Source organism: Paenibacillus sp. J5 (assembly GCF_054955055.1).
Window position 1 is genome coordinate 114632 of record NZ_JBUEDD010000012.1, and the last position, 57671, is coordinate 172302.

Annotated in this window: 48 protein-coding genes (2 of these 48 running past the window's edge); 27 read left to right on the forward strand and 21 right to left on the reverse strand. The window is 53.7% G+C overall.

Going from position 1 to position 57671, the window contains the following annotated elements; translation table 11 throughout:
* The 4 genes from ACY1JZ_RS20955 to ACY1JZ_RS20970 form a co-directional block, all read left to right on the forward strand.
* Positions 1-67: the 3' portion of an acetate kinase gene (locus ACY1JZ_RS20955; RefSeq protein ID WP_462630806.1), read on the forward strand. Its footprint begins 1151 nt before the window's first position; the window shows 67 of its 1218 coding nt (coding positions 1152-1218); its start codon lies beyond the left edge, outside the window; it ends in the stop codon at positions 65-67.
* A gap of 43 nt (positions 68-110) precedes the next feature.
* Positions 111-794, forward strand: a complete 684-nt coding sequence (locus tag ACY1JZ_RS20960) for a DnaD domain-containing protein (RefSeq protein ID WP_462630807.1) — start codon at positions 111-113, stop codon at positions 792-794.
* A 584-nt stretch (positions 795-1378) separates the two neighbouring features.
* A complete protein-coding gene (locus tag ACY1JZ_RS20965; RefSeq protein ID WP_462630808.1) occupies positions 1379-3115 on the forward strand; it encodes an ABC transporter ATP-binding protein in 1737 nt (578 codons plus the stop codon).
* A 13-nt stretch (positions 3116-3128) separates the two neighbouring features.
* Positions 3129-4886 (forward strand): ABC transporter ATP-binding protein, encoded by a 1758-nt coding sequence (locus tag ACY1JZ_RS20970; protein ID WP_462630809.1) that lies wholly within the window; start codon positions 3129-3131, stop codon positions 4884-4886.
* 142 nt (positions 4887-5028) lie between these two features.
* Here ACY1JZ_RS20970 and mtnB read toward each other — a convergent pair whose 3' ends face one another.
* The 8 genes from mtnB to ACY1JZ_RS21010 form a co-directional block, all read right to left on the reverse strand.
* Positions 5029-5679 (reverse strand): methylthioribulose 1-phosphate dehydratase, encoded by a 651-nt coding sequence (gene mtnB / locus ACY1JZ_RS20975; RefSeq protein ID WP_270172512.1) that lies wholly within the window; start codon positions 5677-5679, stop codon positions 5029-5031.
* Between the two features lie 89 nt (positions 5680-5768).
* On the reverse strand, positions 5769-6443 hold the full coding sequence (locus tag ACY1JZ_RS20980) for a 2-hydroxy-3-keto-5-methylthiopentenyl-1-phosphate phosphatase (protein WP_462630810.1): 675 nt from the start codon (positions 6441-6443) through the stop codon (positions 5769-5771).
* On the reverse strand, positions 6440-7657 hold the full coding sequence (locus ACY1JZ_RS20985; RefSeq protein ID WP_462630811.1) for a 2,3-diketo-5-methylthiopentyl-1-phosphate enolase: 1218 nt from the start codon (positions 7655-7657) through the stop codon (positions 6440-6442). Before ACY1JZ_RS20985 ends, ACY1JZ_RS20980 begins: the two co-directional genes overlap by 4 nt.
* Positions 7654-8541: a pyrroline-5-carboxylate reductase gene (gene proC / locus ACY1JZ_RS20990; RefSeq protein WP_270171494.1), complete on the reverse strand. Its 888-nt coding sequence runs from the start codon at positions 8539-8541 to the stop codon at positions 7654-7656. The genes ACY1JZ_RS20985 and proC overlap by 4 nt, the downstream gene beginning before the upstream one ends.
* 18 nt (positions 8542-8559) lie before the next feature.
* A complete protein-coding gene (locus tag ACY1JZ_RS20995) occupies positions 8560-9807 on the reverse strand; it encodes a glutamate-5-semialdehyde dehydrogenase (protein ID WP_462630812.1) in 1248 nt (415 codons plus the stop codon).
* A gap of 126 nt (positions 9808-9933) precedes the next feature.
* Complete coding sequence (gene proB / locus ACY1JZ_RS21000) at positions 9934-11040, reverse strand: glutamate 5-kinase (protein WP_462630813.1); 1107 nt, start codon at positions 11038-11040, stop codon at positions 9934-9936.
* A gap of 372 nt (positions 11041-11412) precedes the next feature.
* Positions 11413-12606: a pyridoxal phosphate-dependent aminotransferase gene (locus ACY1JZ_RS21005; protein WP_462630814.1), complete on the reverse strand. Its 1194-nt coding sequence runs from the start codon at positions 12604-12606 to the stop codon at positions 11413-11415.
* A gap of 104 nt (positions 12607-12710) precedes the next feature.
* Positions 12711-13157, reverse strand: coding sequence for a hypothetical protein (locus ACY1JZ_RS21010; RefSeq protein WP_270171487.1), 447 nt, complete (start codon positions 13155-13157; stop codon positions 12711-12713).
* 256 nt (positions 13158-13413) lie between these two features.
* Between ACY1JZ_RS21010 and ACY1JZ_RS21015 the strand changes: the two genes are divergently transcribed.
* Positions 13414-14211 (forward strand): carbon-nitrogen family hydrolase, encoded by a 798-nt coding sequence (locus ACY1JZ_RS21015; protein ID WP_462630815.1) that lies wholly within the window; start codon positions 13414-13416, stop codon positions 14209-14211.
* Positions 14212-14289: 78 nt separating this feature from the next.
* Here ACY1JZ_RS21015 and ACY1JZ_RS21020 read toward each other — a convergent pair whose 3' ends face one another.
* Positions 14290-15219, reverse strand: coding sequence for a LysR family transcriptional regulator (locus ACY1JZ_RS21020; protein WP_462630816.1), 930 nt, complete (start codon positions 15217-15219; stop codon positions 14290-14292).
* Between the two features lie 240 nt (positions 15220-15459).
* Between ACY1JZ_RS21020 and leuC the strand changes: the two genes are divergently transcribed.
* The 17 genes from leuC (at position 15460) to ACY1JZ_RS21105 (ending at position 41148) form a co-directional block, all read left to right on the forward strand.
* Positions 15460-16881: a 3-isopropylmalate dehydratase large subunit gene (gene leuC, locus ACY1JZ_RS21025; protein ID WP_462630817.1), complete on the forward strand. Its 1422-nt coding sequence runs from the start codon at positions 15460-15462 to the stop codon at positions 16879-16881.
* 213 nt (positions 16882-17094) lie between these two features.
* Complete coding sequence (gene leuD, locus ACY1JZ_RS21030; protein ID WP_270171481.1) at positions 17095-17688, forward strand: 3-isopropylmalate dehydratase small subunit; 594 nt, start codon at positions 17095-17097, stop codon at positions 17686-17688.
* A gap of 196 nt (positions 17689-17884) precedes the next feature.
* Entirely contained in the window at positions 17885-19342 is a 1458-nt protein-coding gene (locus tag ACY1JZ_RS21035; protein WP_462630818.1) for an N-acetylmuramoyl-L-alanine amidase, read from the forward strand.
* Positions 19343-19376: 34 nt separating this feature from the next.
* Entirely contained in the window at positions 19377-19943 is a 567-nt protein-coding gene (locus ACY1JZ_RS21040; RefSeq protein ID WP_462630819.1) for a GerMN domain-containing protein, read from the forward strand.
* A 14-nt stretch (positions 19944-19957) separates the two neighbouring features.
* Positions 19958-22702 carry an S-layer homology domain-containing protein gene (locus ACY1JZ_RS21045; RefSeq protein WP_462630820.1) on the forward strand — a complete coding sequence of 915 codons (2745 nt, stop codon included), beginning with the start codon at positions 19958-19960 and terminating at the stop codon, positions 22700-22702.
* A gap of 169 nt (positions 22703-22871) precedes the next feature.
* Entirely contained in the window at positions 22872-23564 is a 693-nt protein-coding gene (gene nth / locus ACY1JZ_RS21050; RefSeq protein WP_270171474.1) for an endonuclease III, read from the forward strand.
* A 6-nt stretch (positions 23565-23570) separates the two neighbouring features.
* Positions 23571-23843 (forward strand): NAD/NADP transhydrogenase alpha subunit, encoded by a 273-nt coding sequence (locus tag ACY1JZ_RS21055; RefSeq protein WP_270171472.1) that lies wholly within the window; start codon positions 23571-23573, stop codon positions 23841-23843.
* Positions 23844-23846: 3 nt separating this feature from the next.
* The gene (locus ACY1JZ_RS21060) at positions 23847-27524 is read left to right on the forward strand and encodes a dynamin family protein (RefSeq protein ID WP_462630821.1); all 3678 of its coding nucleotides are present in this window, start codon (positions 23847-23849) and stop codon (positions 27522-27524) included.
* 447 nt (positions 27525-27971) lie between these two features.
* Positions 27972-29756, forward strand: coding sequence for an ABC transporter ATP-binding protein (locus ACY1JZ_RS21065; protein WP_462630822.1), 1785 nt, complete (start codon positions 27972-27974; stop codon positions 29754-29756).
* Entirely contained in the window at positions 29753-31582 is a 1830-nt protein-coding gene (locus ACY1JZ_RS21070; RefSeq protein ID WP_462630823.1) for an ABC transporter ATP-binding protein, read from the forward strand. Before ACY1JZ_RS21065 ends, ACY1JZ_RS21070 begins: the two co-directional genes overlap by 4 nt.
* 150 nt (positions 31583-31732) lie before the next feature.
* A complete protein-coding gene (gene purT, locus ACY1JZ_RS21075; RefSeq protein WP_270171465.1) occupies positions 31733-32908 on the forward strand; it encodes a formate-dependent phosphoribosylglycinamide formyltransferase in 1176 nt (391 codons plus the stop codon).
* Between the two features lie 238 nt (positions 32909-33146).
* On the forward strand, positions 33147-33977 hold the full coding sequence (locus ACY1JZ_RS21080) for a GDSL-type esterase/lipase family protein (RefSeq protein WP_462630824.1): 831 nt from the start codon (positions 33147-33149) through the stop codon (positions 33975-33977).
* Between the two features lie 68 nt (positions 33978-34045).
* On the forward strand, positions 34046-35029 hold the full coding sequence (locus ACY1JZ_RS21085) for an ABC transporter ATP-binding protein (RefSeq protein WP_462630825.1): 984 nt from the start codon (positions 34046-34048) through the stop codon (positions 35027-35029).
* Positions 35022-36008, forward strand: a complete 987-nt coding sequence (locus ACY1JZ_RS21090; protein WP_270171458.1) for an ABC transporter permease — start codon at positions 35022-35024, stop codon at positions 36006-36008. Before ACY1JZ_RS21085 ends, ACY1JZ_RS21090 begins: the two co-directional genes overlap by 8 nt.
* Before the next feature lie 37 nt (positions 36009-36045).
* Positions 36046-38019 (forward strand): DNA topoisomerase IV subunit B, encoded by a 1974-nt coding sequence (gene parE / locus ACY1JZ_RS21095; protein WP_462630826.1) that lies wholly within the window; start codon positions 36046-36048, stop codon positions 38017-38019.
* A 12-nt stretch (positions 38020-38031) separates the two neighbouring features.
* A complete protein-coding gene (gyrA, locus tag ACY1JZ_RS21100; protein WP_462630827.1) occupies positions 38032-40494 on the forward strand; it encodes a DNA gyrase subunit A in 2463 nt (820 codons plus the stop codon).
* 204 nt (positions 40495-40698) lie between these two features.
* The gene (locus ACY1JZ_RS21105; protein ID WP_462630828.1) at positions 40699-41148 is read left to right on the forward strand and encodes a MarR family winged helix-turn-helix transcriptional regulator; all 450 of its coding nucleotides are present in this window, start codon (positions 40699-40701) and stop codon (positions 41146-41148) included.
* On the opposite strand, the gene ACY1JZ_RS21110 is transcribed toward ACY1JZ_RS21105, so the two are convergent.
* From ACY1JZ_RS21110 to ACY1JZ_RS21125, 4 genes are read right to left on the reverse strand one after another with little or no spacing between them, the layout of a single operon-like run.
* Complete coding sequence (locus ACY1JZ_RS21110; protein ID WP_462630829.1) at positions 41141-42397, reverse strand: CapA family protein; 1257 nt, start codon at positions 42395-42397, stop codon at positions 41141-41143. The genes ACY1JZ_RS21105 and ACY1JZ_RS21110 overlap by 8 nt on opposite strands.
* Entirely contained in the window at positions 42394-43152 is a 759-nt protein-coding gene (locus ACY1JZ_RS21115; protein ID WP_462630830.1) for an RluA family pseudouridine synthase, read from the reverse strand. Before ACY1JZ_RS21115 ends, ACY1JZ_RS21110 begins: the two co-directional genes overlap by 4 nt.
* A complete protein-coding gene (locus ACY1JZ_RS21120) occupies positions 43152-44018 on the reverse strand; it encodes a class I SAM-dependent methyltransferase (RefSeq protein WP_462630831.1) in 867 nt (288 codons plus the stop codon). Before ACY1JZ_RS21120 ends, ACY1JZ_RS21115 begins: the two co-directional genes overlap by 1 nt.
* A 1-nt stretch (position 44019) precedes the next feature.
* Positions 44020-44736, reverse strand: a complete 717-nt coding sequence (locus ACY1JZ_RS21125) for a response regulator (RefSeq protein WP_270171445.1) — start codon at positions 44734-44736, stop codon at positions 44020-44022.
* A 77-nt stretch (positions 44737-44813) separates the two neighbouring features.
* Between ACY1JZ_RS21125 and ACY1JZ_RS21130 the strand changes: the two genes are divergently transcribed.
* Positions 44814-46907 carry a sensor histidine kinase gene (locus ACY1JZ_RS21130; RefSeq protein ID WP_270171443.1) on the forward strand — a complete coding sequence of 698 codons (2094 nt, stop codon included), beginning with the start codon at positions 44814-44816 and terminating at the stop codon, positions 46905-46907.
* Between the two features lie 161 nt (positions 46908-47068).
* Here the strand turns inward: ACY1JZ_RS21130 and ACY1JZ_RS21135 are convergent, their stop codons facing one another.
* Complete coding sequence (locus tag ACY1JZ_RS21135) at positions 47069-47386, reverse strand: helix-turn-helix domain-containing protein (RefSeq protein WP_333485671.1); 318 nt, start codon at positions 47384-47386, stop codon at positions 47069-47071.
* Between the two features lie 196 nt (positions 47387-47582).
* On the opposite strand from ACY1JZ_RS21135, the gene ACY1JZ_RS21140 reads away from it, so the two are divergent.
* Complete coding sequence (locus ACY1JZ_RS21140; protein ID WP_462630832.1) at positions 47583-47783, forward strand: hypothetical protein; 201 nt, start codon at positions 47583-47585, stop codon at positions 47781-47783.
* 393 nt (positions 47784-48176) lie between these two features.
* On the forward strand, positions 48177-48521 hold the full coding sequence (locus tag ACY1JZ_RS21145; protein WP_462630833.1) for a hypothetical protein: 345 nt from the start codon (positions 48177-48179) through the stop codon (positions 48519-48521).
* A gap of 131 nt (positions 48522-48652) precedes the next feature.
* On the opposite strand, the gene ACY1JZ_RS21150 is transcribed toward ACY1JZ_RS21145, so the two are convergent.
* Positions 48653-48883: an alpha/beta fold hydrolase gene (locus tag ACY1JZ_RS21150; RefSeq protein ID WP_462630834.1), complete on the reverse strand. Its 231-nt coding sequence runs from the start codon at positions 48881-48883 to the stop codon at positions 48653-48655.
* Positions 48871-49296, reverse strand: coding sequence for an alpha/beta fold hydrolase (locus ACY1JZ_RS21155; protein WP_462630835.1), 426 nt, complete (start codon positions 49294-49296; stop codon positions 48871-48873). Before ACY1JZ_RS21155 ends, ACY1JZ_RS21150 begins: the two co-directional genes overlap by 13 nt.
* A 281-nt stretch (positions 49297-49577) precedes the next feature.
* Here ACY1JZ_RS21155 and araA point away from each other — a divergent pair, with 281 nt between their 5' ends.
* Together araA and ACY1JZ_RS21165 are read left to right on the forward strand one after the other, a co-directional pair.
* Complete coding sequence (gene araA, locus ACY1JZ_RS21160; protein WP_462630836.1) at positions 49578-51068, forward strand: L-arabinose isomerase; 1491 nt, start codon at positions 49578-49580, stop codon at positions 51066-51068.
* 207 nt (positions 51069-51275) lie between these two features.
* Positions 51276-51644, forward strand: a complete 369-nt coding sequence (locus tag ACY1JZ_RS21165; RefSeq protein ID WP_270171431.1) for an ArsR/SmtB family transcription factor — start codon at positions 51276-51278, stop codon at positions 51642-51644.
* Between the two features lie 122 nt (positions 51645-51766).
* Here ACY1JZ_RS21165 and ACY1JZ_RS21170 read toward each other — a convergent pair whose 3' ends face one another.
* From ACY1JZ_RS21170 to ACY1JZ_RS21190, 5 genes are all read right to left on the reverse strand, one after another.
* Positions 51767-53239 carry an ABC transporter substrate-binding protein gene (locus ACY1JZ_RS21170; RefSeq protein WP_462630837.1) on the reverse strand — a complete coding sequence of 491 codons (1473 nt, stop codon included), beginning with the start codon at positions 53237-53239 and terminating at the stop codon, positions 51767-51769.
* A gap of 312 nt (positions 53240-53551) precedes the next feature.
* Positions 53552-55024, reverse strand: coding sequence for an ABC transporter substrate-binding protein (locus ACY1JZ_RS21175; protein WP_462630838.1), 1473 nt, complete (start codon positions 55022-55024; stop codon positions 53552-53554).
* A 198-nt stretch (positions 55025-55222) separates the two neighbouring features.
* On the reverse strand, positions 55223-56674 hold the full coding sequence (locus ACY1JZ_RS21180; protein ID WP_462630839.1) for an ABC transporter substrate-binding protein: 1452 nt from the start codon (positions 56672-56674) through the stop codon (positions 55223-55225).
* Positions 56675-56847: 173 nt separating this feature from the next.
* Entirely contained in the window at positions 56848-57399 is a 552-nt protein-coding gene (locus ACY1JZ_RS21185; RefSeq protein WP_270171426.1) for a guanylate kinase, read from the reverse strand.
* A gap of 79 nt (positions 57400-57478) precedes the next feature.
* A protein-coding gene (locus ACY1JZ_RS21190) for a response regulator transcription factor (RefSeq protein ID WP_270171424.1) crosses the window boundary here: on the reverse strand, positions 57479-57671 show its 3' portion. The gene runs 413 nt beyond the window's last position; only the last 193 of its 606 coding nucleotides appear in the window; its start codon lies off the right edge, out of view — the gene reads right to left on this strand; the stop codon is at positions 57479-57481.

A 57671-nucleotide genomic window follows, 5' to 3' on the forward strand; every position in this document is an offset into this window, starting at 1 on the left:
TGAGGAGCTGCTGATTGCGCGCGATACGTATGAGCTGGTTCGCGAGGCGGAGAAGGTGCAAGGATAAGGATAAGGATAAGGCAAGAGCTGCTTTAGAAGGAGGTTACAGCTTGACTGTTTATTCCAATAACAGTATTGAAGGGTTGACCTCATTGATGCAGGAGGGGGGAGTGTATGCTCCTCTTCTTTTGTTGCGCACGTATCATAAGCTGGGGTTGACCGACACGGAGCTGCTGCTATTATTGCAATTGATGGCGTTCAAGCAGGCGGAGGGGGTTGAATTCCCGACCCCGGAGCAGTTGGCTAACCGCATGGGCAAGACCGCTCAGGAGATTGGACAGTTGCTTCGGCGGCTGATGAGGGAAGGACTGCTGGCCATCGACGGGGAGGAAGATCCGGTGACGGGGCTTCAATCCGAGCGTTACAACTGGTCAGGCTGGTTCGATCAGGCAGCCGAGCTGCATCTGAGCGAGCAGCGCAGCAGCATAGCACAAGACAGCAAGGTACCACAGCAGCCATCCAGCGAGCCGCCGCCTATTAATCTGTTCTCGCTATTCGAGCAGGAGTTCGGCAGGCCGTTATCACCATTCGAGCTCGATCGGATCAGCAGTTGGCTGGACGAGGACGGCTATTCGGACGAGCTGGTTCGGTTCGCCTTGAAGGAGGCGGTGTTCTCCGGCAAGCTGTATATCCGTTACATTGATCGTATCCTGCTGGAGTGGAGCCGCAACCGTGTTACCAATGTTGAGGAGGCACGCTCGCATACGCAGCGCTATCGGAATGGGAAGAGTTAGACGTAATAGTTAAGAGTGAAGGCAATGGCCTTTATTCATATGTGATATGAAATGCTAACTTCATTATGCGGCCTGGAACCTGATTTTCTAATGGTTTGAGGCCGTTTAGTTTTTTATGTCGTATGGATAAGGCTCAACCTAATAATCAGTGCTTGACAGAAAACAGAGCTTAGCGGAGGGGCGGAGGGATTCTGGAGAAACGTCAGTGTTCGCCTTTAAAGACCGATTCCCACCATAGTCCTCATATAAATAAAAGGAATCGGGCTTTAACAGCGATCGGAAGAACCCTCTGTTCCGTAGCGTCTCATCTCGGCCCAAGTCAAGCGCTGATTTCTGGTTTGAGCCATTGATATGATTATAAAATCATTATGATACAGTATAATCATTTGTTTTGATATATTTGACAATATAACAACCTAATATTAAAATAGGGGATCTTTACTTATTGTGAAGTCGTCAACTTTGGATTGTTTGTAGGGTACAAACAGTTTACTGGTTGACGGCTATTTTTTTAAGGCGATAGCCGCTTACGCTTGTCATGATGAGCATGGATGTTACCAAGAGCACTAGTCAAGGGGGATGGGATGAATAGCATTAAAGTAATGTACAGGAACCTAATGTGGTTCGCTAAGCCGCATATTCATTGGTTGTTCCTCGCTATAGCGGGCCTTATTTTTATCGTATTCATTGAAATGTTCGTCGCGTACTCCATTAATAACATGATTAATGAGGCTCTGACGAGCGATAATCAGAACATGCTACTTCGTTATGCTCTCATTTTATTTGCAATCATTATTTTGGGTGGAGCGGGGAAATATGTTGTCAAAAGTTCAAATGAGAAGTTTGGCGCGTTGGCCATTGGAGATTTAAAAAGACAGTTATCACACACCATTCAACGAATGACAATAGATAGCTTGGAAACAAAGCATTCGGGAGAGTTGGCTTCAAAATTTACAATGGACGTTGGAGAAGTAGACAACTTTGTCAAGAGAAATATGGCCGATCTTATGTATCAACCGTTTGTATTCCTTGTATCCTCTGTGTTCTTCATTTATTTAAATTGGCAGTTGTACGTTGTTGGTGTCGTTGTCATTCCTTTATTTCTAAAAATCGCGGATGCGATCACGGCTCCATTGAAAAAAAATAACGAAGAGATTCAAAAGCACTTCGGGCAAATGAATTCGGTCTTAATGGAAACGATTAACGGTGCTACTATCATCAAATCATTTAACCAGCAGGAACAGCAGTTGGCAAAGTTCGATACGATGCTTCAACAAACCTTGCACAAGAGCATGAAGATGGAGAAGAGACTGTCCTTCATACCGCCCTTGCAGCTTGTACTGCAGGCTGTTCCCTACGGATTATGTATCCTGTTCGGAGGATATTTAAGCGTAAACGAACAAATATCGCCCTCTGAATTACTGACGTGTATTTATTTGATGCAATTTCTCGTAGGTCCAGCCGTTAGAATTCCTTCCTTATTCATGGGATTCAAGACGACCTTGGCATCTATAGCCAGAATCGAAGAAATTTTGACGGCTCCGCGGGAACCTTCCAATGAATCCAGCCTCAGGGAGCAGGAAACTCATTACGCTGTTGAATTTGATCGCGTATCGTTCGGTTACCCGGACAAACCGCTTTTATTTGAAAACCTTAGTTTCCGAGTCGAAAAGAATCAGACTGTAGCCCTTGTTGGTGCGAGCGGCTGCGGGAAGAGCTCCATCCTAAAGCTGATTTGTGGATTTTATACCTTGAAATCTGGGGAAATACGAATCAATGGAAATCTACTATCCGATACGAACCTGGATGAAATCAGAAGCTTGATGGCGATCGTCTCGCAAGAAACGTTTCTTTTCCCTGAGACCGTTATGCAAAACATCGCTTACGGAAGATTGGATGCCAGTGTGGATGAGATTGTGGAAGCAGCAAAAGCTGCGAACGCTCATGAGTTTATTTCCAATTTGCCTGAGCAATATCTAACACCAGTCGTCGAGAAAGGGGGCAATCTGTCTGGCGGACAAAAGCAAAGAATTAACATTGCCCGTGCATTGTTGAAGGAGGCGCCTGTGCTCCTGTTAGACGAGCCTACGTCAGCTCTTGACCAGCAATCGGAGGCACTTATTCATGAATCGTTAACCCGCATCTTTAAGAACAGGACGGTTCTGGTCGTCGCTCATCGCTTATCCACAATTATTCATGCGGACAACATTCTCGTATTAGGAGAAGGCGGCATTATCGCTCAGGGAACCCACTTATACTTGATGGAGAATAGCCGCGAGTATTTCGAGCTGTATAACAAACAGTTTCAAGTCTCGATATAAGAGGAGAATGATATTGATCAGGTTAAAGAGCGAATATATTTCCTTGTACCATTTTATGAAGCCCAAGATCATTCGATATGCTATGGGTCTGATAGGCTCGTGCACAATTACGGCCAGTCTAATTATTATGCAGGCTTTTGCGTGGAAATATATGTTTAATTCTGCTGTGGAGCTGGATTTCAATTTATTATACAAAAGTATGATTGTATTTTTTATACCTGTATTACTGCTCGTCTTCGTTTCCCCTTTTTTTGTATATCTTTATAATTCTGCTGTAAAAGAGGTTATGTTCGACATCAGACACAAGCTGTTCTCCAAATTAGTCAGGCTGCCGATCGGTTTTTATGATAAACACCACAGCGGCGAGCTTTATTCCTTGATGGCGAATGACGTTCGACTAATCGAATCCGCTTATTCCGAACATCTTCGCACCATTCTTTATCAGTTTGTGTTGATCGTGGCATCGTTGTTCTCTATGTTTGTGATTAGTTGGAAAATGGCGATTCCTCTGTTTTTGGTTTGTGTCTCGTTTGCCCTTCTTACCTCGAGGTTCTCGAAGTCGTTAAGCCGGCTTAGCGGGTTAATGCAAGGTCGGAGAAGTAAGGAAACACAAAGGTTAATTGACATCATTGGCGGTTCGCACATCATCCGAATGTTTAATCTATACAAAGTAATTGGACGTAAGCACCAGAGAAGCATTAAACAAGTTACCAAGCTAGGGCTTATGTTAGGCCGTAAGGAAGGACAAATGGAGGGGGTCGCTTTTTTTATCGGATTCCTGAACCATGGAGGTATTTATGTACTAGGCGCATTTTTATTGATGAACGGGGCAATCGAATTAGGTATTTTGACAGCGCTCGTTTCCCTTCAGATCAATGTGTCATTCGCATTTTTGCAGATAGGAAGCAACCTATCACAACTCCAAATTTCACTCGTCGGCATCACTAGACTCGATCAGCTTCATAAGGAGCAGGAGGAGACACAGACTCTACATGCTTCTGAACGAAATACAACATTGCCAGATAAGATGGGAATCCGATTAGAAGAGGTATGTTTTCGTTACAAACAGGATGTACCCCTTTTTGATCGTGTCAACTTGGTCATTGAAAAAGGAAGCCATGTTGCTTTTGTCGGTGCGAGTGGAAGCGGCAAAACTACGATTGCCAAATTGATAATGGGTTTGTATCCACTTCAAGGTGGGAATATCTACATTTATGGCCAATCGATGGATGCACTATCATTAGAAGAACGGAGAAGTCTGATCGCCTATGTTCCGCAGGATGTCACGCTGTTCGAAGGTACGATTATGGAGAACATTAGGTTTGGAAACGGACAGGCAACGGAAGATGAGGTGAGGGCCGCTGCAGAAGCTGCCAACGCGCACGAGTTTATTCGTCGCTTGCCTGAAGGTTATCAAACAAGGATCGGTGAAACGGGTAAATGCCTTTCCGGTGGGGAAAGACAACGAATCGCGATCGCCAGAGCCGTATTGAAAAATGCCCCGTTCTTAATATTGGATGAGGCGACTTCATCCTTAGATACGAGATCGGAGCATCTGGTTCAAGAAGCGTTGGATAGACTCGTCAAGGGTCGTACAACTATAGTCATTGCGCATCGATTATCAACAATTGAACATGCAGACATGATCGTAGTGATGCACAAGGGAGTTATTGCAGAGCAGGGAACCCATCAGGAGTTGATAAGCCACAACGGGCTATATCATGAGCTTGTGGAGACGAAGCTGACGAATGACCTGCATGCCGCAAAATAACCAATAGGAGAGGATTGAGGAATACATATTCCAAGCGGGGAGTGGAGGGGGCATAGCTATGTGCTCGGCTGTAGGGATGGACGCGCCGCACCTAGTGCTGTGCTATCATGTCCATCCCTAGAGCGATTATTGAGCTTAGTTATTAAACGCGCCCTTTAAGCAGCTCCCACCGATACACATATTCAAATAAAAACTCGAATGCCTCCAGATGGCGCTTGGCCTCAAATGCATTGGCGCCCCAGGCGTAGATGCCATGCTTGCGCAGCAGGATGCCGGGCAGGGCAGGGTTCAGACTGTCCGTAATCTCCGGTACGATGCGCGGAATATCAGCATAGTTGGAGACGATCGGAATATCGATCTTCGCCTCCTCCTCCCAGATATTAAACGCCTTGATCAGCTCGACACCCTCGACAGGCACCGCTCTACGCTCCCAGAACCACTCGGAGATAACATTGTTGAACACGGTGTGGGTGTGGAAGATAGCGCCGCAGCCGGTAAGACGGTAGATTTCGCAATGAATCAGCGTCTCTGCGGAAGGCTTCAGCCGCGTCTGCTCGCAAGGCTTGCCCTGCTGGTCAACGAACAGGAAATCCTCCGGCGTGCGCAGCGATTTGTCCTTGCCGCTTGCAGTGATGGCAAAATGAAACTGCTCCGGGTCAAAGTCGCCCACCCGGATCGACAGATTGCCGCTGGTGCCCGCGAACCAGCCTTTGGCGGCGAACAGCGACTTGATGTCGCTCAGCTCGGCCAGCGCCCGTTGCTTGTCCTCTAGGGCAATATCGCTAAAACTCATGGTCTGCTCCTGCCTTTCATGATTGTGAATCGCGGCAAAGTCAGCCGCAGTGCTGCAGTTCTGTTCATCAGTGCAGCATTATGCTTCATTCAGCGGCGGCGGCCTGCCTCCAGCGCGGCGATGATTTCATGGAACGTCTCATACGGCGTATAGACAAGACCTAGCTCGCGGCATTTCTCCGTCAGATGCGAGCGGGAGAAGACGACATCAGCGAGCTTGGCGCCCTCAAAGTCGGTCACGCTGTCGCCAATTAGTATCCGTTCATACTGCTCGGAGGGGAAACGGCGCATGACGGTTGTCTTACACATGCCGCAGTCATTCGTGCACTGGCTATCGCATGGATGCGGCCATGTAATCTGGATGCATTCGCCTGTAAAGTCACTGCCGTTGCAGTAGATGTGCTCCTTCGGAATCGCAAAGTCGGACAGAATCGGGTAGACAAAGAAGTCGATGCCGCCGCTCGTGACATAGAATTCAATTTCCCGTTCCTTGCAGTAGGTCAGCAGCTCAGCAAAGCCATCGCGAATCCGGGCATTATGAATGGCATAGTTCACTACCTCCTCCTGCATGGAGGAGGGGAGAAGGCGGAACATCTCGGCAACTCCCTGACGAATCGACTTGCGCTCGGCTATGACGTCGGTCGCAATCTGTTCCCAGCCGTCCGGGTTGAAATGCTTGATGATCGCAATAATATTATCATTGACTGTAATCGTCCCGTCAAAATCGCAGAAGATGACCTGCTTGCGTGATGTGTTGTAATTCATTGCTTCACTCCCCATAGCTCGATCGCCTGCTTCAGCTCTGGATGGCGCTCTGCCCTCTCATGCAGCGATTCGCCTGCCATTACCGCTTCGATTGCCTGGCGGAACGCTTGCCCGCCTGCTGCTGTGCCGAGCGGATGACCATGAATGCCGCCCCCGGCATTGACCACGACATCGAGGCCGAAGTCCTGCCAGATGAGCGGCACAATGCCTGGATGGATACCTGCGGATGGCACGGGCATGCTTGGACGCACCGGCAGCGAAGGGTCCAGTAGCGCTGCCTTGACCGCCATATTTTCCGCCTTGGGCATCACGACGGAGCCATAGGGGGAAGGGAATAGCGACAGGTCAGCTCCGGCAATCCGCATCAGCTTGCCCAGCAGCAGTGGGGCGGAGATGCCGTAATGCGGTGATGGGTAGAACGCGCCCGCCATCGCTGGATGCGCAGCAATGGGCACGCTGATGTCTGGATTGCTGCTCAGCTCATGCAGCGCATCAAAGCCATAGGCAAGTACATTAAACAGCAGCGAATTGGCGCCTGCCCGGATCGCTTTGCGTGCCTGGTCGGCTAAGCTGGAGGTGGGGCCGGTCAGGTTAACGGCATACAGCAGCTTCTGCCCGGTCTGCTCGCTTGCCTGCCGTGCAGCCTCCATACAGGCCTCAACCCGCTTCTCAATCGGGGTGAGCGGATTCTCGAACAAGATTTCATCGTCCTTGATCAGATCGACCCCGCCCAGCGCCTGCTGGTAAAATTGCTCGCGAAGCGCAGATAGATCATGCCCGACAACGGATTTGAAGATGCTCATCAGCAGCGGACGATCATGGACGCCTAGCAGCTCGCGTATGCCTGGCAGCCCGAACTTGGGGCCGGGGAATGCGGACAGGAAGCCGTCGCTGAAGTCGACATCCAGCAGCTTGATCCTGCCGTCCATCGACAGCTTGCCGAAGATGGTGACGAGCAACGCGGGAATGTCGCGGCTGAAGTTGATGTCCGGGTATGCGATCTGAATATCGGCATAGCGCTCGCCAGCAGCATCCGCTTCATGCACCTCGACGCTCTTAACAACGCCCAGATGCTTCTCCATATTTGCCTTTTGCGCCTCAGGTAGATCTGTCCAGCTTCCTACGGTTAGTCCGACAGCGATCGATTGGGCTTTCTTCGCGAAGTCAGCCTTATCGTCAAAGCAGCGGTACGTTGCGGTGCAATAGCCGCTCATGGCTTGACGCCTCCTTCGATCATTGCACCCAGCTCCCCGGCTCGCTCTGCTGCCCTTGCGATGGCCTTGACGAACGATTCACCGACTTGATGGCTGGCTAGCAGCTCCAACGCAGCCTGCGTGGTGCCGTTCGGGGAGGTCACCTTGCGGCGCAGCTCCGCTGGCTCCTCGCCGGTGGACTGTACCATATGGGCAGCGCCCAGCACCGTCTGCACGGTCAGGATGCGCGCGGCTTCATCGCCCAGACCAAGCTGCCTTCCAGCCTCGATCATGGATTCCATCAAGTAGTACACATAGGCCGGGCCTGTGCCGGATAAGCCTGTAACAGCATCGAGAAGCTGCTCCTCGCCGACGATGGCCGTAATGCCGACCGAACGGAAAATTTCCTCCGACAGCTTGCGTAGATGCTCGGATACCTTGGCGGAGAAGCAGAGGCCGGTTGCGCCCAGACCAATCGTGCTGGAGGTGTTCGGCATCGTGCGCACAACAGGCACATCAATCTCCAGCAGCCGTTCGATTGTGCGGATCGACAGCCCCGCTACAAGCGATACGACGAGCTGATGCGGCTGAATGAACTGCTTGAGGTGCCGAAGCGCCGCTTCGGCATCCTTCGGCTTCATGGCGAGGAAGATCAGATCGGCCTGCTCCAGGCTGCTCTGCTTCGCCTCCTCCGTGAATGGAGTAATGACATGATAGCGGTCATGCAGCTCCTTCAGACGTTCCTGATCCTGGCGGTTAACCATCGCAATCTGACCAGGCATCGTCAGCCTGCGGTCCAGCAGTCCACGGACGATCGCTTCCGCCATCGAGCCGGCGCCGAAGAAGGCGAGGCGCAGCTTGCCGATGCCAGCATTGACGGATAGAGTAAGTTCACTTGCAGTCATAGTACCGTCTCCTTTCGTTTATCCTCTAATCTGACCGTTGCCGCGAATGAGAAATTTGGAAGAGGTCAGTGCAGGCAGCCCCATTGGCCCGCGTGCGTGCAGCTTCTGCGTGCTGATGCCGATCTCGGCGCCGTAGCCGAATTCGAACCCGTCCGTAAAGCGGGTAGAGGCATTATGGTAGACGGCAGCCGCATCGATCTGTTGCAGGAAATAGTTGGCGTTGCCGCTGTCCTCGGTGACGATGCATTCGGAATGCATCGTGCCAAAGCGGGCGATATGGGCGAGCGCCTCATCCAGATGATCGACGATGCGTACATTCAGAATATAATCATTGTATTCGGTCGCGTAGTCCTCATCAGTGGCCTCGATGCCCGACCCGAGCAGTTGCAGCGTTGCGACACAGCCTCGCAGCTCAACACCAGCCTCCTGGAGCCGGCTGGCGATGTGCGGCAGATGCTCCTTAGCAAATGCGCGGTGCACGAGCAATGTCTCCATCGAGTTGCAGACGGATGGGCGCTGCACCTTCGCATTAAAGGCAATGTCGCTGGCCATCTGCGGCTGTGCGCTCTCGTCCAGATACGTATGGCAGATGCCTGCGCCGGTCTCGATGACCGGGACGGTCGCGTTCTGCACGACATTCTGGATGAGCGAAGCGCCGCCGCGCGGAATGATGACATCCAGCAGGCCGTTCAGCTTGAGCATCTCGTCCACGGAGGCGCGATCGGTCTCCTCGATTAATTGCAGCGCATCGGCGGGAATGGCCGATCGGTCAAGCGCGCTGTGCAGCACCTCGACGATCCGGCGGTTCGAGCTGATGGCCGAGGAGCCGCCGCGCAGCACAACGGCGTTGCCCGTCTTCAGGCACAGCCCGGCTGCGTCAACAGTGACGTTCGGACGGGCCTCGTAGATGATGCCGATGACGCCCAGCGGTACCTGCACCTTCGTCATATGCAGCCCGTTCGGCCGCTCGAATTGATCCAGCACCGTGCCGATTGGATCAGGCAGCAGGGCAATCTCGCGCAGGCCGTCGGCGATGCTGGCAATCCGCTGCTCGTTCAGTCTGAGGCGATCCAGCAAGGACTCGCTGGTGCCATTGCGGCGTCCGCGCTCTAGATCCTCCTCGTTGGCGGTGATGATCGATTGCTGCTCCTGCACGAGCGCATCGGCCATTAACAGCAAGGCCTCGTTCTTTTGCTCCGTTGTCAGGGAGCCCATTAGAGCCGTCGTGAGCTTGGCGCGTCCAGCTTTTTGTTGTACTTCACTCATCGGAAATCCTCCTCGTCGTTATATAGGATGAAGAAACGGAATATAGCGAATTCACTGATACGCAAAGCACAAGGCAAAGCGCAATACAATCTTTAGCTTTCAAGGTATCAGAGAGAAGCTTAAGGACTAATGACCCTCGAAGGCGACCCATTCGTCACGATGAATAATTTCGATGCGACCGACATCCAGCCGCTTGCGAACCTCCTCGGACCCAAGTCCCGCTGCCGCCTGCACCTGCCAATACGAGTAATTGACGACACCGCGTCCGAGGATGCGTCCGGCGCTATTTTTGACCTCGATCACATCGCCAGGGTGAAATTCTCCCTCGCTATGCAGCACACCGGCAGGCAGCAGGCTCTTGCCTTTCTCTATAATCGCTGCCTCAGCTCCATCATCGATTACCACGACGCCTCGCGGTGTCGAGTGGAAGCCGACCCACTGCTTCTTCATTGGCAGGCTGTGCTCGGCTGTGTCGAAGTAGGTGCCATGTCCCTGACCATCCAGCGCCTCCAGCAGCCCGCTATCCTCGGTCAGCCTGCCGACGAACGCGGGAATCCCGCCGCGCATCGCGATACGCGCCGCATCGATCTTGGAGCGCATGCCGCCGGTGCCGACACTGCTGCCTGCGCCGCCCGCGATGCGTTCGATCTCCTCCGAAATTTTATCGACACGGGCGATCCGGCTCGCCTGCGGATTAGTTCGCGGGTCTGCTGTGTACAGCCCGTCCGTATCGGTTAAGATGAGCAGTTGCTTCGCCTTCACCAGATTAGCGACGAGCGCGGACAACGTATCGTTGTCGCCGAATTTCAGCTCGGCTGTAGCGACGGTGTCATTCTCGTTAATGATGGGCAGGATGCCGCGACATAGCAGCTCATCGAGAGTCATCTGGGCATTGTGGATTCGTTTGCGGTTCGAGAAGTCGGAGCGTGTCAGCAATATTTGCGCCACGCCGATGCCGTCGCGTCCGAACGCCTCCTGATAAGCCTGCATCAGCAGCGCTTGCCCGACAGCGGCGGCCGCTTGCTTCTCATGCACCAGCTTCGGACGGGCTTCATAGCCGATGCGGCGAAAGCCGGCAGCGACAGCCCCAGAGGTGACCAGCAGCACTTCATGGCCTGCGCGCTGGAGTCTGGATAGCTCGCCAGCAAAAAAATCGATTCGTTGCTTATTCAATCCCCCCTGCTCCGAGGTGAGCGAGCTGCTCCCGATTTTGACTACAATTCTCTCTCTCATCGTCGATCACTCCTGTGGCTGAGGCCTGAGCCTGCTAACCATGCTGAAAACATAAAAAGACTCCCGTCCAAAAAAGGACGAAAGTCAGTGCTTCCGCGGTACCACCTTTAATTGACAGCGGCGGCTCCTTGGCAAGGGCGCTGCTGTCCAGCTCGTTGCCCGGGTAACAGCGGGCGTCTGTCCGGGGTTGAATCCGGCCGTTCGGAGCCTAGGGTATAAGCTGACTTCGCGGGCAACTCTTCCAGCCTGTGGAGTTGTCTCTCTGTGCGCGAATGGGTGGCCGCTTATAGGGGCTCGTCATTACGTTTGCATTACATATGGTGTTACATTGTATTCATTCAAGCATATCATGATCGACGATGCCTGTAAAGATTACCCGAATACGCCAAGCTTGCCGATGCGTTCGATCGCTTCAGCGAGCCGCTCCTCCGAGGTAAGCAGCCCCAGACGTACATAGCCTTCGCCGTGCTCGCCGAAGCCGACGCCAGGAGCTACGACAACATGAGCCTCCTCCAGCGCCAGGTCTGCGAACTGCGTGGACGTCATGCCCTCCGGCACCGGCAGCCAGCAGAAGAAGGAGCCGCCCGGACGCGGCGCCTTCCAGCCGATCCGATCCATGGCGTTGTACACAGCATGCAGCCGACTCTCATAGGTAGAGACAAGCTCGTGTACACAATGCTGCGGCCCGGTGAGCGCGACAGCCGCCGCTTCCTGAATGCCGCCGAACAGGCTGCAATAATAATGATCCTGGATCAGATTGATGGCCGCTATCAGACGAGCGTTGCCGATCGCGAAGCCGACGCGCCAGCCCGCCATATTATAGGTTTTGGAGAGCGTATAGATCTCGAAGCCAACGTCCTTGGCTCCTGGCGTCTGCAAGAAGCTTACGGGCTGCTGACCGCCGAAGCCGATGGCGCCATAGGCGAAATCGCTGACCACTGCAATCTGATGCTGGCGTGCGAACCGCACCGTCTCCTCATAGAAGGCGCTGCTTGCTACCGCTCCGGTTGGATTGTTCGGGTAATTGATGAACATCAGCTTGGCCTGGTCAGCTATGGCTGGCTCAATAGCGCGATAGTCGGGCAGAAATCCATTGTGCTCCGTCAGCGGCATGAACGCCATGCTGGCTCCCGCGAGCGCAACGCCTGACCAATAATCCGGGTAGCCGGGGTCGGGCACCAGACAGATGTCGCCCGGGTTGAGCAGACATTGGCTGATCTCGACCAGTCCGGTTTTGCCCCCGAACAAGATCGCGACCTCGGTCTTAGGGTCAACCTCTACACCGTAATCCTCGCGATAGCGCTCAGCTACCGCTTCCTTGAGGAAATCATAGCCGCCAAACGGGCTGTAACGATGGTAGAGCGGGTTGGCGGCTGCACGCTGCAATGCCTCGACAATATGCGGCGGTGTCGGGCGGTCGGGGTTGCCTTGCCCAAGGTTGATGACATCATGACCCTTGGCTATCTGGGCATTAGCTTTTTGAACGAGCGAGGCAAAAAATTGCTTCGGCAGGCCTTTCATTCGCTCGGCAGGCTCGCCGATTAAGATAGTAGGATTAACGGTCATCTACAACACTCCACATCGTGCTAAAATTATGCATTTAAATGTATCAGATTTAGGCACGAGTGTCGAGAGGCAGGCCGTGATTTGGCTACACGGGGCATCGATATTCAGGACGGCAGTCCCACCTTGCGCAAAAATGGCTTGATGTCAGCGTCAAAGGTGAAAATATACGGCTTGCGCTGAGGATCGAAGACGAGCAAGACGGCAGGCTTCTGCGGGCAGTAGAATAGAAACACCTCGGCGGCGCTAACCTCCAGCCCTTGGGTACGGACGGTGATCGGCTGACCGAGAGGCACCCGGAATACATGGCCGCATTTGTCCTCCGGCTTCAGTTGCGGGGACAATCCGGTGACTGAGCCGAGCCAACTGGCGGCGAACTGCTGGAACTGCGCATCGTTCTCGATCGTCTTCACGACTTTGCCTGCTGCGACATCAAACACTTGCACGGGGCGAAGCCGGGTTGGCTGAGCTTCCGAGGCGGAGGCTGCGGGCGCACCCAGTCCGATTATCAAGCATGCCAGCAGCATGATGGCTAAGGGTTGTATTTTGGTCAATGTTGTCATCTCCTCATCATGTCGGTGTACTCTGAATCGCCTGCCATAATAACTGGCAGGGAGACTACCTTTTTACTGTACCCATTCGCGCACTCTTTCATTAACATCCAATACTTGGGTTGTGCGGCGCCTCTTGCGGAGCTGGTATACTTTTGCTACAGGGTTAGCCTTAATCATACACTCGCTGCTCTTGACAATACCGAGCCAACAGCTATGCTATTTAATATAGAAAGAAGAATAGAATGGTGGGACAACGGTGAATAAAGACAAGCTGGAGATCGCATTAATTCAGATGCATATTGAAGCGGGCGACCCCAAGGCCAATACGGTACGGCTGGAGAGAATGCTTCGCGAGGCGGTGGCAGGTGAGGTGAAGCCTGATCTGATTATGTTCCCTGAGATGTGGAATACAGGCTATGCGCTCGACAGGATCGGGGAGCTGGCGGATCAGGAGGGGCGCCAGACGAAGGCGCTGCTGTCCGCATTCAGCCGTGAGCATCAGGTGATAATCGTAGGAGGCTCGATCGCAGAGAAAAGGGAAGATGGCGTCTATAATACGAGCTATGTGTTCGACCGAGAGGGAGAGCTGGTGGCCGACTATGCCAAGATTCATCTGTTTCGGCTTATGGATGAGGAGAAGCATCTGCAGGCAGGAACCAGCCGTGGCAAGCTTCGGATAGAGGGCATCGATGCTGGCATGATGATCTGCTACGACATCCGTTTCCCCGAGCTGGCGCGCGGTCTGGCGCTTGATGGGGCGAAGCTGCTGCTGGTGCCGGCAGAATGGCCGCACCCGCGCCTGCATCATTGGCGGACTTTGCTGAATGCGCGGGCAATCGAGAACCAGATGTATGTCATTGCCTGCAACCGCACCGGCACGAGTGGCACAACAAGCTTCTTCGGCCACTCGATGGTTATCGATCCATGGGGAGAGATAGTTGCCGAGGCGGGCGAGGAGGAGACGATCCTGCGGGCACAGATCGATCTGCAGTTGGTCGATGAGGTGCGCACCCGCATTCCGGTATTTGAAGACCGCCGTCCGTCGCTGTACTAGAGAGATTCCTATTGCAGACGGGAGCCAATTTGCCGGGTTTCACTTGGCGCCGTGCATCTTAGGTTGCACGTAATCAAGCTATGTCCACGGCAACTGCTGCTCATGCCCATCCAGAGTCGTCTTCATCGTCTGGATGAATGCCTCTGCTGCCTTCGACAGGTAGCGACCCTTGCGGCTGGCGATGACCAGCGTGCGGGAGGGGGTAGGGTCGAGTGGCAGATAGGCCGGGGCTAGTTGGCTCCAGCCGGCGCGCGCCACCATCATCGGCACGAAGGCGATGCCCATACCGGCAGCGGCAAGCGATTGCACCGTCTCGATATTGGTGCTCTCGAATACGATGCGCGGTTCGAAGCCGGCCTGCTGGCACAGGTCAAGCGTAATCTGCCTGAATCCTTGCCCCTTCTTGAGAATAATAAACGGCTCATGGCGCAGCTCCTCAATGCGGATTCCTGCGAGCGGGTTGGCGCCCTGTGCGGCCTGCACGAGCCGATGCTGGGGAGGCACCGCCAGGCAGATCTTCTCCATAATAAGCGGCTCCCAGGAGAGCGACGGCTCGGCCAGCGGCAGCGAGAGCAGACTCAGATCGGTCTGACCGCTGGCGGTCAACTGCTCCAGCTTGGAGGAGCTGTCCTCTACGAGCACAATCTCGATCTCCGGGTAGAGCGATTGGAAGACCGGCAGCACGAGCGGCAGCACATGAGAGCCGGTGATGGGCAGGCTGCCGACCACCAGGCGTCCCTTGCGCATATGCGCGAGATCATCCATCTCCTGCTTGAGCTGGTCAACGGCATCAAGAATCGCCTGCGCCTTCTCGACGAAGGCGGCGCCGGCATGGGTCAGATCAACGGAGTTGGTTGTCCGTCGAAACAGCAGGACACCGATCTCCTTCTCCAGCTTCGAGAGCTGCTGGCTAAGCGAGGGCTGGGCAATATGTAATTTTTCGGCGGCACGCGAGAAGTTCTTCTCAGCCGCGATCTGGATCACGTAGTGTAGTTGGCGAAGCTCCATCGTTCATCTCTCCTTCATACTATATGTCAGGCGTTGTATGCCTGTAGCGATTGGCAATGAGCAGGTGTTGAGTCAAGTGTACCTCAATAGGTTAAAACTATCAACGTTATAGATATTATATCTTAGAACAATGAAGAAAGAAATGTTAAGATAGATTCAGAAATGATACGTCTGATTGACGGAAATCTTGCAACTATAGGCGATGTATAGAGCCTGACCACAATTAAGAGGTGAACAGCAATGAAAAAGAGAACCATGTTCGAGAAAATTTGGGACAACCACGTTATCCATCAAGAAGAGGGAAAGCCTAGCGTTATCTACATTGATCTGCATCTTGTTCATGAGGTAACGTCTCCGCAAGCATTCGAAGGACTGCGCATGACTGGACGCAAGGTGCGCCGCCCGGATCTGACCTTCGCTACGATGGATCATAACGTTCCTACCAAGGATCGCTTCAATATTACAGACCCGATCTCCAAGCAGCAGATTGATACGCTGACCCAGAACTGTAAGGATTTTGGCGTTACGCTGTATGACCTGGACAGCCTGGATCAAGGTGTTGTACACGTTATGGGGCCTGAGCTGGGTCTGACGCATCCTGGCAAAACCATTGTTTGCGGCGATAGCCACACCTCGACTCACGGTGCATTCGGCGCGCTGGCGTTCGGTATCGGCACAAGCGAAGTAGAGCATGTTATGGCTACTCAATGTCTGCAGCAATCGAAGGCGAAGACGATGGAGGTTCGCTTCATCGGCAAGCGCAAGCCGGGCGTTACAGCCAAGGACTTGATTCTGGGCGTTATTGCCAAGTATGGCACAGACTTCGCTACAGGCTACGTGCTGGAGTATACTGGCGAGGCGATCAGCAGCTTGTCCATGGAAGAGCGGATGACGGTGTGTAACATGTCGATCGAAGCGGGCGCGCGCGCTGGCCTGATCGCACCGGATGAGACGACCTTTGAATACTTGCGTGGACGTCAATATGCGCCACAGGGCGAAGCGTATGACAAGGCAGTTGCAGCTTGGAAAGAGCTGGCGACCGACGAAGGCGCAGTGTATGACACGGTCGTAGACTTTGATGTCGACTCGCTCATCCCGCAAGTAACCTGGGGCACGAGCCCAGGCATGGGCACTGACATCACGTCCAATGTTCCTGTCCCGTCCAGCCTGCCAACTGAGAATGAGCGCAAAGCGGCTGAGAAGGCGCTGGAGTACATGGGTCTTGAGCCAGGTACGCCGATGACAGCGATCGAGATTGACTATGTCTTTATCGGTTCTTGCACCAACGGACGGATTGAGGACTTGCGCGCCGCTGCCGAGGTGGCTAAAGGCTACAAGGTGAGCGAGAAGGTAACGGCGATTGTCGTTCCGGGCTCGGGTCGCGTGAAGCTGCAGGCAGAGAAGGAAGGTCTGGACAAAATTTTTGAAGAAGCGGGCTTTGAATGGCGTGATGCAGGCTGCTCGATGTGTCTGGCGATGAACCCGGACGTTCTGAAGCCTGGCCAGCGCTGTGCATCGACCTCCAACCGCAACTTTGAAGGCCGTCAAGGCCGCGGTGGACGCACGCATCTCGTATCGCCTGCGATGGCAGCAGCAGCAGCAATTACCGGTCGCTTCACTGATGTGCGCGAATGGGAATTCAAGTCTGAAGCTGTCGTGTAATTACAGCCGACCTCGATTGTGATGCTAGATATAGTTGATGCTAGATATAGTTAAGGTAGTTAATATAGTTAAGAGATATTAAGAGCCGCCGCTGCAGGCGGTGTTAAGCACAATAGATATGGAGGCAGCAGGAGCGCCCGCGCTCCTGATTGCCGTCCAAGGACGGCAAAGCCATTTACGCTTCTTGCATATACGAAGGGATGGATACAGAATATGGAACCATTTAACAAGCTGACAGGGATTGTAGCACCTGTAGACCGCGTCAATGTGGACACAGACGCGATTATTCCGAAGCAATTTTTGAAACGGATCGAGCGCAGCGGCTTCGGCCAGTTTTTGTTCTATGAATGGCGGTTCTTCGAGAGCGGCGAGATTAACCCGGAGTTCGAGCCGAACAAGGCTCGCTATGAGGGAGCATCGGTGCTGATCTCCCGTGCGAACTTCGGCTGCGGCTCGTCCCGTGAGCACGCGCCATGGGCCATTCTTGACTATGGCTACAAGTGCATCATCGCGCCTTCCTATGCGGACATCTTCTACAACAACTGCTTCAAGAACGGCATTTTGCCAATCAAGCTGAGCGAGGAGCAAGTAGAGGAGCTGTTCCAGCGCACAGCGGCTAACGAAGGCTACAAGCTGACGATTGATCTGGAAAACAAGAAAATTACGGACGAATTGGGTCTGGAAATTGCATTTGATTTGGATGAGCATCGCCGCCAGTTCCTGCTGCAAGGACTCGATGACATCGGTCTGACGCTGCAGCATGAAGACAAGATCTCTGCTTATGAGGCTGCGCGCGTCGTATATTAATTGAATATAGGCCATCCTGGCTAACTGTTGAGGACCCCGAATTTTTCGGGGTCTTGCTGCTATGCAACAGGTGCAGGGGCGGGGGCAAAATTTACCTCGAAACGCAACTTTTTCTGTCGGTCTGCGTCTAATTGTATGTCTGAGAATAGTCGAATGCGGCAATTCGATACGGCTAAATACGATGTAGAGGTGACCGATGAGAAAGCTAGTAAATCTGATGCTGTTGGTATTGTTGGTAGTTGTTATCTGGCCAAGCCAGGGCTATGCCGCAACCGTCCCGAAGCTGATCCTGGACGGTAAGACCCTGGAGCCGGATGTTGATCCGGTCGTCATGCAAGGCTATACGATGGTGCCAGTCTCCTTCATCACCAGGGAGCTCGGGGTGAGTATCGAATATTCAGCCGCTGCGAAGTCCGTCACTATACATAATGATTCAACGACGATTGTGCTGCTCATTGACAACAAGATAGCGACCGTGAATGACGAGCCTGCCGAGCTGGACGCTCCGGTCAAGCTGGTGAAGAGCAGGACGATGGTGCCCTTGCGCTTCGTCGGCGAGCGTCTGGGCTTGAATGTGCAATGGGAACAGCAGACAAGCACTGTAACCATGACCCGAATTGTACAAGCCCCGACAGAGGAACCGCAGCAGCCTGTACAGGAGGTTGACGCTGAGGCGACTGTTGGCGCCAGGCCTGCGCCTGTGGATGCTGCTGGACTTATTACCGGCATCAGCTTTGACGGGACGGCTGCGGTCATATCCTATACCGGGCAGATTGTGCCAAGCACCCCCTTCTCATTGACAGATCATGACCGGATTGTGCTTGATATGCCGCTCACCGGGTTCGCGCCGGAGTTTGTCGCAGGCTTCACCCTGCAGCAGGATGGAACGCGCAGCGGTGAAGGCATCCAGGAGCTTGCAGATCACCCGCTGCTCAAGAAGATTCGCTACAATATTACTGGAAGCCCGTCAACGGTGCGCGTCGTGCTCGACCTGAGCCAGGCTGCCAGCTATATGACGATTCAGCAGGATGGGCTGATTCGCATCGAATTAACCGGAGCACTGGATGGAGAAATGCCGGTTGTCATTCCGAATATTGATCCGCCTCCGAAGGGGGTTTACCGGGTTGTCATCGACGCGGGGCATGGCGCCCATGATCCGGGCACGACGGGCATCAGCAACACGAAGGAGAAGGACTTTAACCTGAGCGTCGCACTCAAGCTGCAGGCGCTGCTGCAAAAGCAGAACAATATAGAGGTATACTTGACGCGCGAGAATGATACGTACTTGACGCTTGACGAGCGGGCGGAATTCGCTAACAAGCTGCAGGCCGATCTCTTCATATCGATTCATGCCAATAGCGTGTTGAATGCACCTAAGGCGAATGGTACCGAGACGTATTATTACCATGACTACAGCAAGGAATTGGCTGCCGTGATTCATAAGAATCTGCTGCTTGGAACCGGATTGGCGGATCGCAAGGTGAAGACAGCAGGATTTGTCGTCATCAAGAAAACGACGATGCCAGCGGTGCTGATCGAGGCTGGGTTTCTATCCAATGCTGGCGATGAGAAGGCGTTGTTCAACGATTCGACTCAGAACAGAATTGCCGAGCAACTCTTGGCAGGCATCAAAGAATATTTGAAGCTGAAGTAATCTGTTCTGAATCCAATGCGGGAGGGTACGTATTATGAATCGATATCTATATTGGGTCATGCCGCTACTGATTCTGGCACTGCTGGCAAGCGCATGCGGCAAGGCGGACAAGACTCCGCCGGATGCAAGCCAGGGAGCTGGGATGGGTGCTCAGAGTGAACAACAGGAGCCGGGAAGCGAGCAAGAGAAGGAGCCTGAGCGCGTGAAGCAGAAGCAGACAATTGCGGTCTATTATACGGATGACCAATTGCTGGAGCTTGTCGCAGGTGAAGCCGAGATTGAGTATGATACGGAGCAGGAGAAGCTGGAGGCGGCGCTTGCAGCGCTGAAGCAGCCATCCAGCGAGGGGCAAGTGTCCTTGTGGCAGGACGCTGTATTTCTTTCGGTGACGCTACAGGACGGTCTGGCAACCGTCGATATATCGTTGCCTGATGAGGCCAGGCTGGGGGCGCCAGGTGAAGCGTTCGCGCTTGAAGCGATTCAGAAAACCTTGTTCCAGTTCGAAGAGGTAAAGGGGCTGGAGCTGCTTTTGGATGGCGAGCCCGCTGACACCCTGATGGGTCATGAGCAATTGGAACATCCGTTCACCAAAAATAAATAAGAGGAGCTATCCTGATGACATTGAAATCTTCCTGTTATAAAGTTCTTTCCACCGCTCTTATTGCATCGCTGCTGGCAGGCACCGGCGCATATGCCGACACATTGCCAGAGCAGCAGAGCGCAGACAGCGCGACTACTGCGACTGCTGCCACCGGGCAGGCGACACCGTTCACCGATGTGGCCGCTGGCCATTGGGCGGAGAAGCATATTGCGAAGCTGAATCTGCAAGGCATTATCCAAGGTAAGGGAGTCGGAAAGTTTGGCCCCAACGATAATGTTACTCAGGAGGATGTGGTGGTGCTGGCCATCCGTCTGATGGGCAAGAGCAGCCAGGTAAGAAACGATGATGCCGTCGTATTTCCTGAGGGCTTCAAAGTATCGGATTATGCGAAGGGATATGTTGTGCTGGCCTTCCAGGAGGGGCTCCTGAACCGTAATGAGGAGCTGAGCACGCTCAAGCCGGAGAGCAACGAGGAGTGGGGGAAGCAGCCTGCGAGCCGCGAGTGGGTGACGAAGCTGCTCATCCGCGCGATCGGCATGACGGAGCTGGCCGAATCGCTCGTGAATGTGACCTCCAGCTTCTCTGATACCGCGCAGATTAGCGAGGGCTATACCGGCTATGTGAATGCGGCGGTTAACCTGAAGCTGATGAATGGCGTATCGGCGACCCGATTTGACCCGCAAGGGAAGATTACGCGGGCGATGATCGCCAAGATGTACAGTCTGGCAGAGCAGTACTATCCGGTCAGCTATGCGAACCAGTCGGTAGGGCTGATTACGGCTCTGAGCGACACGTCTATCACCTTATTCGATACCGATACCGCCTCGGAGAAGACACTGCCGATCAGCAGCAAAGCGCTCTACTATCGTTATGATGCCGAGACGCCAGCTGCTGCCGACAAGCTGACCAAGTATGCGCGGGCAATGGTTATCGCAGCGGAGAGCGGTGCGGTCTATATTGAACAGCTCGATGACGAAGTGCGCGTGGAGACGCTGCGCGGCGAGGTAAGTCGCGTCGTGCCAAGCGAGAACAAACTGTGGTTATTTATAAATAATGAAATGAAGGATTTTATCTATCCAAGCTCTGTCATCGTGAAGGATTCCAACGGCAAGACGCTGCAAATTACCGATCTGGCGACGGATGCGACTATCGAGGTCGTGCGTGACACGTTCCGCACACAGCCAATGGTGCTGGAAATTCGCGTTCAGGGAGGCAAGATTAACAAGACGGGCCAAGGACGCATCATCGCTGTCTCGGAGACGGGCATCACCATTGCGGATGCGGACGGCACCGAAGAAACGTGGGGCTGGGCGAGCAGTCCGTTGATCTCATGGAATAAGGAGATCAAGACGGTAGCTGATCTGGCTGTGGGCGACGTCATTGCCTATGACATTGCAGCCGGGCTGGTGACGAAGGTCAATGTAACGTCTACAACGGTGGGCAAGACAGTGACCGGAGTGCTGCAGCATATCGATGCTAACAGCAAGACGATCAACTACAAGGTCGACTCCAACTCCAATGCGCTCAATGCGAACTATCTGGCCTCCAATGTGCAAGTAAGCATCGAAGGCATCACGGTCAGCTCGATCAGCGATCTGGTGAAGGGCGACCAGGTGAAGCTGACAATTAATGACCGTGACGAAGTGATCCAGATTCAAGTGATCAACCGCAAGGTAGAGATGATGAATGGCGTCACGATTTTGAACTATGACCAGGACAGCAAAATTTTGACTATTACAGATTCGGCGGGCAAGCCGACTGCGGTGCTGCTGACAGGCAGCACGAAGGTTGAAATTAACGGCACGCAGTCCACCATAGATGCAGTACGCGGCATGCTGCTCAAGAACCGCAAGGTGATACTCGGCTTTACCGATGGCGCGGCCGTCTATCTGAATCTGGTCAATAGCTATACGGGCACATTGTCTGACATTAGCACGATCAACAGCCAACTGACGCTGGCGTTCGATACCGGCGGCACGATGAAGATTCCGTACAGCTCGCCAGGCGTCGAAATCTATGGCAAAACCTCTGCGACCTTCGCTGATCTCAAGACAGGCGACCGTATCACGGCACTGATGGATAATACGCAGGAGAAGGCGATCTCGGTTCAGGTGCATCGCACCATTCAGCAGGAGGTGGTGTCGGTAGACACAGCGGCGAAGAAGATTCGGCTGAAAACTTCTGATGGCACGATCAATGAGCATTCTGTGCTCTCCGGCTGGAAGCTGCTCAATAGCCAGGGTACGGCAGTGGCGCTCGGGTCGTTCAGCCCAGGGCAGGTAGTCAACGTGCAGTATGTCGGCAGACAGCCGGATACGATCAAGCAGGTGCAGACCAGCTTTGGCAAGGTGACCTCGATCGGTACCGACCAGATCACGATCACGGCGCTGAATGGCGCATACTCCGACGTTAAGCTGGGGACAGGCTTCAAGGTGATTCGCAATGGCGTGACGAACACGTCCACCTCTGCGCTCAATATCGGCGATTATGTCGATGTACGGCTTAATGAGACGGAGACGACCGTTGTGACCGTGAATACGGGCAGCGTGAAGAAATTCCGCAGCTATGTCGCATCCTCCAAGGAGTTATATGTATATGCGAGCACGATTAACGATGCGAGCACTCGCTATGTGCTGGACAACGATACGAAGGTGATCGATGCTACAGGCGCGGAGATCACGATGCAGTCCTTGAAAAATGCGGATGGGCTGACGTTGTATACTGTGAACGGGAAACTTGTGCTCATTGTCAAATCTTAAGGGTGCTTGATCCCCGGAGAGGCCTCTATAATGAGAGGTCTCTCCTTTTTGTCGTTTATGCTGCGCTACAGTCGTTGAAACTTCTAAATTTTTCTCAATAATAGACTTGCGCACAGACATATTTTTCGCTACACTTTGAACGAAGCCCATAATAGGGAGAGGAACAGCAATGAATGTAAAACGGATGAGGGAGATACTGGACGTAATTGCAGAGATGTTCCCTGACGCGCATTGCGAGTTGAATCACAGCAACCCATTCGAGCTTACGATTGCAGTGCTCCTATCCGCTCAATGTACTGATGAGACAGTCAACAAGGTAACGGCTGACTTGTTCACAAAATATAAGCGTCCCGAGGATTACCTTAGCGTTCCTCTGGAGGAGCTTCAGCAGGATATTCGAAGAATCGGCCTGTATCGCAACAAGGCCATTCATATCCAGAAGCTGTGCCAGCTATTGCTGGATAAGTATGATGGACAGGTTCCCAGGGAGCACAGTCAACTGACTGAGCTGCCAGGCGTAGGACGCAAGACGGCTAACGTCGTCATGTCCAACGCGTTTGGCGTACCAGCCATTGCTGTGGATACGCATGTGGAACGGGTCTCTAAGCGTCTGGGAGCGGCCAAGCCGGATGACTCGGTGCTGGAGGTTGAGAAGAAGCTGATGAAGCTTGTGCCCCGTGAGGAATGGACGCTCACGCATCATCGTCTGATCTTCTTTGGGCGCTATCATTGCAAGGCACAGAACCCGGCCTGTCCCGTATGTCCGCTGCTGGATCGATGCAAGGAAGGCAAGCGGCGTATGAAGCCGGTGCGTAATAGGAAAGATAAGGAACAGAAAACTACAACGGTGAGAAAAGGATGAGGCAGGATGAAATGTATTTCCGTCTACACGAACAATTTTGAAGCTTTCTCTGATATTTACGAGCAAATTATGGCAGCTCCTCCACAGGAGAATGAGGATCTGGTGGTTGAAGGGATTACCGTGAGTGGTTCCGGGGATGTACCCGATCAATATATTGAAAGAATGCGTCTGAAGCCTGAGGTTGTCGTGATGCGCGAGAAGCGCAAGGGCATTACGATTCTGCAGCATGGCAATGTGTTTGAAATCTGCATGCCGGCTGACAGTGAGAACGTGGGTTAAGCGATGATAACAGACCGTAATTCTACCGCGGCTCTGGATCTGCTGGAGCTTGCTTCTGTTATGGAAGCGGCAGGTGATCGGCTGCATGCAGGCCAGGTGAAGGAGCTACGGGGGAAGCAGCAGGCAGGCCAGTTCACGGCTGCCTTTTGCGGCCACTTCTCCGCTGGCAAGTCGACGCTGATTAATCGGCTCTGCGGCACGATGCTGCTGCCTTCAAGCCCGATTCCGACCAGCGCTAACGTGGTGTCGATCCATCATGGCGCGCCCTGTGCGACGATTAACCAGTTGGTGAACGGCCAGCAGCAGCAGCTTCAGGTTCCTCCGGAGCAGTTGGAAGCCTATTGTGTGAACGGAGCTGAATTCAGCTCGGTCGATATATCGTATCCATTGGTTCATGTAGGAGAACAGACGGTGCTTCTGGATACGCCAGGCATCGATTCAACGGACGACGCACACCGAATGGCGACCGAGTCGGCGCTTCATTTGGCAGACGTCGTTTTTTATGTTATGGATTACAATCATGTCCAGTCCGAGATTAATTTCTCCTTCGCCAAGCAGCTCAAAGACTGGGGCAAGCCGCTCTACCTCATTGTGAACCAGATCGACAAGCATCGCGAGCAGGAGCTGTCCTTTGCAGACTACAAGCGAAGCGTAGAGGAGTCCTTCGCGAACTGGGGATTGGAGCCGGCGGGCATCCTCTATCTGAGCCTGCGCCATCCAGAGCATCCCTACCAGCAATGGGAGGCGCTTACGAGGCTGCTGCGCGAGCTGGAAGCGCTGGCATCGCCGCTGAATCAAGCCAGCATTGCGGCGTCGGCCGCCCATCTGGCGAAGGAGCATGTGCGCTGGCTGGAAGCAGGCCAGTCTGTAGAGCGCGAGCGCTTGCTTGCGCAGGCTGGAGGCGAGGAGGAGCTGGCTGCAGTGCGCGACGAGCTGACTCTGCTTCAACTGCAACTGGAGGAGCGCCGGGCCGAAGCCGAGCAGCTACGCGCACGGCTTCGGCTGGAGACGCAATCGTTGCTCGATAATGCCAACATTACACCGGCGGCGACCAGGGATCTCGCTCACTCGTTTCTGGAGAGCCGCAAGCCGGGCTTCAAGGCCGGCTTCCTGTTCGCCGGGGCGAAGACGGCAGCGGAGCAGCAGGTCCGCCTCGACAAGTTCTACGAGGAGTTCAGCGAGAAGGTTCAGGCGGGCATCCAGTGGCATCTCGCCGATCTGCTACGTAAGGAGGCGCAGCAGCTAGGCTGGCGCGACGAGTCGCTCGAGGAGCGGCTGGCTGCGCAGCTCTCCGGCATCGTCACGCCGGAGCTGCTGCTGGAGCAGATTCAGCCGGGAGCGGTATTCAGCAACGAGGCGACGATGAACTATTGCCGCGAGCTGGCGGCGACGGTGCGCAGTCTGTTCCGGCGGCAGGCGCTGGAGATTATCGACGAGCTGGCGGACACCGCCCGCGAGGCGGCATCCGCAGCGGCGGCGCAGGCTGAGGCGCGCATCACCGCGCTCGCCGGCGAGGCGCAGGCGCTGACGGCGCTGGCTGCGCTCGACGCCGCGCTTGCCGCGCAGCGCGCGCGCATGCAGCCGCTGCTGCCGCAAGCGCCTGGGGCGCCTGCTGCGCTGCCGCGCCCGGCGGCGCCAGCAGCGGCCGCGCCAGCGCCTGCGGCTGGCGCCAGCGCAGCGCCCGCGCCGCAGCAGCACGGCGTGCCGCAGGCCGCCGTGCCTGCCGCCGCGCAGGCGACGCCGCGCGGCGCACACGCTGCTGCGCGCGGCGCGGACGCCGCAGCAGCGCTGCTCGCGCCGCAGCGGCGGGCCGCGGCGCTGCTGGAGCGCGCCGCCGGGCTGCTCGCGCCGCATGAGCCGCTCGCGGCCGCGGCGGACGCCATGCGCGGCAAGGCAGCGCGCCTGGCGCAGAGCCGCTTCACGATCGCGCTGTTCGGCGCGTTCAGCGCGGGCAAGTCCTCGTTCGCCAATGCCCTGCTCGGCGAACGGGTGCTGCCGGTGTCGCCGAATCCGACGACAGCGGCCATCAACCGCATCGTGCCGCCATCTGGCGAGTACGCGCATGGCACGGCTCGCATCATCATGAAGGCGCGCGCGGCGCTGCTCGATGATCTTCGCTATTCCTTGAGCTTGCTCGGCGAGGAAGCGGACGGCAAGTCCGCGTCGGAGCTGCTGGCAGCGATTCGCTCGCTCAAGCCGGGGGACATTCATCCCGGCGGTCGCCCTCACTACAGCTTTCTCAAGGCCGCTCTTAATGGCTGGGAGGAGATGGAGGGGCTGCTGGATGGCGAGCTGAAGGTCGATACGGAGGATTACCGCCGCTATGTGGCCGAGGAATCGAAATCCTGCTTCGTGCAGGAGATCGAGCTGTATTATGATTGCCCGCTGACGGCTCAGGGCATCGTGCTGGTCGATACGCCTGGCGCGGATTCGGTCAACGCCCGGCATACCGGAGTCGCCTTTAATTATATTAAAAATGCCGACGCTATTTTATTTGTTACGTACTACAATCATGCCTTCTCCCAGGCCGACCGTCAGTTTCTGCTGCAGCTTGGGCGGGTGAAGGATCAATTTGAGCTGGACAAAATGTTCTTCATCGTCAACGCCGCTGACCTTGCTGCCGATCGCAAGGAGCTGGACGGGGTGCTCTCGCATGTTGAGGCGAATCTGCTCCAGCATGGCATTCGCCATCCGCGTCTGTTCCCTATGTCCAGTCTGGCTGCACTCGACGCCAAGCTGACCGGGGATGCCGAGCTGCAGCAGCGCTCGGGCATCGACGAGTTCGAGCATGCCTTCCTGTCCTTCACCTCCGGTGAGCTGGGTCAGCTCGCTGTTGCGTCCGCAGAGCAGGATATTGAGCGGTCGATCGATGCGGTGGCGAGCTGGCTCGCCTCCGCTGAGGGTGACGAGCATACTCGCCAGGCGGCGCTTGGCCTGCTGGAGCAGGAGGAGCAGCAGGCGCTGGAGAGCGCGCGCAGGCTGGCGGAGTCGACCCCGTTCGAGCCGTTGGCTCAGGAGCTGGAGGAGCTGCTGCATTATGTGCTGCAGCGGCTGTCCTTCCGCTTCGGGGATCATTTCAATTACGCCTTCAACCCATCCGCATTGCAGGATGACGGCCGCGATATGAAGCGGATGCTGTGGACCTGCTGGCAGGAGCTGCAGCGTCTGCTCCAGAGCGAGCTGTCCGAGGAGCTGCTGGCGACCTCGCTGCGTATGGAGAACACGATGAAGAAGCTCGTGCACTCCGCTTACGCCGCCGCTGCTCAGGAGGCCGCCGAGCGGATGAGCGCACTGTCTGTGGCTCCGCTTACGCCGCTAAGCTTGCCTACACTGGAGGTTGGCGAGCTGTGGCAGACGGATCGCGTGGACCGCAAGCTGCTCGTTGCCCATTTCAAGAACCCACGCCATTTCTTCGAGAAGGATGGCAAGGCACAACTGCGCAAGGAGCTGGAGCAAGCGATTGAGGAGCCGCTGCGCAGCTATGCCGATGCCAAGCTGCAGGAGTGGTCAGGTCGCTACAGACTGCTGTGGCAGGAGCTGCTGGCGGACGCCTCTGGCAAGCTGGCCGGCGAGGTGCAGCGTCATAAGGCAAGTCGTCTGTCGGCGTTGTCCGCCGTGATTGAGCCTGAGATACTGCGCGGGCTACATGCCGAGCTGGTGAAGCTTGCAAGCGAGCAGTAGCGATTGTCATCATTAAGGAGCATCGTTATTTGTATAGCCATCCATCTAATTTAGGCATCCCTGTAAGCTAGCTGTCATACAAGCCACAACGCCCGCCGCAACGCCGGATAATCCCCGGAGGTTCGGCGGGCTTGCTTGTTATAGCTCGCTTAGACTCATTGATTCTCATCGATTCTCAGTTGAACGGGTGGGGCGCCTCTGATGATAGCCAGCACATATTTGCGGGTTTGCATACATGCCCTAGGGTGAAATTCATCAAAAACAGAGCAATTGGTGCATATTGCCTACCAAAACGGAACATTCGGAAGTATACCCCCCTGTGCGTCTCTAATATGTGAACAAATCATGGCAGAGTCAAAAATATGGTCAGATCGGCTGTTTGCCGTCTGTAGCGGATGCTGTTAAGATTCTTTCATGATCAAAATAAACGAACGGGGAGAGAGTTCATTGGACGTCTTCAAGCAACTGAAGGACTATTACTGGCCTGAGCGAAGATTGATGCTGGCCTCCATTATCAGCCTCATCTGTGCTACTGCGCTCGGTCTGGTCTACCCGAACATGCTCAGAGTGCTGATCGATGATGCCATATTAGGGGAGAATTACAGTCTGGTGCCGACCATTGCTCTAACTGTTGTAGGCGTTGTCATTGTGAAGGGCGCGCTGCAATATGTACACGGGTTCTTTGGCGGAAGATTAGGCAATCGGGTCGCCTACCGTCTGCGTAATGAGAGCTATCGCAAGCTGCAATATTTGTCCTTCCAGTATTATGACAAGGCCAAGACCGGCGACTTGATGTCGCGGCTGACGGCTGATCTGGAGGCGATTCGCAACTTTGTCGGCTTTGGCTTTGCACAAATATTGAACATGCTGCTGATGGTGGTGTTCGGGGCGGCCATGATGCTCTACATCAACTGGCAGTTGACGCTCCTCACCTTCATCTCGATGCCGCTGCTCGCCTATACCGCACTGCGGTTCGAGAAGAAGATCCACCCCGCCTTCCAGGAGATGCGGCTGGCGATGAGCCATCTGACGACAGCGGTTCAGGAGAACATCACCGGGGTTCGCACCGTCAAGTCCTTTGCTCGCGAGCCGCATGAGGTGAACAAGTTCTCGGTACGCAGCGAGGAGTATAAGGACAATCAGATTCGCGCCGCCACAATCTGGGGCAATTACTTCCCGGTCATGGAGCTGCTGGCTAGCCTTTGCATCGTTATATTGCTAGTTGTAGGAGGCAGGCTGGTTATTCACGGGGAGCTGGAGCTGGGCGAGCTGGTGGCTTTTTTTAGCCTCATCTGGTATATCGTCGCTCCGATGTGGCAGCTTGGCTTCCATATCAACAACTATACGCAATCCAAGGCGTCCGGCGAGCGTGTGCTGGAGCTGTTCAACCAGTATGTCCATGTCAAGAACGGCGATCATGCTGTGGTGCTCGATAACAGCAAGGTGAAGGGGCATGTGCAGTTTCAGCAAGTCACCTTCAATTACGACGGCAAGCAGCCAGCATTGAAGCGCTTCACAGTGGACGCTCCACCGGGCAAGGTAATCGGGCTGCTCGGCGCTACTGGATCAGGCAAATCCACCGTCAGCCAACTGCTGATGCGGGCGTATAACATTCAAGAAGGGAAGATTACGCTCGATGGGCGCGATATTCGCGAGCTGGATATTGCCAGTCTGCGGAGTCAGATAGCGACCGTATTTCAGGAGACCTTCCTGTTCTCGGCATCAATTCGCGACAATATCGCCTACGGGGTGCTCGACGTATCGATGGAGCAGATCATCCATGCCTGCAAGCTCGCCAAGGCGCATGACTTCATCATGGAGCTGCCGCTCGGCTATGACACCATAGTTGGCGAGCGGGGCATGGGGCTGTCCGGCGGTCAGAAGCAGCGGATTGCGATCGCCAGAGCGTTGATCAAAAACCCGCGTATCCTGTTCCTGGATGATGCGACGAGCGCAGTGGATATGGAGACCGAGCATGAGATTCAGGCTGGCTTCAGGGAGCTGATGGCGGGCCGTACAACCTTCATCGTCGCGCATCGCATCTCCTCGCTCCGCCATGCCGATGAGATTGTTGTGCTGGACAGAGGGGAGATTATCCAGCGCGGCACGCATGAGCAGTTGATTGCCGAGAAGGGTCATTATCAGGACACGTACAATATTCAATATGCGGACCGTCCTGCGCAGCCGCGGGCTGCAGACGGGGCGGCTTCGGAGAGGAGGGTTGCACATTGAGCGAGCAGCAGAGTACATCCAAGAGCAAGCGGGAGCGGTTCGTCTACGAGGATGATCAACTGATCGAGAAGCCGTTCAACTGGGCGCAACTGCGGCGGCTATTCCACTATATGAAGCCTTACAAGCGGCAGTTGCTGCCGATCATTCTGGTGATGATGGTGCTGGGCACCGCGACGCGCCTGGCGATCCCGGCCTTGATCATCCTCGCCATCGACGAGGCGATCTGGCCCAAGGGCGGCAATCCGAGCCTGTCGCTCCTCTACACCTATGCCGCCATTATGCTTGGACTGTATGTCATCCAATGGGCAGCCAATACACTGCGGATCAAGTACACGAACATCATCGGGCAGCGCATTATTTACGATTTGCGCCATGATCTGTTTACGCATATTCAGAGACTGAGCTTCCGGTTCTTCGACAAGCGTCCGGCCGGCTCTGTACTGGTGCGGATTACCAATGATATTAATGCCTTGCAGGACCTATTTACGAACGGTGTCGTCAACCTGATGATGGACTGTGTTCAACTGATCGGCATCATCATTATTTTGCTCGTATGGAACTTCCAGCTCGGTGCCGCGGTCATGATTACGGTGCCGATCATGTTCTTCGTCTCGGCCAGTCTGCGCAAGCGCATCCGCTTCGCCTGGCAGGATGTGCGAATCAAGCAATCGCGGATTAATGCCCATCTGAATGAGAGCATTCAGGGCATCAAGGTGACACAGGCCTATGTGCAGGAGAGCAATAATATCCATTATTTTGATAAAATGAATCAGGTCAACATGAAAGCATGGCATAAGGCGTCCGCGCTGAACCAGAGCTTCGGCCCGGTCATCGAGATGACCTCGGCGATCGGCACGCTCATCCTGTTCTGGTATGGCTCCCATCTCATTCAGACCGGAATCATTACGGTGGGCGTGCTGGTCGGCTTCGCCAACTATATCGGCAACTTCTGGGACCCGATCAACCGTCTGGGGCAGATGTATTCGCAGTTGCTGATTGCCATGGCATCGTCAGAGCGAATCTTCGAATTCATCGACGAGCAGCCAAGTGTGCCTGAGCTTGCGAAGCCCAAGCCGCTGCAGCAGATTGAGGGTCGTGTGCGCTTTGAGAATATCGTATTTGAATACGAGCCTGGCCGTCCGGCGCTCAAAAACATCAGCCTGGACGTGAAGGCCGGCCAGTCGATTGCGCTCGTCGGACATACCGGCTCTGGCAAGAGCACGATTATTAACCTGCTGTGCCGCTTCTATGATCCGGTAGAGGGACGGGTGCTGATCGATGGGCAGGACATTCGCGAGGTGTCGCTGTCCAGCCTGCGCTCTCAGGTGAGCATTGTGCTGCAGGATACCTTCATCTTCTCCGGTACGATTCGCGACAACATCCGTTATGGTCGTCTGGATGCGACAGATGAGGAGGTAGAGCTGGCCGCACAGGCCGTGAACGCCCATGAATTCATCGCGGCGCTGCCTGACGGCTATGATACAGAAGTTGAAGAGCGGGGCAATGTGCTGTCGATGGGTCAGCGGCAGCTATTATCGTTCGCCCGTGCGCTGCTTGCCGATCCGCGGGTGCTGATTCTGGATGAGGCGACAGCCAGCATCGACACCGAGACCGAGCTGAAGATTCAGGAGGCGCTCAAGACGCTGCTGTTCGGCCGTACCTCGTTCATTATCGCACACCGCCTGTCCACGATCCGCCATGCCGACAAGATCGTCGTGCTGGATCATGGCGTCATCATGGAGGAGGGCAACCATGATGAATTAATGCAGCGCCAGGGGATCTACGCGGGGCTGATTGAGGCGCAATACCGCTTCTTATCTGCTTAATCTGCCGCTTGCTTGTCGGGCGTGTGTTCGAGATTTCTTATTGCACTACTTGACTTCACCAGGGAAAAACCTCCACAATGGAAGAAAAAAGATGGCACCTTGGCATTCAATTGAGCCGTGGTCAGCCCGCTTCCAGGAGGTTTTTTCTTTATGTTTGGTTCACCTCATTCATCCCATGCTGTAAAAATGCTGCTGCTCGGCTCCGGCGAACTGGGCAAGGAGGTCGTGCTGGAGGCGCAGCGTCTCGGGATCGAGACGATCGCGGTCGATCGCTACAGCCAAGCGCCCGCGATGCAGGTTGCGCACCGCGCCTATTGCATCGATATGCTGGATGGACAAGCGGTGCGCTCGCTCATCGAGCAGGAGCGTCCCGATTATATCGTTCCGGAGATCGAGGCGATCGCCACGGATATGCTCGTGGAGCTGGAGCAGGAGGGATATAAGGTGGTGCCGACCGCGAAGGCTGCCCGGCTGACGATGGACAGGGAGGGCATACGCAGGCTGGCTGCGGAGACGCTCGGGCTGCCGACAGCGCCGTACCGCTTTGCTGAATCACAAAATGAACTGCGGGTGGCCGCGCTGGAGCTGGGCTTCCCGTGCGTCATCAAGCCCATTATGAGCTCATCGGGCAAAGGGCAGAGCGTCTGCCGCAGCGAGGAGGAGCTGGCGCATTGCTGGGAGCTGGCGATGGAGGGCGGGCGCGCGAAGAAGCAGAAGGTGATTGTGGAAGGCTTTGTTCGCTTCGAGTCGGAGATTACCTTGCTGACGGTGCGCTCGGTGTCGGGCACGGCCTTCTGCGCACCGATCGGCCATATTCAGCAGGATGGCGATTATATCGAGTCGTGGCAGCCGCATGAGGTAACAGAGGATGACCTTGCACAGGCACATGAGATTGCGGCGAAGGTGACAGAAGCGCTGGGCGGTTATGGCATCTATGGGGTCGAGCTGTTCCTGACCCGGGATGGCGTATTGTTCAGCGAGGTGTCGCCGCGCCCGCATGATACCGGGATGGTGACGATGGTCACGCAGGATCTGTCGGAGTTCGCGCTGCATGTGCGGGCTATATTGGGCTTGCCGATCCCGGGCATCAGGCTGCTGACTCCGGGAGCGAGCAGCACGCTCAAGGCGGGCAAGGAGCAGGCTGAATTCCGTATAGGCGGCGTGGAGCAGGCGCTGTCGTTGCCAGCTACTCAGGTGCGCTTATTCGGCAAGCCGGTTACGAAGCCAGGACGGCGGATGGCTGTTGCGCTGAGCACTGCCGCAGATGTGGAGCAGGCGCGGGAGACGGCGAGGCAGGCGGCTAGCCTGCTGTATATTGAGTCGTGACAGAGATTTGTTAGACGAGGCGGGGTGCAGAGCAGGCAGAGAAGAGGCCGTTGCTCGGCGTCCTGCCTCTTTGCAATAAAGGAACATATGTTCTATAATGATTGATATGCTGTGGATTAGGGTATCATTTCCTCAGAAGGATGGATGCGGCCCAGGTCCAAAATTTGCAAATCGCGCGGAGAAGCATTATTTTTAAATAAGCTGTTACGATTACAGGGCTCATAAGGAGGATGACGAGATGAAACATCGACCGCGAGGCTCGGCGCTTCTGTGGAGGGCGATCGCAGCGGCAGCTCTGCTGTCAACCGCATTGATGCTGTTTGGGTTCGCTTATGCGCTGCAGGATGTGTTGAATCCGGCTGCGCCTGCAGGTAAGGGCAATAGTCCTGCGCTTGGAGAGCGAAAGCCGCAGCGAGAGGATAAGTCGGTGTTGAACGTGGTGGCGCTAGGTGATTCGCTGACGAAGGGTACAGGCGATGTAACAGGGCAGGGCTACGTGCGACGGGTTGTCGCGGGACTGTCCGAGCAAGGCATGAAGGCGAAGCTGGTTAATAATCTGGCGATCAACGGATTGAGAACCGACCAGTTGATCGAGAAGCTGGAGAAGGATGAGGGCACGCGCTATGCCTTGAAGCAAGCTGATCTAATCCTATTTACAATCGGCGGCAATGATCTGTCCGGCCTGCTCAGAACGGTGCTCCAGGGCGGCGGTGAGCTGGATATGGGAATCGATAAGTTCACAGAGGAGCTGCAAGCGGGTATCGGGCGTCTGGAGACCATCTTCAAGCGGATTCACGAAGTGAATGGAGAGGCGAAGGTAATCTATGTCGGTCTATACAATCCATTCTATCCGATTCCCGAGCTGCGCCCTGGCAGCTTGCAGGTGCAGAACTGGAATAATGAAGCGTATCGCCTCAGCGTTAATTATCCGAACATGAGGCTTGTTCCTACCTTCGATCTGTTTGAGAGCGAAGCGGGTGTATACCTGGGTTCGGATCGTTTCCATCCTAACGGTGAAGGGTATCAGCATATTGCGGAGCGTGTGCTGCAGGTGCTGCAGGAGGAATAATGGAATCCGACCTTGCGCTGCGTAGGACAGATCACGAGACTTGGATAGATCGGGAGGAGGAGCAAGGCATGTCACAACAATTGCGGGCAGTAGCCAGCGGCAAGGATTCTGTGCTGTCTGTGGAAGGCTTGCGCAAGCGAATCAAGGGGAAATGGATTATTCATGACGTCAGCTTTGATGTATATCCAGGCGAGATCTTCGGCTTTCTGGGGCCGAACGGCTCCGGCAAGACGACAACCATCCGCATGCTGGTCGATCTGATCAAGCCGACGGCAGGCCGAGTCAAGATTGGCGGTTATGATGTGCAGAGGCAGCCGGAGCAGGCGCTTCGCTATGTCGGCAGCATTGTCGAGAACCCGGAGGTCTATCCGTATTTGAGCGGATGGGAGAACCTGGAGCATTTTGCGCGCATGCAGCCAGGCATTGATCAGGAGCGTATTCGTGAGGTGGTCGAAATTGTTGGCATGGATCAGCGCATCCATGATAAGGTGAAGACCTACTCGCTCGGGATGCGGCAGCGGCTCGGGATTGCGCAGGCATTGCTGGCGCGGCCGAAGCTGCTCATATTGGACGAGCCGACGAACGGGCTTGATCCGAAGGGAATCAAGGAGCTGCGCGAATTTGTCCGCATGCTGGCTGATCAAGGCATGAGCGTGTTCATCTCCAGCCATCTGCTCAGTGAAATCCAGCTCATGTGCGACCGTGTGGCGATCATTAACAGCGGCAGAGTGCTTGCGGTTGGCAAGGTTACAGAGCTGCTCGGGCAAAATGCCAGCTATGTGCTGTGGCAGCTTGACAAGCCGGAGGAGGGACGCCGGCTGCTTGCTGCGATGCCTGAAGTCAAGCTGCTCCAGCCAGGCGAGCATGGAATTGAGGATACGGTGCTGTCTGAGCTGCCTGATGCGCTGGTGACGACTGTCGCGGCGGAGGCGGTATCTGGCGTGGTGAGCAAGCTGGTCGCGAACGGGATTGGCGTCGAAGCGGTGCAGAAGGTATCGCCTTCGTTGGAGGAATTATTTTTGAAGCTGACGGGAGGCGAGGGCATTGTCTAGTTTACTGCCGCTGATTCAGAATGAAACGATGAAAATTTGGAAGAAGAAGCGTTTCTTTGTCATTCTGCTCATACTAGCGATTTTGATCCCGATCTTCACCTATGCACAGATGAGGATGGCCATGAACAATGAGGAGAAGTTTTCGGATTGGCGCAATCAGGTCATCCAGCAGATTAACGATTATCAGAATGCGCTCACCAGTGACCGAATTCCCGAGGAATTTAAGAAATACCGTCAGATTATGGTGCAGCAGCTCACCTACTATTTGGAGAATGATGTCAATCCGAGCGCGCCCAATGCCGTCACCTTTACAAGAGGCTTCGTCAATAATGCGGTGACGCTGTTCATTCCGCTGCTCGTCCTGGCGATCGGGTCTGACCTCGTATCGGGTGAACGATCCAGCGGAACAATCAAGATGCTGCTTACCCGCCCGGTGCGCCGGTGGAAGATTTTGCTGGCGAAGCTGATCGCGCTCATTTTTTATATTTCACTGACGATGCTATCCACTTTGGTTTTGTGTTATGCTATATCGGGAGTTTTCTTTGGCTATGGGGGCTGGCAGTTGCCGGTGTTCACCGGCTTCCAGATTAACGGGGCAGAGGTGGACAGCAGCAGCGTGCGCGCCGTGCCGCATTGGCTCTATATTATGATGCAGGCAGGGCTGGCCTGGTTCTCGGCGCTGATCGTCGGCTTGCTGGCATTGATGGTGTCGGTGCTCGTTCGCAGCACGGCAGCCAGCATCGTGACGATGATGGCCACGATTATCGCAGGGACGATACTCGCCAACATGGCCTCATCCTGGGATGCCGCCAAATATATATTCTCCGTCAACCTGCAGTTGACCAGCTACCTGGACGGCTCGCCGCCGCCCATCGAAGGCATGACGCTGCTATTCTCGATTGGTGTGCTGTCCGTATGGGGGCTTGCTGCGCTAATCGTCTCGTTTGGCGTCTTTACGAAACAGGACATCTTGAATTAAAATAGCTTGAAGTGATAGATAAGCAAGGGGGACGCATATGACCGAGCAGCTCGAGACATTTGCCGCAGGCCCGCGGGCCTCGGACGGCAATTACGGCGCTGATGACATTCAAGTACTTGAGGGCCTGACCGCTGTCCGGAAGCGGCCAGGCATGTATATAGGGAGCACGACCGCCTCAGGACTTCACCATCTCATCTGGGAGATTGTGGACAATGCGGTGGATGAGCATTTAGCCAAGTTTTGCGATGCGATTGAGGTAACGATTCATTCGGATCAATCGGTTACGGTGAAGGATAATGGACGCGGTATTCCAACCGGAATGCATAAGACAGGTGTGCCTACACCGCAGGTTGTATTTACCATTCTGCACGCAGGCGGGAAGTTCGGCGGTGCGGGATACAAGAAGTCAGGAGGCTTGCATGGCGTAGGCGCATCGGTAACCAACGCCTTGTCCGAATGGCTGGAGGTAGAGATATACCGTGACGGGAAAATACATAAGCAGCGCTTTGCCTACTGGATCGACAAGAAAGGCAAGGAGCATGTCGGGGAGCCTGTGACAGGGCTTGAGGTCGCGGGCAATACGAATCGCACCGGTACGAAGGTGACCTTCAAGCCGGATGCCCGTGTCTTCCATGGCAATACGACGATTAACTTTGACACGCTGACGGAGCGTCTGCAAGAGATTGCGTTCTTGAATTCCGGGTTGAAGATTACAGTCAAGGATGAGCGTTCAGGGAAGCAGGAGCTGTTCCATTATGAGGGCGGCGCGCGCCAGTTCGTGCAGTTTTTGAATGAGGACAAAAATGTGCTCCACGAGGCGATTCATTTCGTCGGGGAGAAGGACGACATCGAGGTCGAGGTAGCGCTGCAGTATAATGATGGCTATACCGAGACGATCGCTTCATTCGTCAACTCGATCCCGACCCGCGGCGGCGGCACGCATGAGACGGGCTTCAAGACGGCTTATACACGCGTCATGAACGAATACGCTCGTAAGACGGCGCTGCTCAAGGAGAAGGAGAAGAACCTGGACGGCAACGATCTGCGCGAGGGCATGATGTCTGTCATCAATATCAAGATGGCGGAGGTCGAGTTCGTCGGGCAGACGAAGGATCAACTGGGCAGCGCGTCAGCTCGCAGCGCTGTGGACGCCATCGTCTCGGAGAAAATGCAGGTGTTTCTGGAGGAGAATCCGCAGGTGGCACAGGCGCTGATCAAGAAGGCGATTCAGGCCAGTCGCGCTCGTGAGGCGGCTCGCAAGGCGCGCGACGAGATTCGCAGCGGCAAGAAGCGCAGCGAAAGCTCCAATCTGAACGGCAAGCTGACGCCTGCGCAATCGAAGGATACGGTGCGTAATGAGCTGTTCATCGTCGAAGGCGACTCCGCCGGCGGCTCAGCCAAGCAGGGGCGGGACTCCAAGCATCAGGCGATATTGCCGCTCAAGGGCAAGCCGCTCAATCCGGAGAAGGCCCGGCTCGCTGACATCCTCAAAAATGATGAATACAAAGCCATTATTGCGGCGATTGGCGCAGGGGTTGGACCGGAATTTGACGCTTCGGAGACGAACTACAACAAGATCATTATAATGACGGATGCGGATACCGATGGCGCGCACATTCAAGTGCTGCTCCTGACGTTCTTCTACCGCTATATGAAGCCGCTGATCGACCAGGGCAAGGTGTATATCGCTCAGCCGCCGCTGTACAAGATTACGCGCAAGTCAGGCAAGCTGGAGCAGGTGCGCTATGCATGGACGGACGAGCAATTGAACAACTACTTGAAGGAAATTGGCAAGAGCTATGAGCTTCAGCGCTACAAAGGGCTGGGCGAGATGAATCCCGACCAGCTCTGGGAGACGACGATGAATCCGGAGTCGCGCATGCTGCTGCAGGTTCAGATTGAGGATGCCGCCAAAGCGGAGCGGCGCGTATCGACGCTGATGGGGGACAAGGTTGACCCGCGGAAGCGTTGGATTATTGAGAATGTCGATTTTCAGGAATATGAGGAATAGGAGGATCACGCCATGAGCACACTCGAACAATTTTTACCGGCGTTTCTTGAGGAGGTTGTTGGCGATCGATTCGGCCGTTATTCCAAATATATCATTCAGGATCGTGCGATACCCGATGTGCGAGACGGCTTGAAGCCGGTGCAGCGCCGTATTCTATATGCGATGTATGATTCAAGCAACACGCCTGACAAGCCATACCGGAAGTCTGCGAAGACGGTAGGCGATGTAATGGGCAATTACCATCCGCATGGCGACTCCTCGATCTATGAGGGTATGGTTCGGATGGCGCAGCCGTGGAAGATGGCTCACCCGCTTGTAGATGGCCACGGCAACTGGGGCTCGATGGACGATGACCCGGCGGCGGCGATGCGGTATACGGAGGCGCGGCTGTCCCCGATTGCGATGGAGCTGCTGCGGGATATTGAGAAGCGGACGGTGCTGTTCAAGGATAATTTTGATAATACGACCAAGGAGCCGGTTGTGCTTCCCGCCCGTTATCCGAATCTGCTTGTGAACGGGGTAAGCGGAATTTCTGCCGGCTTTGCTACGGAGATTCCGCCGCATAATCTGCGCGAGATAATTGACGGCTGCATCGAGCTGATGAAACGGCCAGGTATAAGCCTGGAGGAGATGATGGGCATTGTCAAGGGCCCGGATTTCCCGACGGGTGGTCTTGTTATGGGTGCCGAGGGCATTCAGGAGGCTTACCGGACGGGTAGAGGACGCATCTATGTGAGAGCCAAGACGGAGATTGAGGAGCTGCGCGGAGGCAAGCAGCAGATCGTCATTACCGAAATTCCGTATCAGGTGGTCAAATCCCGGCTCGTAACCGCGATGGAGACGATCCGTTTGGAGAAGAAGGTGGAAGGGATTGCCGAGGTGCGAGACGAGAGCGGGCGCAACGGCACGCGGATCGTTGTTGAGCTGAAGAAGGAGGCGGATGCGCAGGGCATCCTGGCCTATCTGCTCAAGAAGACCGACCTGCAGGTGACATACAATTTCAACATGGTTGCGATTGTAGACAAGGCACCTAAGCAGCTTGGCATCCTGGAGATGATGTCCGCCTACATCGAGCACCAGAAGGAAGTGGTGACCCACCGAACGCAATATGAGCTGGAGAAGGCTGAGGACCGGGCGCATGTGCTGGAAGGACTCGCCAAGGCGCTCAATCTGCTGGATGAGGTCATTGCGACTATCAAGGCATCGAAGAACCGCCAGGATGCGCAGAACAATCTCGTCGCAAGCTTCGGCTTCACCGAGCGCCAGGCGGATGCGATACTGACCTTGCAACTGTATCGGCTGACCAATCTGGAGATTACCTCGCTGGAGAAGGAGCTGCATGACATCTCCAAGAAGATTGCGTTATACCAATCCATCTTGTCCAATGAGAAGAAGCTGCAGGGTGTTATCCGCGATGAGCTGATGGAGATCCGAACCAAGTATGGCATCGATCGGCGCAGCGAAATTCGCGGTGAGGTGGAGGAGCTGAAGGTAAACCTTGAGGTGATGGTGACCCCTGAGGATGTGCTCGTTACCCTGAGTCAGGATGGTTATATCAAGCGCACCAGCATGCTGTCCTATACGCGCTCCGGCGGTGAACTCGACAACGCTGGGGTCAAGGAAGGGGATATGCTCCGTCATCTGCTGGAGGTCAATACGATTGACAGCCTGCTGTTATTTACTCGCAAGGGCCACTATTTTGTCTTGCCAGTGCATCAGATTCCAGAGTTCAAATGGAAGGACAACGGGACGGCTCTTGTTAATGTGGTGCCGATTGCCAAAGAGGACGCGGTCATTAGCGTCCTGCCAGTCAAGGATTTTGAGCAGTCGATGTCGCTCGTATTTGCGACACGCAATGGACAGCTCAAGCGTACAGAGCTGAAGGAGTACCAGACCAATCGCCTCAAGGCCATTACCGCCTGCAAGCTTGGGGACGGGGATGAGGTTGTAAGTGTGACGCCAAGCGATGGAACGAAGGATATATTGCTTGTTACCCGACTCGGCATGAGCATCCGCTTCCCGGAGAGCGAGGTTAATCCGATGGGCAGAGTAGCTGCAGGGGTGAAGGGCATTCAGTTAAAGGAAGAGGATGAAGTGATCGCCGCGCTATGGGTAGAGGGCGATGAGGGCGAGTTGCTCGTCGTCAGCGATCTCGGCTATGCCAAGCGGACGCTGCTGCTGGATTATCCGGTACAGGGACGCGGAGGCAAGGGGATCCAGACCTTCGAGTTCAAGGAAGGTAAGCGGATCAAGCCGAACGGTACCGTGCTTGTCGGCGCATTGTGGTGTCGTGAGGAGCGGCAGCTTCAGCTATTGCTCCACGGCGGCGAGCAGCCTGAGCCGGTATCGACGGAGAAGGCGCCGCTCGATGAGCGCCGCTCAGTAGGCCGCCTGCTCGTTAGCCTGAATAAAAATGACCGTGTTGCAACGGTATTTGTGCGGGCAGAGCTGTCTCAACCGGGACGGACTCCATAGGAGACGTCCCGGCTGCTGTGCTGTTACAGCCTTTCGAGTAGTGTCTACACGATCTTGCTCTGCACCTGTCTAAAGCTGTCACAATCTTCTGTACAGTAGCGTTCTGTAGCGATTGGACACGCAAAGTATTAAGTCTGTTAACCTTTCATTCGACAGTCTCTCATTCATGACGATGGTATAATCATGCCTAGGAGGTGTCATGCCATGCATGCTGCTGAATTTGCTAAGCTTTGGATGAGATTTTCGAGAGAGTGGAAGCATCATCTGGAGGATGCCCTTGCGCCAACGCTGACAGAGGGGCAATTGAACGTGTTGGAGCTGCTGCTGGAGCACGAGCCGATGAAGCCATCGGATTTATTGAAATATTTGGAGACGACGCCTGCAGCAATTACAACCCTGCTCGACCGTATGGAAAGAGGCGGCCTGATTACCCGCTCAAGGGATGAATCAGACCGCCGCATCGTGTGGATTAATGTCACTACGCTGGGTATCGAGGAAGCCGTGCGCGGCACGGAGCTGCGCGAGACGTTCATCCAGGAGGCGCTGGATCGGCTCTCCGGTCATAACCAGCAGTTGCTGGTCTATCTGCTGGGCAAGGTGACGAATTCAGCTAAAGTCTTCCCTGCGGCCAGCAAGATGAATTCCGTCAGTTAAGCATAGAGCCCAGCCGGGTGTCAAGCACCTTCCAGGAGCTCTCCAGTTGCTTGTAATCCTGCGAGCTGAGCCCAGGCTGGCTGCGTTCAGACAACGTCTGCTCCAGCGGCAGAATGCGGTATTGATAAGAGCCGTTCTCCTTATATTTATGCACCCAGGTCGGGATCGGCTCTACCTGTGACAGCTCGATGTGGCCACTGTCGTGATGCTTGGTGACGTGAATACGGAAGATAACGCCGAAATCCTTGAAGTCTCCACGCTGATTCGAGATAAAATTGCCCATGGAATAGAGAATGACGCCTTGCCTTGGTGTTCCGTCCTCATAGACGGCATCTACCAGCTCGTAAGGCTGGACGACATGAGGATGCGAGCCGGCAATGATGTCCGCTCCGGCCTCAATCAGCTTGTGAGCCAGACGCTGCTGCTCCTCACTTGGCGTGAACTGATATTCGATGCCAAAGTGCAGAGCAACGGTAATGAAATCCGCTCCTGCGCTCTTTAACTGCTTGATGTCCTCGACCATCTGATCCTCATCAATGAGCGAGACAAGGTAGGGCTTATCAGCCGGTATACGCACCCCGTTGGTGCCATAGGTGTAGGCGAGAAATCCCATCTTAATTTCATTTTTGTCCACAATGACCGCCTGGTCGGCTTCAGCCTGAGAACGAGCAGTCCCCTTAAATACAAGCCCTTGTGCCTCCAGCGCCTCCAATGTGCGCACCACGCCAGTCTCCTTGCGATCAAGCGAATGATTGTTCGCCGTGCCTACGATCGTCACTCCGCTGTTCTTGAGCGCCTCTGCCATCTCTGGCGGGGCATTGAACATCGGATAACCGGTATATTCCAGCTCCTTGCCGCCGAGCGGTACCTCCAGATTCACGATCGACCAGTCGCCGCTGCTAAGAATCGGAGCCACCTGCTCGAAGAACGGATCAAATACATAACGCTTGCTTGCCTTGTCATATGCACCTGGATATTGAGGCATGTGCAGCATCACATCGCCCGCAGCTACCCATACCGCCTCTGTTGTACGCGGCTGGGTCGGCGACTCGCTCGCATGGCTCGAGTCAGAATCGGAGCCAGGTGTATCCTTGTCAGCGTCAGGTGATGCCTCGTTGTCAGGTCCTGTAGTGTCTCCGTTATCCTGTACGATCGGAGAGGAGGGCCGCTCTTGCGAGACGAGTCCAGAGCAGCCGCTGACAACAAGCACCAGCATCAACAGAGCAACAACAGCTCTTATCGCTCTCATAGGCTGCCCTGCCCGAGCATCCGGGAGACGGCCAGCTCCAGCGTGTCCGCTGGCCAGGCGTTCCATGGCTCTGTCTGTGCTGGAGCGCTGCGAAAGAGCAAGCTCTCCTTCGTCACTGGATGATCGACGCGGATGGAGGTCGACCAGAGCGCGATCCGTGAATGGGCTTGCCCGCCCGCTCCTCTGCTTGAGCCATACTTCTGATCACCGACGAGCGGGCAACCGATCGCAGCCATCTGTACCCGAATCTGATGGGGCCGTCCGGTGTGCAGCTTGACCGCAACCAGGCTCAAGCGGTCTGTAGCGGCGATCGTGTCGTAGTCGAGCAGCGCCTCCTTGCTGCCTGGGACAGAAGACAACGTGCAGGCTACCGTGTTGGTTCGGCTGTCCTTGAGCACATAATGCTTCAAGCGGGCGGAAGCTTGAGGCGGGCGGCCATGTACAACGGCTGCATAGGTTTTGTCGAAGCTGCGCGAGCGAACTGATTCCGACAGACGCGACGCGGCCTTGGATGTTTTGGCGAACAGCATCACTCCGCCGACAGGACGGTCAAGCCGATGCACAAGTCCCAGAAATACGTTGCCTGGCTTGTTGTAGCGCTGCTTCAAGTCCTGCTTGAGCAGTGTCAGCATATCCGGGTCGCCGCTCTCATCCTCCTGCGACGGGATACCAGGCGGCTTGATGACCACGAGCAGATGATTGTCCTCATACAGCACTGGAATGTCTGGCATTCCGGCTGTGTTGTGGGCGCTCATTACATAGACTCCCAGCGTCCCAGAATGCCGCATGGCAGATGCAGGCCGGAACGGGTAATCGGGAGCCCGATCTCGCCGCTGCTGATCTTGCCCTTGTGTCGCTGCCCAATTGTAAGATGGAGCATGTTATGCAGCACGGTAGGCGACAAGCCTGTTGTATAGGAATTGATCAGCATAAACAGCGGGTTATCGGAAAGAATCGATTGGCAGGATTCCAAAAATGGATACAGGCTCTGCTCCAGCTTCCACATCTCGCCGCCTGGGCCGCGTCCGTAGGACGGCGGGTCCATAATGATGGCGTCGTATTGCTTGCCGCGGCGCTGCTCGCGCTGGACAAACTTGAACACATCATCTGTAATAAAGCGGACAGGACGATCCTCAAGCCCCGAGAGCCTGATGTTCTCCTTGGCCCACTGCACCATGCCCTTGGCCGCATCGACATGGCATACCTCTGCTCCCGCCGCCGCTGCCGCAACCGTTGCGCCACCGGTATAGGCGAACAGATTGAGCACCCGTATCGGTCTGCCGGCTTGTCTGATCTTGTCCATCATCCAGCTCCAGTTCACGGCCTGCTCAGGGAACAGACCGGTGTGCTTGAAGTTGGTCGGACGAATCTGGAAACGAAGCTCGCCATACTGGATCGTCCAGCTCTCGGGCAAGGCCTTGTTGAACTGCCAGTTGCCACCGCCTGACGAGCTGCGGTGGTAATGGGCGTCTGCCTTCTGCCAATCCTTGACCTTCGTGTCCACCGGCCAGATGATCTGCGGGTCGGGACGGCGAAGCACTACATCTCCCCAGCGCTCCAGCTTGTCCCCATCCCCGGTATCAATTATCTCGTAGTCTTTCCATTGATCTGCAATATACATGTCAGTTTCCTTCCTTGGTAACAAATTTGTAGCCGATGCCGCGGACGGTCACCACATAGGTCGGGTTCGACGGATCAGGCTCGATTTTCTTTCTGAGATTGCTGATATGAACCATCAGCGTTCGCGTATCTCCATGGCTGTCCTCACCCCAGATCCACTTGTACAAGTTATCGATCTGGCAGGCCTTGTTGGGTCGTTGCGCCATATGGGTGAGCAGTTCATACTCCTTAACCGATAAGGATACCGGATTGCCATCTATATGTACAGTGTGCGCGTCCAGATTAATGACTAGATTGTCATATTGGAGCAGATGTGCCCCCTCAGTGCCGTCCGAGAGGTGATGGCGTTGCAGCTCGACCCGCCTCAGATGAGCTTTTACACGCGCGACAAGCTGGCTTGGACTGAACGGCTTCGTAATGTAATCATCGCCACCAACAGTCAAACCGTGTATAATGTCGTTATCATCGCTCTTGCAGCTAATGAATAGAATCGGGACATTGGAGTGCTGGCGAAGCTGCCGGCACACTTCGATCCCGTTCATCTGCTTTAGCAGAATATCGAGGATGACGAGATCGGGCTTGAGCTCCTGCTCCAGCAAGAGGGCATCGACACCGTTATCTGTCGTCTGCACGGCAAAGCCCTCACGAAGCAGGTACATACGGATCAACTCGGTTATCTCAGGCTCGTCATCCACGACTAAAATATGCGTCTGTTTCATATTTTACCCCGCTTTCTTTCTCGACTATTATAACGAATGCGGGCTTCATGAAGCAATTGCCTTTTTTCGGAGGACTTATGAACCTATCTATTCGTCTCATGATGGTGCTGATGCTGTTCTCAGTGCTGTTGGCACTGCCAGGCTGCAATCCTGGGGCGCCCCTGACCAACTCAGCGATAAAGGCTGCAGGGGGCGTGCTGGATCTGCGCGAGGCGGACCTGGAGCAGCGTCCGCTCAAATTGGAAGGAGAGTGGGTATTTTATCCTTCTACATTGACAGACAAGGGGAGCGTTCCGGCGGGTGCACAGAGTATGCAGGTCTATGTGCCCAGTTCGTGGAACAACTACAAGGATGCATCGCTTGGGTATGCACGTGGGATGGGCTACGGTACCTATGCACTGCGGCTGCTCACCCCTCCCGGTGACTATGTGCTGTCGCTTCGCGTTCCTAATATCTCCAGCTCGTACAAGCTATGGGTGGATGGCAAGCCGATGGCGGAGGGCGGGATGGTAGGCATAGATCGCGCCTCCAGCCGTCCTGACCAGGCGCAGGAGCTGGTTTCCTTCTATAATGGAGATGGCTATCATGAAATAGTTGTCGAGGTATCGAATTTCTACCATCGCCGCGGCGGCATATGGACGGATTTTTATGTGGGCGGCAGCGAGGCGATGAATCGCTTTCAGACGATCGAAGCGGTGGAGCAGATGGGACTGTTCGGTAGTTTGTCCATGATCGGATTTTACCACCTCGGTTTATTCGTCTTGCGGCGCAAGGAGCGCTTCACGCTCTATTTTGGCCTTCTATGCCTGCTTGTGTCGGTGCGAATTGTCGTTGTAGGCGACGTGTTTATCATGCAGTGGTTGCCTGTCGCGTGGGAGGCGGCACATAAGATCGAATACATCTCGCTTACGCTTTCAGCACTGACTGGCTATTTATATGTCTATTTCCTGTTCCCGGCCGATGCATCACGCAGGTTTGTCATCAGCTTGTCCGCATTTAGCGCGATTCTGTGCCTGTTTGTGCTGCTGACCCCCGCCAATTATTATTCCCGGCTGCTGTGGTTGTTTCAGGCCTATGTATTTGTGTCCGGCTTCTTCTCGCTATATGCGCTGGTACAGAGTGTTCGCCGCAGGCGCGAGGGCAGCTTGTTTGTATTAACTGGCATGTCTGTATTCGTCGTTACCGTAGTCAATGATGTGTCGTTCTATAACGAATGGTTCGGTATGGTCGACCTGATTCCGAGCGGACTGTTGTTCTTCATTATGATGCAGGCCTTTATCATTTCCAGCCGTTTCTCCCATGCGCTGCGCAAGGTGGAGGAGGTATCGGCAGAGCTGAAGCTGCTGAACATGCAACTGGAGGAGCGGATTGCTGACCGTACCCGTGAGCTGCTGCGAGCTAATGCGGCGCTGGAGCAGAGCAATCGCGACCTGGAGCGTCAGGAAAACTCAAGGCGGCGGCTGCTCACCAATATCTCGCATGATCTACGAACGCCGATTACCTTGATCCAGGGCTATCTGGAGGCGATGCATGATGGCGTTGTTCAAGATCCACTGCAGCAGAAGCGGTACGTTGGCATGATGCTGCACAAGGTGAACGGGCTGAATCATCTCATTAATGACCTGTTCGAGCTGTCCAAGCTGGAGGCGGGGCAAGTGAACTACCATTTCAGCATGGTGCGACTGGAGGACTGGGCGCAGCAGTTGCAACGAGAATACCGGATTGATCTGGAGAGCCGAGGGATGACCCTGGTGTTTGAGCCGATGCCTTCAGCAACTGAAGCGGACGAGGAACTATGGCTTTGGATCGACGAATTCCGTATGGCTCAGATGATGTCCAATCTGATTGATAATGCGGCGGCTCATATGGCAGCCGGAGGGACGCTGACGATCGCTTTGCGCTATGAGGAGGACAGACAACAAGTTGAGGTCAGGATTACAGATACAGGAAGCGGGATTACAGAGGAGGATCTGCCCCATATCTTTGAACGTTTCTATAAAAATGATAAATCCCGTAATTCTGCTCACGGAAAAGGCAGTGGGATCGGTCTATCCATCGTCAAGGAGATTGTGCTGGCTCATCAAGGGCAGATTCGAGTGGAAAGCCGTGTAGGCGTAGGAAGTGTTTTTACCGTGACGCTGCCCGCAGAGAAGGGACGCCCGCTGGAGTAGAGAGCGCCTGAGTTGCTGCAGGCTATGAGGCTGCAGGGGGAGGCCTGATGGTAGTGGGCTGCACGGCAGCCCGTTCGGCGGCAGGTGCGAGCGATGCGCTAACGGCATAGCTGCTGGGGAGAGGGATAGGCAACCGTCCTCATGGACGGACAGCGAAGCATTTATTCGGCCTGCTGCAATACTTTAATCATTTCGTCAATGGAGCGCTTACGTTTCTCGTAATCCATGCTGTTAAGTAGACGGAATATTTCCCGAGTGTCAGAAAACAGCGGGTAATCGGGCTTACTCTCATCTCCGCCTATGACATAGTCGAGGGATACTTCATAAAAGTTGGCGAGCTTGATGAGTGTTTCGTATACTGGCTGTCGATTGTTGATTTCGTAGTGGCTGTAAGCCGAGCGGGTGATTCCGACCCGTCGGGCCACTTCTTCTTGCGAGATGTTTTTCTTCAGGCGCAGTTCCCTTAAGCGATCTCCCATCGTCACGTTGATTACTCCCTTACACGCATACTTTTTTATAGCGGATCAGGCAGGAATCAGTAAGAGAGGTTCCATATGCCTGCCGCAATAGGCTTTAAGTATTACAAAGTGTGTTACTATTAATTTATGATACAAATTGTATCATTGTCAAGTCTAGATTTAAATTTTCATTAAAAAGAATGTGGAGGCAACCGTTATGAAGCTAAGCTTTGTATGTGATTGTGGTAATGAGGTGCGCTTCTTTGCCACCGGAGACGTGGATGACCAGGGACTGGAGGCTCTTGATCTGGAGGATGACGAGCGTCTGAAGGTGATGGTAAGCGATTCGGGAGTGGTATTGCAGTGCATGTTTTGCAAAAATCGGTATATTATTGACAAAAGCTTGAATTCATGCTAGAATGAAATATCAACTTGAACTTGAATTGAATTTGATTTTTTCATATAGAGTACCCGATTCACACTGGAGCGGTCATCGGAGCCGCAAGGACGAAAGAGAGGAAGGGCTTTTGTTGTTTTGAAATCTAGACTGGCATAGATTTGAGCGCAGTAGCGTCTGTTTTATTCAATAACGGGCATCATAGCGCTTGGTAAGTTGAAATATCATGTAGCATCAAGTTGTAACTCAAGGACTGCTCAGGGGAGTGGTCCTTTTCCATATGCTTCACATCAGGACATTGCGGGCGATGTTAGCCCGACTAAAGTCTAGTGTCAAACCAAACCTTGGGCGGATTCCAATCATTGTATATTTGGTTAAGATAGAAGTATAGACAACAGTCGGAGGGGTTATCGTATGCAAACCGTGAAGTATGCGGAACAGAAGCTTGTTGGTTGTGGCAAGAAGAGCAAGCCACTGACCGTCCTACTTGCCATGATGTGCCCAGGAGCAGGACATCTATACTTAGGTGAGATGCTGCGGGCAGTCTGGTTTATTATTTTGTTTGGAACAAACAGTCTGTTCCTGCTCTACGTGATTATGAGTGTCAATGTGCTGAAGGCTCCGCTCGTTATTACAATTTCGGTGGCCGTATTTGTAGTGTACATTTGCAATATAGTGGGCTCGCTGCAGCAAGTGAATCTGATCAACATTATGGACCGTCTGCAATATTTTGAAGATAACGAGGAACGATGTGCCTAAAGCTATGATAGAGTTACTGGTAACGAAGGGACGCGAATGTGAGGATGAACTATCCTTTGCAATCGCGTTTTTATATTATAGCCTGTCCCTGGTTGCATTAATGTTCATAAGTTTTAAAAAGAGATACAGGGTTAGTAATAGACCTTTAAAAACTCTATAATATCATTGTTGATTTTTTTGAGATTTTCCCCTGATGGGAAATGTCCCATATCATAGGTCTTAAATGCAATTAAATTTGGAACAATTTCGTGAGCAACTTTATTTAATCTGCTTTCAGGAAAGAAGATGTCTTTTGTACCTGCTATGATTAAAGTGGGCGAGCTAAATTGTGATAATTCTTCTTTCGTAGTTAATTTGGGCATTTCTTGTTCAAGCCTAATATACCTGCGCCGTAGGACGGACCAACAAATGCGCTGCTTTCTATATGAAAATAATCCATTAGTTCCTTGATCCACTGGGCAAAACTATGATCCTTCGCCGAAATTCTGCTTTCATCACTGTAACCTGGATGACCAATTGTATCTGGTGCATAAACTCTGTATGTATCTATTAGTGGTAAAAACCAAGATAAAGTCATTGGATTTATACAATTTCCACCCTGAAATATAAAAACAGGCTTTCCTTCAGGTGGTCCTGCCACAAGAACATGTGTCTTACCATAACTTGTGTCCACATATATCTGCTCGACATCAAAATCAAACGATTTAACGTAATTGTCGTAATGTTGAGTAATAAGCCTTTTCCCGTCACGTTTATAAATGCTTCTTTCCTCCAAAAGTACCCCTCCCCATTACTATAACCTGAGTTTTATCATAGATCACTACGGTTGAGAATACAACAATCCCCCGTTCCTTTTATTCTATATAAAGAACAAACGGGATACTTGCGATAATTGACGGATCGTATTACAATAAGGTTGTATGTACAAGTTATAATGAATAACGGTGATAATGAGGTATTTGCTCCAAGATGTTCGTACAAGTGATAAGCTAGGGATAGTTGGAGCCGCTAAAGTATCATGTTCATTTCTACATTCATTGCCAGGGAGGAATTCAATTGTTAACGTTGAACACGCATGAGTTTTGGTTTGTAACCGGAAGCCAGCATCTATATGGACCAGAGACGCTAGATGAGGTGAATCAGCATTCCAAGGAGATTGCCGAGACTTTGAATCAGGCGGAAGCGGTTTCTTTCCGCGTCATCTTCAAGCCGGTCGTTACGACTCCAGAGGAGATATTCAATCTTATTCAGCAGGCCAATGCAGACCCAAGCTGTTCCGGTCTGATTACATGGATGCATACGTTCTCGCCTGCGAAGATGTGGATTGCAGGTCTGTCAGAGCTGCGCAAGCCGCTGTTGCACCTGCACACCCAATACAATCGCGACATTCCTTGGGATAGCATCGATATGGACTTCATGAACTTGAATCAGGCGGCTCATGGTGACCGTGAATATGGCTTTATCGGCACACGCATGAATGTGCCGCGCAAGGTCGTAGTTGGTTACTGGCAGAATGCAGCGGTTCAAGCGCGTGTTGGCGGCTGGATGCATACGGCTGTAGCCTTCAAGGAAAGCCGCAGCCTGAAGGTAGCTCGCTTCGGTGACAATATGCGTCAGGTGGCTGTAACCGAAGGCGATAAGGTGGAAGCACAGATCAAATTCGGCTGGTCCATCAATGGTTACGGCATTGGGGATCTCGTCGCTCGTGTGAACGAGGTGACTGATGCTGAAGTAAAGGCGCTGCTCGACGAGTACACTGAAAAGTACGAGATCACTTCGGCGTTCCGCGATGACGCCGGGAAATGGGCTGCAATCAGCGAGCAGGCGCGAATTGAGGCGGGACTGGAGTCGTTCCTGGTAGAAGGCGGCTTTAGCGCATTCACGACCAGCTTTGAGGATCTGCACGGCCTCAAGCAACTGCCTGGCTTGGCTGTACAGCGCTTGATGGAGAAGGGCTACGGCTTCGGCGGCGAGGGGGACTGGAAGACGTCGGCACTGACCCGGATGATCAAGATTATGGCGAACAATGAAAGAACATCCTTCATGGAGGATTACACCTACCATCTGGAGGAAGGCAATGAGCTGATACTCGGCTCCCACATGCTGGAGGTATGTCCGACCATTGCAGCGAATAAGCCGCGTCTGGAAGTTCATCCGCTGGGTATCGGTGGTAAGGCTGATCCTGCTCGTATGATCTTTGATGGCATCGACGGCTCTGCAACGAATGCTTCGCTTGTGGAGATGGGTGGACGCTACCGTCTCATCATCAGCGAAGTACAAGCGGTCAAGGCACAGCATGAGATGCCGAAGCTTCCAGTTGCTCGTATACTGTGGAAGCCAGAGCCTTCCTTGAGCGAATCGGCAGAAGCATGGATCTATGCTGGCGGTGCGCATCATACCGTTCTGTCCTTCGTGGCAACGACGGAGCAGCTTCGCGACTGGGCAGAGATGACAGGCATCGAGTGTGTCGTTATCGACAAAAACCTGAACATGCCGAGCTTCCGCAACGAGCTGCGTTGGAATGACCTGTACTATCGCCTCAAATAATTGTACCAAGTATAACAGGCAGATGGTGTCGTTAAAGACATCGTCTGCTTTTTTATAAAGGTCGACGGTAGCCATTTACGCATAATACAGTAGTCTGTATATATAGGCTCTGCAGGCTTTGGCTGGATTATTCGTAATCACTACAGTTACTCGGCACGTTTGTGGTATAATTTGTAGCATAACTTAACACAGACGGTGGTGAGGATTTTGGATAAAACAATGAATGAAGCTTGCGAGGATAGCTGCCTGGGTACAACAGAGCTGAATCTGGCGGAGCTTCGCGACCGACTCATCTCGACGACGACAGCCACCCAGGTGTCGGATTGGTTCAAGGCGCTTGGAGATCCGACCCGTGTACGAATTATTCATGCGTTGCTGCAAAGTGAGATGTGCGTTCATGACTTGACACAAGTGCTGGAGATGGGGCAATCGGCCGTGTCTCATCAGTTGCGTCTGTTACGCAATGTGAGGATGGTGAAGCGACGCAAAGTGGGCAAGACGGTCTATTATTCACTGGATGACAACCATGTGGAGGAGATTTTCGGTCAGACCCTCCAGCATTTGCGACACGAGTAGGCGAAGTAGAAGGGGGGAGTGTATATCTTCCCCCTGATCCTGACAGAATATAAGCCCGGCGTCCTGCCAGCAGGTCACCGGGCTATCGATTTAACTACCAGGGTACAATAGGGAATAGGGGATTAAGATGCGACCTCTGCGGCTGCTTCCGATTCATTCTGATCAGCCTCATCTGTGCTCTCCGGTTGGTTCTCGCCTGGTTTCCCATCCTCACTCTTCTTCCCATCCTCCTCTTGCTTGGCCTTCATCAGCAATTGCTGGCCTTCCTGCTGCAGCTCCTTGAGCGTCGTCTCCAGCGACGCATTGTCCTTGACTACAGGCTCCAGCTTGCTGTTGGCTAAGGCTCTAAACTCATCATAGAAGCCGGAAGGCAGCTTGGAGTTGTAGAGGCGGCTTGGCGCCAGGCTCGGCTTCAGCGCATAGAAGGCATCCAGGTTGCGGCCTTCGTCGTCCTTGAAGTAGCCCGTGCGGACACTGATTGCCATAGCGTCATTATAGGATTTGGATGTTACGCGTGCAAACTCATCGCTAAGAATATACTTCATAAAGTTCCATGCTTCCTTCGAGTTAGTGGAGTTCGCATTGATGGCTAAGATTTGGTCAACGGATGTTGTTGTCGTATAATCCGGGTTGGCCGGGTCAACCGGTACCGTCACGAGATCCCAGTCAAAGCTGACCTTGTCCTTCAGATACTCTGCGGACGCCTTCAGTTGATCAACAGTGTACGCTTCTTCAATCATCATCGCAGCTCGTCCTGATACGAACGGATTTGACATTAGAAATCCTTCATAGGAGTCCCAATTAGGCATCATGTTCTCATCCTTGACATAGATCGTTCCAGAGCGGATCGCATCCAATGCATTAGAGAAAACGTTGTGCCAAGCCGGAGTATCCAGCGTAGTCTGCATGGTATCCGAGTTGAACATGCTCAATCCATGGGTATCCCCGATCGATGTTGCCAGATCAAACAAATTAGCGCTGAAGTCGCTCTTCAGTCCATATATCCGTTCCTCAGGTGTCCCATCAGTCGGGAAACGGCTCGCCCGTGCCATCACATCGTCCCAGCTCATACGATCGGTCGGCAGCTCCACGCCGTATTTCTCGAACAGATCCTTATTGTAGAACACCGCCTGGCTGTAAAAGCTGGGGCTCAGGCCATACAGTGTTCCACCGCCCTGCTCCTTCAGATATTCAAGCATTCCCGGGACGAAGTTATCTGTATTATATTTGTCCTGCTCGATGAAGGGCGTCAGATCAAGCAGCTTGCCCTGTTGACTGAATAGGTTATACTCCTCCAGGGAGAGGAACAACACATCAGGCTGCTCTTCTTCGATCATTTTTTGGAAGGCCGCCTTGCGGTCTTCATTATCAGCGTTCAGTAGGAGATCCTGCGTCTCGATAACTTCGAAGTCCATATTTGGATGTAATGCAGAATAGAGCATCCCGTATCCATAGTGAAAGGCCTCTTCATTAAGGGAGTGGACCTTAAGCATCGATCTTTCCTCTGTGTTTGTGGTGTTGCCTCCGCTGCATCCCGCGATAAGTGACATACTGACGGCAAGCAGCAAGGCATGCTTTCCTACATAATTCTTCATGTTTCACAGCACTCCTATCTTGTCCCTAAGCTCTATGTATTTGTCACCATCACCGTGATGGCTTATACGAGTATAGCATCCTCAACCTACCCTTTTGCTGTAGATTCTCTTAACAATTCATTAATTATTGTACGCTCAAGGCCCCGCGCTTAACATTTTGGACTCCGGGGAAGGGGGGATGTCTGCCAAGACGGCTGCCACTCGCTGGGTGCCAACTAGATCGAGTTGGTGAACGAAAAAATAAGCCCGGCGACCTGGGGGATACCAGGTCACCGGGCTATCGATTTAACTTAACGAGGGTACAATAGGAAGTTAAGACGTGACCGCCGGGGCAGCTTCTGCTTCACTCTGATCAGCCTCATCTGTGCTTCCCGGCTGGTCCTCGCTTGGAGTCCCATCCTCACTCTTCTTCTCATCTTCTTCTTGCTTGGCTTTCATCAGCAATTGCTGACCTTCCTGCTGCAGCTCCTTGAGCGTCGTCTCTAGCGACGCATTGTCCTTGACTACAGGCTCCAGCTTGCTATCGGCTAAGGCTCTAAACTCATCATAGAAGCCGGAAGGCAGCTTGGAGTAGTAGAGTCTGCTTGGCGCCAGTTTTGGCTTCAGCGCATAGAAGGCATCCAGATTGCGGCCCTTGTCATCCTTGAAGTAGCCGCTGCGAATGCTGATCGAGCCGCCATTATACGTCTTGGATTTTACACGGGCATACTCATCACTATGAATGTACTTAATAAAGTTCCATGCTTCCTGCGAGTTAGTGGAGTTCGCGTTGATGGCAAAGATTTGTTCAACGGAAGTTGTTGTCGTATAATCCGGGTTAGCCGGGTCAACCGGTACGGTCACCAGATCCCAGTCGAAGCTGACCTTGTCCTTCAACTGCTCTGCAGCCTGCTGCAGTTGATCCATCATATATACGTTCTCAATCATCATCGCAGCTCGTCCTGCGGTGAACGGGTCTGACATGAGATATTCCTCGTAGGAGTTCCAGGAACGCATCATGTTCTCATCCTGGACATAGATCGTTCCGGAGCGGATCGTTTCCAGTGCCGTAGAGAAAGCGTTCTGCCAGGCCGGGGTATCCAGTGTCACCTGCATCGATTCTGAGTTAAACATGCTTAGTCCAAGGGTATCCCCGATCGATGTCGCCATGCCATACAAATTGGAACGGTAGCCGCCTTTCAGTCCATATATCCGCTCCTCAGGTGTCCCATCTGTCGGGAAACGGCGTGCCAGCGCCATGACATCATCCCAGCTCATACGGTCAGTAGGCAGCTCTACACCGTATTTCTCAAACAGATTCTTATTGTAGAACAGCGCCTGACTGAAGAAGCTGGGGCTGAGGCCATACAGTGTTCCGCCGCCCTTTTCCTTCAGATATTCAAGAATACCCGGTACGAAGTTCTCTGTATTGTATTTGTCCTGTTCAATGAAGGGCGTCAGATCAAGCAGTTGGCCCTTCTGGCTGAATTTGTCATACTCCTCAGAGGAGAAGAATAGCACATCGGGCTGCTGCTCATCGATAATTTTCTGAAAGGCTGCCTCCGCCTCTTCGCCACCAGTATTATTGCGCCAGTAATCCTGCATGTCGACTACCTCGAGATCCACATTTTGATGTAATGCAGAATAGAGCATCCCGTATTCGCTGTGGAACGACTTTTCATCATAGTAGAGCACCTTCAGCATCGATCTTTCCTCTGTTGCGGCGCTGTTGCCTCCACTACACCCGGCGATGAGCGACATACTGACGGTAAGCAGCAAGGCGGGTTTTACTAAACCTTTTTTCACGTTTCAAAGCACCCCTATCCGTTTCCAAATCTATGTATGTTCTCTATTAGTATACCATTTTTCTGGATGAATCTCTCTTTAAATATCCTTAAGAATTAATAAAGATTTGAATAGAAATGATCGTGGAAAGCAATGAAGCCCGGCGGCTCTTGAAGTGTACCAAGGTCGCCAGGCTAATTGGCTAGCTGAACGAAAGGGCTAAGGCGCGATTTCAGTGACCGCTTCATCTATGCCCTCCGGTTGATCTTTGCTTGCTTTCCCATCCTCGTTCTTCTTCTCCTCCTCTTGTTGCTTGGCCTTCATCAGCAATTGCTGACCTTCCTGCTGCAGCTCCTTCAGCACGGTCTCCAGCGACGCATTATTCTTGACCACAGGCTCCAGCTTGCTCCCGGCTAAGCTCATAAAATCCCCGTAGAAGTCGGAGGGCAACTGGTGGTAGTAGAGCCGGCTTGGAGCCTGTCTAGGCTTCAAGGCATAGAGCGTCTCCAGGCTGCGACCCTCGTCGTCCTTGAAGTAGCCGCTGCGGGTACTGATTGAGCCGCCGTTATACGTTTTGGATTTTACGCGCGCATACTCATCGCTATGAACATACTTCATAAAGTTCCATGCTTCCTTCGAGTTGGTGGAGCTTGCGTTGATGGCAAAGATCTGATCAATAAAAGTTGCGGTTGTATAGTCTGGGTTAGACGGGTCAACGGGCAGTGTCACCAGATCCCAGTTAAGGTTCAGCTTGTCCTTCAACTGCTCTGAGGCTTGCTTCAGTTGTTCAATCATATAGACGTCTTCAATCATCATCGCAGTTCGTCCTGAAATGAACGGGTCTGACATCAAATATTCCTCGTAGGAGTCCCAGGAACGCATGATGTTCTCATCCTCGACATAGAACGTTCCAGAGCGGATCGCATCCAGCGCCGTAGAGAAGGCGTTCCGCCAAGCAGGGGTATCCAGTGTAACCTGCATCGAGTCCGCATTAAACATGCTTAATCCAAGGGTGTCCCCAATCGATGTTGCGAAATCCAACAAGCTTGTATGATAGCTATTCTTCAATCCATATATCCGCTCATCTGGCTTCCCCTCTGTCGGGAAACGGCTCGCCCGTGTGAGTACATCATCCCAACTCATACGATCAGTCGGCAGCTCTACACTGTATTTCTCAAACAGATCCTTATTATAGAACAGTGCCTGAGTGTAAAAGCTGGGGCTAAGTCCATACAGTGTTCCGCCGCCCTGCTCCTGCAGAAAATCAAGAATACCCGGTACGAAGCTGTCTGTATTATATTTGTCCTGCTCGATGAAGGGCTTCAGATCAAGCAGTTTGCCTTGCTGGCTGAATTTGGAATATTCGTCTGCCGAGAGGAACAGTACATCGGGCTGCTCTTCATCGATGATTTTTTGTAATATGACCTCTGGGTCTTCGCCATCATCATGATTACCCCAGCGATCCTGCATCGTAACAACTTCGATGTCCACATTCGAATTCAATGCGGAATAGAGCATCCCATAGTCACTGTGGAACGATTTTTCATCATAGAAGAGCACCTTCAGCATGGATTTCTCCTCTGGCTTGGCGCTGTTGCCTCCGCTGCACCCGGCGATGAGCGACATACTGACGGTGAGCAGTAGGGCAGGTTTTCCCAAATACTTCTTCACGCTTCAAAACACTCCTGTCTTTTTCCAAATCTATGTATTTTCTTTATTACTATACCATCTCCGTGATGAATCTCTCTTTAAATATCCTTAAGATTTAATAAAGTTTTGGACAGGAATCAGACAAAAAAAGCCTGTTCCTCTAAGGCACTATATGCCAGGGAACAGGCTTGCAGTTACAGATGAGATAATATCGCTTCGCGTATCTTTTCCAGGGTGCGGTTCAGATTGACATTTTCAATCACATGCTCGCATTGCTTGCGGTAGCCAACCTCTTCAGGGTAGAGACGGGCATATTGTTCAATGACCTCGTGCGGGCGTCCTTTGGACTCCAGTCGTTCCAGCATCGTCTGCTTGCTGACATACAGAAAGATGCGTACAACCTGCTCCTTATATAGCTGCTTGAATACCGAGGCGCCTTCACTGTTCAGAATGAGGTAGACATGCTTGCCGGAGCGAAGCTGACGATTCAGCTCCTGCAGGCGGACGCCGTAGCGGACATTATCAATCCATACCGTCTCGACGAACTGCTGCTCCTCCGCCATCTTCTCAAAGTTGACAGGGGAGACGAAATGATAGTCCTTGTCGGGATATTCCTTCTCCCGCGGCAGGCGAGTCGTAGTGGAGAGCACGTGCTCCATCCCCAGTTCCTTGCCGATGCGGTGGGCGGTAGTTTTGCGGCCTGCGCCATTGGTACCGGTAAATACGAAAATTAGTGGTCGGGTCATATCTCGCACGCTCCCTTCGGTCAGGACTTGTCGTACACATTCGACAGAATATGACGCAATTCCTTCTGCAAGGCACGGATTATTTGAACCAGCCCTTTTCCTTGGAGCGGGTGATGGCCTCGATCCGGTTGCTGACATCCATCTTGTCCATAATCACCGAGATGTAGTTGCGCACCGTTCCAGTCGTAATGTAGAGCATACTGGCGATCTCCTTGGTGTTCTTGCCATCTGCAATGAGCGAGAGTACCTCGCGCTCACGGTCGGTAAGCGGA

Coding starts and splice junctions, on each gene's coding strand:
- ACY1JZ_RS21115 (WP_462630830.1), bottom strand. CDS start 43,152: ATGAGCGCCCACAACACAGCCGGAATGCCAGACATTCCAGTGCTGTAT.
- ACY1JZ_RS21170 (WP_462630837.1), bottom strand. CDS start 53,239: ATGAAGAATTATGTAGGAAAGCATGCCTTGCTGCTTGCCGTCAGTATG.
- ACY1JZ_RS20980 (WP_462630810.1), bottom strand. CDS start 6,443: ATGAATTACAACACATCACGCAAGCAGGTCATCTTCTGCGATTTTGAC.
- ACY1JZ_RS21125 (WP_270171445.1), bottom strand. CDS start 44,736: ATGAAACAGACGCATATTTTAGTCGTGGATGACGAGCCTGAGATAACC.
- leuC (WP_462630817.1), top strand. CDS start 15,460: ATGAAAAAGAGAACCATGTTCGAGAAAATTTGGGACAACCACGTTATC.
- ACY1JZ_RS21060 (WP_462630821.1), top strand. CDS start 23,847: ATGATAACAGACCGTAATTCTACCGCGGCTCTGGATCTGCTGGAGCTT.
- nth (WP_270171474.1), top strand. CDS start 22,872: ATGAATGTAAAACGGATGAGGGAGATACTGGACGTAATTGCAGAGATG.
- ACY1JZ_RS21085 (WP_462630825.1), top strand. CDS start 34,046: ATGTCACAACAATTGCGGGCAGTAGCCAGCGGCAAGGATTCTGTGCTG.
- ACY1JZ_RS21080 (WP_462630824.1), top strand. CDS start 33,147: ATGAAACATCGACCGCGAGGCTCGGCGCTTCTGTGGAGGGCGATCGCA.
- parE (WP_462630826.1), top strand. CDS start 36,046: ATGACCGAGCAGCTCGAGACATTTGCCGCAGGCCCGCGGGCCTCGGAC.
- ACY1JZ_RS20985 (WP_462630811.1), bottom strand. CDS start 7,657: ATGAGCGGCTATTGCACCGCAACGTACCGCTGCTTTGACGATAAGGCT.
- ACY1JZ_RS21185 (WP_270171426.1), bottom strand. CDS start 57,399: ATGACCCGACCACTAATTTTCGTATTTACCGGTACCAATGGCGCAGGC.
- purT (WP_270171465.1), top strand. CDS start 31,733: ATGTTTGGTTCACCTCATTCATCCCATGCTGTAAAAATGCTGCTGCTC.
- ACY1JZ_RS21130 (WP_270171443.1), top strand. CDS start 44,814: ATGAACCTATCTATTCGTCTCATGATGGTGCTGATGCTGTTCTCAGTG.
- ACY1JZ_RS20965 (WP_462630808.1), top strand. CDS start 1,379: ATGAATAGCATTAAAGTAATGTACAGGAACCTAATGTGGTTCGCTAAG.
- proC (WP_270171494.1), bottom strand. CDS start 8,541: ATGACTGCAAGTGAACTTACTCTATCCGTCAATGCTGGCATCGGCAAG.
- gyrA (WP_462630827.1), top strand. CDS start 38,032: ATGAGCACACTCGAACAATTTTTACCGGCGTTTCTTGAGGAGGTTGTT.
- ACY1JZ_RS21055 (WP_270171472.1), top strand. CDS start 23,571: ATGAAATGTATTTCCGTCTACACGAACAATTTTGAAGCTTTCTCTGAT.
- proB (WP_462630813.1), bottom strand. CDS start 11,040: ATGAGAGAGAGAATTGTAGTCAAAATCGGGAGCAGCTCGCTCACCTCG.
- leuD (WP_270171481.1), top strand. CDS start 17,095: ATGGAACCATTTAACAAGCTGACAGGGATTGTAGCACCTGTAGACCGC.
- ACY1JZ_RS21145 (WP_462630833.1), top strand. CDS start 48,177: ATGCAAACCGTGAAGTATGCGGAACAGAAGCTTGTTGGTTGTGGCAAG.
- ACY1JZ_RS21110 (WP_462630829.1), bottom strand. CDS start 42,397: ATGAGAGCGATAAGAGCTGTTGTTGCTCTGTTGATGCTGGTGCTTGTT.
- ACY1JZ_RS21140 (WP_462630832.1), top strand. CDS start 47,583: ATGAAGCTAAGCTTTGTATGTGATTGTGGTAATGAGGTGCGCTTCTTT.
- ACY1JZ_RS21005 (WP_462630814.1), bottom strand. CDS start 12,606: ATGACCGTTAATCCTACTATCTTAATCGGCGAGCCTGCCGAGCGAATG.
- ACY1JZ_RS21035 (WP_462630818.1), top strand. CDS start 17,885: ATGAGAAAGCTAGTAAATCTGATGCTGTTGGTATTGTTGGTAGTTGTT.
- ACY1JZ_RS21045 (WP_462630820.1), top strand. CDS start 19,958: ATGACATTGAAATCTTCCTGTTATAAAGTTCTTTCCACCGCTCTTATT.
- ACY1JZ_RS21020 (WP_462630816.1), bottom strand. CDS start 15,219: ATGGAGCTTCGCCAACTACACTACGTGATCCAGATCGCGGCTGAGAAG.
- mtnB (WP_270172512.1), bottom strand. CDS start 5,679: ATGAGTTTTAGCGATATTGCCCTAGAGGACAAGCAACGGGCGCTGGCC.
- ACY1JZ_RS21040 (WP_462630819.1), top strand. CDS start 19,377: ATGAATCGATATCTATATTGGGTCATGCCGCTACTGATTCTGGCACTG.
- ACY1JZ_RS21120 (WP_462630831.1), bottom strand. CDS start 44,018: ATGTATATTGCAGATCAATGGAAAGACTACGAGATAATTGATACCGGG.
- ACY1JZ_RS21105 (WP_462630828.1), top strand. CDS start 40,699: ATGCATGCTGCTGAATTTGCTAAGCTTTGGATGAGATTTTCGAGAGAG.
- ACY1JZ_RS20995 (WP_462630812.1), bottom strand. CDS start 9,807: ATGAGTGAAGTACAACAAAAAGCTGGACGCGCCAAGCTCACGACGGCT.
- ACY1JZ_RS21135 (WP_333485671.1), bottom strand. CDS start 47,386: ATGGGAGATCGCTTAAGGGAACTGCGCCTGAAGAAAAACATCTCGCAA.
- ACY1JZ_RS21150 (WP_462630834.1), bottom strand. CDS start 48,883: ATGCCCAAATTAACTACGAAAGAAGAATTATCACAATTTAGCTCGCCC.